We start from the raw sequence: 56,112 nt of genomic DNA, 5'->3' as shown, positions 1-56,112 counted from the left end.
GTCCGCGCCGCCCAGCCCGAGCGAGACGCCGTGCGGTACGACCGTCACCCCGCGCTCGCGCAGCCGCACCAGCGACTCGGGAAGGTGCCCCGGGCACGCGTTCTCGGCCACGACCTCGACCCAGTCGATGCCCGGCATGCCCTCCACGGCGTCCGCGATCTCCGGCCGCCACCCGATACCCGTCCCCAGTCGCTCCATGGCCCGTCCCCTCCTCGGCTTCCTCCGAATGAATCCGCTGACCGCCTGCCTGGCGTGACGGAGGTATGGCCCCGGCGCCCGGAGCCGAACCCCTCCATGGATACGTTCAGAGCAACATTTGAGGTTCAGAGCCGAGGCGTTTCCTTGCGCGCGTTTTCCGAGGCGCCCCCGGGCCACCGCTCCGGTGCCCGGCCCAGCAGCCGCAACGCCTCCTCCAGGGGGCCGGATCCCTCCGCAACCTTCAGTACGGGCGCGAACGCGAACCCCGGTCCGCGCAGCGCCGGATCCGTCGGGACCCGCCGGGCCACGGCGAGGGCCGCGACGAGGACGTCGTGCGGCAGGTCGAGGTCCACGCCGAGCGTCGCCGCGACGTCCCAGGCGTGCACCACGTAGTCGATGAAGTGGAAGCCGACCGCCACCCGGCCGGGGAAACTCCCGCCGAGCTCCGGCAGTACGAACTCCCGCTCCTGGACGCCCTGTTCGGCGAACGCCTCGAGCACCGCCGTCGCGGCCGTCCGGTGCACCCGGGCGGGATCGGCCAGGTCCTCGGGCTCCCGCCAGTGCGTCGTTTCGCCGCCCGAGCCATGCGCGGCGGCCGCGAACCCGTGGTGTTGCGCCGCCATGTGCGCCACGAGCCGCCGCAAGGTCCACCCGGCGCACGGGGTGTCCCGCTCCCAGTCCCCGTCCCGCGCCAGCTCCACCACCCGCGATGCCTCGTGTACGGCGATCCGGTCCAGCTCGATGACATCCATGCCGTCGAGAATAAAAGTAAACGAACGATCGTGCTACTTGTTTTCGCTGATATGGCTGATATGGCAGCACTCGCCAACCAGGCGTGTTGTCAGGGGAGGTGAAGCGCCGACGAAGGGTCCGTGGCCGCCGGCCGCAGCCGCGAGGCGATGCCCCGCCGAGCTCTGTCATAGGGTCCGACCTCGTCGTACAGGACCGACATCGCGTTCGCCGTCTCCATCAGGGCGACCAGCTCGAAGGCCAGCTGCGCCGAGTCGGTGTCCGCACGCAGCTCTCCTGCCGCCCGCCCCTCCTCGGCACAGGACTCCAGCTGTGACATCCAGGCCCGCTGGGCCTCGACCAAGGCGTCGTGCACCGGGCCCTCGCGGGCGTCGAACTCGGCCATCACGCCGTAGAAGAAACAACCGCCCGGGAAGACCCGCCGCTGCGAGTAGTCCAGCCAGGCCTCGCACAGCCGCCACAGCCGGGCCACCCCCGCCACGGCCTTCGAGGCGGGCTCCAGCACCTCCGCGACGTAGATCCGCGAAGCCTCCCGTACGGTCGCCAGCTGCAGTTCCTGCTTGGAGCCGAACAGCGCGAACACCCCGCTCTTGCTCAACTCCAGCTCACCCGCCAGCCGCCCCACGGACAGCGCCTCCAGCCCCTCGACCGAGGCGATGTCGACGGCCCGGCGCAGCACCGACTGCCGGGTGCGGTTGCCGCGTTCGACGCGGCCGTCGACGCGGGTCACCGCAGTGCCGGGTGGTCCGCGACCACCGTGCAGGAGCCCGGGGCGATCTCGGTGAACCCCGCGTCCCGCACCAACGGCAGCCCGCTCGTGGTGAGTTCGGGCCAGCGCGCGGGGTCCGCGGTGCGTACGGCGAGCGGGAAGCCCGCGTCCCGCCAGGCGGCCCGGTCCTCGTCCGACAGCTCCCACCAGGCCAGTTGGGCGCCGTGGCCGGCCTGGGCCATCGTCTTGCCGGCCGACATGTCCAGGTCCGGGTTGAGCCAGAGCACGGGCGCCGATCCGTCCGCCTCCACCGGCGGCTCCGGGTCGTCGAGGTCGGTCCCGGAGACCTGGAGCTTCGCCAGCTCCTTGGGCCATCCGTCCAACGGAACGGGCGGGAACACCCGCACCTCCGCCGCCTTCCCCGTCACCGTGATCCCGGGCAACGCCTCCGCCCGCCGCCACTCGGCCCCACGGGCCCGCCGCACGACCTTGCGGATCCGCGCGTCCTGCCAGTCCCGCATGGCCTCGGCCCACTCACCGTCACCGAGGGACCGCTCATCACCGAGCATCGTCAGGACAGCACGGGCGGCGGTCTCCAGGGCGTCGGTACGGGCGGGAGGAGCAGCACGCTCGATCCGTACGACAAGGGGCAGAACGAACTGCGGTGCCTGATCACGGGCAGTGGCTTCGTGCTGGAAAGGGCTATCGCCGGCGGGGATCGAATCGTGGCTCACGTCAGCCAACCTTAAGGGGCGCGGGGCTGTGACATGTGCGGCTCCGCCGCGGGGCGCCACCAGCCACAGGCAACCCGCAGCCGCCCCACGACATCATGACCCACATGGAACGCGATCTACGGCTGGACAACATAGGCCGCCGCTACGGCCTGCGCGGCCCCTGGGTGTTACGCGACGTCAACCTGGTCATAGCCCCGGGCACCCTGACCCGCATAGAAGGAACCAACGGCACAGGAAAATCCACCCTCCTCCGCCTGCTCGCCGGCATCGACGCCCCGACGGAGGGCCGCATCACCGGCCGTCCCCACACGGCCTACGTCCCCGAACGCTTCCCGTCGGCCCTCCCCTTCACCCCGGCCGGCTACCTCACCCACCTCGGCGCCGTCCACGGCCTGTCCCGTACGAGCGCCGAGCGCGCCGCAGGCGAGTGGCTGGACCGCTTCGGTGCCGCCGCCTACGCCGATACACCGATGGCACAGCTGTCGAAGGGCAGCAGCCAGAAGGTCGCCGTCGCGCAGGCGTTGCTCGCCGAACCCGAGCTGCTCGTCCTCGACGAGGCCTGGACCGGTCTGGACACCGCCGCCCGGTCCGAACTGGAGCGTGCCGTCGCCGAACGCACCGAAGCCGGAGCCGCCGTGGTGTTCGTCGACCACGACCCGAGCCGCCTGGCGGGGGTGCCCGACGCGACGTACACCGTGCACGAGGGGACCCTCAACCGTCGTACGGACAAGGCGACTTCGCCGTCCGGCCCGCATGTCGTCGTCGAAGTGCAGGGCCCGCCCGGAGGGCGACTGCCCGAGCTCCCCCTCGCCTCGGTCGAGGAGATCACCCCGGGTACGTACCGGCTCACCGTCCCCGCCTCCCACTCGGACGTTCTGCTCCGCACCCTGCTCACGGCCCGCCCGCCATGGCACGTGGTGAGTGTGACCCGCGCCGACACCCCTCTCGACCGGTCTCCCGACCAGGAAGGCCAGGCATGACCGCCCTCCTCCGCTACCAGGCCGCCCTCCTCGTGCGCTCCCAGCGCTGGCTGCCGCCGTTCATCCTCTACGCCGTCTTCCTGGGCGTCGGCGTCCAGGGCGGCCAGCCGGTGCTGGACTCGCTCGGCTACGCGGCCGCCGCGCTGCTGCCCGTCGCCGGCTGGCTGGTACGGATCTGCGTCACGGGCGAGCCGCCCGCGGCCCGGGCCTGCGTGGCCGCGGCGGTGGGGCCCGGGCGCGCACATCTGGCCCGGCTGCTGGTGGCACTGGGTGCGGCCGTGGCGCTCGGCACGGTCGCGACCGTCGTGGTGGCGTGGATCACCGACCCGGTGAGTTCGGACCACCAGACCCGGGTGCCGCCGCTGCCGGCGGCCGCGGCCGGGCTGCTCGCCGCGCTGGCCTGCGCCCTGCTGGGCACGGCCGTCGGTGCGCTCACCACCTGGCCGCTGCTGCGCTCGACCGGCCGGGCGGTCCCCGCGCTGCTGCTCGCGGCGCTGCTCTCGCTGGTGGTGTCGGGCTCTCCGGCGCAGGCGGCGATCAGCGGCCTGGTGACCGGCTCGCAGTCGGCCAAGGTCGACTTCCCGCTGCTGCCGCTGGCCGGGGCCGCCGTGCTGGCGACCGCCGCCATCGCCGTGGCCTGCGCGCTCACCTCCCGCAGGTCACCCTGAGCAGGCCGTGCGCTGGGCTTCCTGCCACTCGCACACCGGGCACAGCGTGATGCCCTTGTACGACTCCGGGTACTCCGTCGGCTCCCGGCACAGCACACACTCCGCGTACTCCTCGCTCATGCCTCCAGCCTAGGACCCGATGAGCTCGGACACCTTCACGAACCGGTAGCCCTGCCGGCGCAGCTCGGGCACGACGGTGCGCACGGCCCGCTCGGTCGTCGGCGCCGCACTCCGCGTGCAGTGCATGACGACGACCGACCCCGGCCGCACTCCGTCCAGCACCTCCCGGGCCACCGCGTCCGCGTCCGTCGCGAACGCGTCCCCGCTCACCACGTCCCACTGCACGGCGGTGACGCCGGTCGGAGTGAGCGCCTTCAGGGCCCGCCGGTCGTAACACCCGCCGGGGAAGCGGAAGTACGGCATCGGGTCCGGCACCCCCGCCTTCCGGAAGGCGGCGTACGCCCGCTCCACATCCGTCCGCATCCGGTCCCCGGAGACGGTCGGCAGCCCGTAGCAGTCGTCGGTGAAGGCGTAGTGGCTGTACGAGTGGTTGGCGACCTCGAAGAGCGGATCCCGCCCGATGGACCGGGCCTGGGCCGGGTACTCCTCGGCCCATCGCCCCGTCATGAACACGGTGGACGGCACCTTGAGCGCCCGCAGCGCCGAGATCAGCCCCGGATTGTCGAACCGCTCGCCCGCCGCGGCCCGTGCCCCCTGGTCGGCGGTCATGTCGGCGTCGAAGGTGAGCGCGACGGTCTTGCCGTGCGTCCGGGAGCCGTTCTTGAAGACGGGGGTCAGACCGGCGGGGCCGGGGGCGAGGGTCGGGGGCCGGGAGGGGGCCGCGGAAGGTGCGGGCCGGGGGGCTTGGGGGGCCTGGGCGGTGCCGCAGGCGGCGAGGGCGGCGCCCAGGGCGCAGACGGTGATGACGCGTCGTACGAGAGTGATCACCGTACGAACATATGGCGGCTTATCTCACATATGGGTCGAACGTGGCTGCGGAGTCACCCGCTCAGCAGCCGTGCGCGGCACTCCTCCACGTCGAAGTCCGCCTTCGGGTACTGCGGGTCCAAGGCCCTCAGATGCTCCACGAGCAACCGGCCCACCACCCAGTTCCGGTACCACTTGCGGTCGCCCGGGATGACGTACCAGGGGGCGGACGGCGTCGAGCAGCGCTCCAGGGCGATCTCGTACGCCTTCTGGAACGCGGGCCACAGCGCGCGGTCGTCGATGTCGGACGGGCTGAACTTCCAGTGCTTGTCCGGGCGGTCGAGGCGTTTGAGGAGTCGGCTCCGCTGCTCCTCGTAGGAGATGTGCAGGAAGCACTTGATCACGGTCGTCCCGTCGTCGGCGAGGGACTGCTCGAAGCGGTTGATCTCGGCGTAGCGGCGCTCGATCTCGTCGCGTGGAGCGAGCTCGCGGACGCGGGCGACGAGGACGTCCTCGTAGTGAGAGCGGTCGAAGATGCCCAGCTCGCCGGGGTGCGGGAGGGCCTGCTCGATGCGCCACAGGAAGGGGTGCGCCCGCTCCTCGGGGGTGGGTGCCTTGAACGCCCGCACGCGGCAGCCGGAGGGATTGCAGAAGCCGATGACGTGCTTGATCGTGCCGCCCTTGCCGCTGGTGTCCATGCCCTGCAGGACCAGCAGCACCCGGCGCCGGTCGCCGGCCGTGCTCGCCGCGAACAGGCGTTCCTGCAGGTCGGCGAGGTCCGTGCCGAGTTTGGTCACGGCCGTCAGCGCGGCGGACCTGTCCTCCGGGCCGCCGGGGGCCGCCCGGGTGTCGTACGCGGTTAGGTCGACGGGCCCGCCCTCGGCCACGCGCAGCAGTTCGCGGAGGTCCTCGGCCTTCTTGTGCTTCGCGCCGCTCTCGGCCACGGTGCGCCCCTTCCGGTCCGGTCCCTCGATCGTGCGCCGCGGGCCCGGGCTCCGCCAGCCACCGCACGGGTTGGGCGGTGCCAGCCGATCGTGCGGGCCGGCGCCCGCGGCCCGGCCACGACGTCGCCGCCGGCGGGGGAGCGGTCCGGGTCGGTGAGCCACTGGCTCATCAGGCCGTCCGGGCCGAACTCTCCATCGACGGGCGCCGGTTGTCCTACCTCGACTTCGGTGGCACCGGCCGCCCGCTGGTAGCGCTGCACAGCCATCTGCCCGAGGGCGCCACCTTCGCCCGCCTCGCCCCCGCGCTGAGTCCCGAGTGGCGGCCGATCGCTCCGGACCAGCGCGGGCACGGGGAGTCCGACAGCGCCGCCGACTACTCACGCGAGGGCTACGTCGCCGACGTCCTGGCCCTCCTGGACCACCTTGGGCCGGCCCGGGGCGTCCTGTTCGGTCGCTCCCTCGGGGCCGTCAACGCCTGTCGGTTCACCGCCCGCCATCCCGAGCGGGCTGCCCTACGAGGCACCCACCCGCGACGCGCTCCTCGCGGGCTTCGGCCCGGCTGCGCCGTACTTCTCCGACCGGCTGGCTGCGGGAGAACTCCGACGGCAGTCGGCGACTGCCCTTCCACTCACAGGAGATGTACGACTCCGAGGACCGGGTGCACGGCGACCACTGGGCCGACTGGACGGCGACCTCCTGCCCGGCCCTGCTGGTCCACGGCACCAAGGGGGCATCCCGGCCGAACCGGTCGCCGCCATGGTCGAGCGCCGGCCCGGCACCGTGTCGGCCGGGCTCGACGCCGACCACCTTGTCTATACGGCTGCACCCGACGCGTTCGCTGCCGCCTTACGGTCCTTCCTCGACACCCTCTGAGTGCCTACCGGCGCCACGGCCCCGTCACCGCGAACGTCGTCCCGGGCGTGTAGCAGTTGACGTACATCGTCCCGCCGTCCGGGGAGAAGGTGACGCCGGCGAACTCGCCCCACTCCGGGGCCTCGGGGGTTCCGATGTTCTGCCGGCCGCGGGCCATGGCGTAGACCTCGCCGTGCCTCGTCACGCCGTAGACGTGCTGGGCGCCGTTGCCGTCCTCGCAGACCATGAGACCGCCGCTGGGGGCGAGGCAGATGTTGTCCGGGGACTCGCCGGGGAGCTGGATGTCGGTGTCGGGGCCGAAGACGATCACCAGGGTCAGACGGCGCGACGAGGGGTCGTAGCGCCAGATCTGCCCGAAGTGGTCGGCCGCGGAGCCCTCGGCGCTGTGCGCGAAGGACGACACGAAGTAGACGCACTGCCCGCCCCAGTAGCAGCCCTCCAGCTTCTGGGCGTGCGTGATGCCCTTCGGGCCGAAGTCCTGCAGCCGGATGGGGGTTTCGGTGGCGAGCGCGTCCGGTACGTCGACCCACTCGACGCCCTCGAAGCAGGCGCCCGTCTCCTGGATCGAGGACAGGTCCGGTACGCCGGGCACGCGCATCGCCTGCAGCTTCCCGCCCGCGCGCAGTGAACCGAGGCCGCCCTGGGGCCTGTTGGGCAGGAAGCGGTAGAAGAGGCCGAAGGGCTTGAGGAAGGCGTCCTCGGTCTCGTAGACGATCCCGCGCTTCGGGTCGATCGCGATCGCCTCGTGCTGGAAGCGGCCCATCGCGGTCAGCGGTACGGCCCCCGAGCGGTGCGGGTCGGCCGGGTCGACCTCGAAGATGAAGCCGTGGTCCTTGGTGTAGCCGTTGGTGCCGGCCTTGTCCTCGGTCTCCTCGCAGGTCAGCCAGGTGCCCCAAGGTGTGGGCCCGCCCGCGCAGTTGACGGCCGTACCGGCGATGGCGACCCGCTCGGACAGCACGTTGTTGCGGGAGTCCAGGGTCAGGGTCGTACAGCCGCCCTTGCCTGTGGGGTCGTAGGTGAGGCCCTCGATGGTCGGGACCGGGATCGCCGCCGTGGGACGGTTCTCGTGGTTGCGGACGAGGTGGACGCGACCGTGTCTGCCGGGGAGGGCGGTCATGCCGTCGTGGTTGGAGGGGACCTTGCCCTCCTTCGAGCGGAGCTGGTCGCCCTCGCGGGAGAGGACCTTGTAGTGGAAGCCTTCCGGCAGGTCGAGCAGGCCGTTCGGGTCGGCGACCAGGGGGCCGTAGCCGGTGTGGCCCAGGGACTGGGCGGCGGCGGTGCCCGCGAAGAGTTCGGAGAGGGCCCCGGTGAAGGCGATTCCCACGCCCAGGGCGCCGGAGCGGGCGAGGAGTTGTCGTCGTGTTGCAGACATGACGGGAAAACCTTCCTGCTGGCGGACAGGACTGCGAACCTGTGAACCCGCTGTGTCTATCACCTGGGTCCGGCTCCGGGAACCACGCGCGTAGCACGTGTCATGCGGCGGTTACTTGTCGGCCGGGTGTTCCTGCGGCTGATCCGCCCTTTCCAGGAAACGCAGCAGCTCCACGGGGAAGGGCAGGACGAGCGTCGAGTTCTTCTCGGCGGCGACCGCCACGATGGTCTGGAGCAGCCGCAGCTGGAGTGCCGAGGGAGTGTCCTGCATCTGCTGTGCGGCCTCGGCGAGCTTCTTGGAGGCCTGGAGTTCGGCGTCGGCGTTGATGATCCGGGCCCGCCGCTCCCGGTCGGCCTCGGCCTGCCGGGCCATCGAGCGCTTCATCGTGTCCGGCAGCGAGACGTCCTTGATCTCCACCCGGTCCACCTGTACGCCCCAGCCGACGGCCGGGCTGTCGATCATCAGCTCCAGGCCCTGGTTGAGCTGCTCGCGGTTGGACAGCAGGTCGTCCAGATCGCTCTTCCCGATGATCGAGCGCAGGGAGGTCTGCGCCATCTGGGAGACGGCGAACTTGTAGTCCTCGACCTTGATGAGCGCGTTGGCCGCGTCGATGACCCTGAAGTACACGACGGCGTCCACCCGCACGGTCACGTTGTCGCGGGTGATGCCCTCCTGGGCCGGCACCGGCATCGTGACGATCTGCATGTTCACTTTGTTCAGCCGGTCCACCAACGGGACGATCATCGTGAATCCGGGCGCCCGTACGTCACCCGCGAGCCGCCCGAACCGGAGGACCACCCCGCGCTCGTACTGCTTGATGACCCGCGCCGCCGCGGCGACGTAGACGACCCCCGCGGAACCGACTGCCACGACCACCGTCAACAGCTCCTGGAGCATCCCGGCCTCCTCGTCGAGAGGTCCGCTATGTCTGCTCCTGTAACGATATGCCCAGTGGCTGGTCCGGGGCCACGACGGGCCCGGACCAGCCACCGGGGAGAGCACTACTCCGCCGTCACCCGCACCGGCTCGGTGCCGACCGCGCTGTGCCGCTGGGCCCAGTTCTCGAGCGCCGTACGGCAGGCGTGGTCCAGGTGGTGCAAGCCGGACAGGTCCAGCTCGACGGGTCGGTCCTGGGGCAGCGCCTCCAGGCTGTCGAGGATCTTCGGCAGCCTGAGGAAGGTCGCGTTGCCCGACAGGTACGCCTGGACGGGGCCGGCGCCCTTGTCTATGACCTCCAGCTTGAGGTGCGAGGCCTCCCAGGCGGTCTTGGCGACCGCCAGCGCGAGACCGATGAGCACGCCCTCGAACATGCTGACCGCGACGATGGACACGGCGGTGACGACCAGGATCAGCGCCTCGCCGCGGTGCTCGCGCCACAGCGCCACGATCTCCCGGACGGGGATGAGCTTGGCGCCGGCGTGCACCAGGATGCCGGCCAGGGCCGGGATCGGGATGTACGCGAGCACGGACGGCAGCAGGGCCGCGAACAGCAGCAGCCACACGCCGTGCAGCACACGGGACGCCTTCGTCCGCGCGCCCGCCTGGACGTTCGCCGCACTGCGCACGATCACCGCGGTCATCGGCAGCGCGCCGAGCACACCGCAGATCGCGTTGCCCGCGCCCTGCGCGACCAGTTCCTTGTCGTACTCGGTGCGCGGTCCGTCGTGCAGCCGGTCCACGGCCGCCGCGCTGAACAGCGACTCGGCGGACGCGATCAGCGTGAACGCGACGATCGTGGCGAGCACGCCGACACTGGCGAGTTCACCGAACGCGTCCATCGACGGCGGCTGGATGGAGCCCAGCAGCCCTTGCACCTCGACGGTCGCGACCGGCAGCGAGAACACCAGCGCGACGAGGGTCGCGAGACCTACGGCGGCCAGCGGACCCGGAACCGTGCGCAGCTGCTTCGGCATCCGCTTCCACAGCACGAGTACGGCGATGGTGCCGGCGCCGAGGCAGAGCGAGGCCAGCGCCCCGGTGTCCTGGACGGCGTCGGCGAGAGCGCCGGGCAGTCCCGCTATTTTGCCGAGCCCGGAGGCCGGGGCCTTGGCGTCCGCGGCCGCGTACAGCTGTCCGGCGATCAGGACGAGCCCGATTCCGGCCAGCATGCCCTCGACGACGGAGACCGAGATGGCCCGGAAGTAGCGCCCCAGCTTCAGGGTGCCCATGAGGATCTGGAGGACGCCGGTCGCGAGGACGACGACTCCGAGGACGGGGAGGCCGTACTCCTGGACGGCCTCGAAGACCAGCACGGTCAGGCCCGCCGCCGGCCCGGAGACCTGGAGGCTGCTGCCGCGCATCAGACCGGTGATGAGCCCGCCGACGATGCCGGTCACCAAGCCCAGCTCGGCCGGGACGCCGGAGGCCACGGCCACGCCGACGCACAGCGGCAGCGCGACCAGGAAGACGACCAGGGAGGCGGCGAAGTCCTGCCGCAGGTGAGGGTATTTGGTCATCATCCGGATCACAGGGCCTCGAACGTGTCGGTCTCGGTGCGGTGGGCGCGCACGGCGCCGGTGTGCACCTCGTAGTACCAGGCGTGCAGGGACAGTTGACGGTCTTTCAGCTTCTTCTCGATGAACGGGTACGAGCGCAGCCGCAGCACCTGCGCCAGCGCGTGGGCCTGGACGCCCTGGGCGACGGCCGGGTCCTCGACGGCCCCGGTCGGGCGCGGCGTGGCGTGCGACGACAGCCAGTCGCGCACGGCCGGTACGGCGTCCAGGTCGTCGCCGCGGACGAGGGCGCCGACGGCGCCGCAGTGCGAGTGTCCGCAGACCACGATGTCGCGGACGCCCAGCACCTCCACGGCGTACTCGATGGTGGCCGCCTCGCTGGTGGGGTGCACGGAGGCGTACGGCGGGACGATGTTGCCCGCGGTGCGCAGCTCGAAGAGCTCGCCGGGGCGGGCGCCCGTGATCAGGGCCGGGACGACTCGGGAATCGGAGCAGGTGATGAACAGGACCTGCGGCGACTGGCCTTCGGCCAGCTTGGCGAACTCCTCAGGGCGTTGTCCGAACGTACGGGCGTTGTCGATGAGGGGCTGCATGTGGTGACTCCTCCTGGCGCGCCAAAGGCGCGTCGGACGTACATGACAGATGTGGGGGGTGACGAGATGTGAGGGTGAAGAGAGTGACTGCTACTGCTCTGCTGTCAGCAGCGGAAGACCTGAAGTGCGGCCGGAGAGTGGGCTGTCGAGGGTCTCGACAGACGGAAGCCGCCGCGTACGACCGGTTCGTGTACGTCCGCCGGGTCCTGTGCCAGCAGCGGGCGCTCGGGCCCCTCGGGGGCGAAGTCGATGACGCGGTGCCGGTCGCGGGTGCGCAGGGGACCGGTCGGGTCCCCGGACGGGTTGCAGTGGCGTTTCGTGGCGGCTTCGTCGCGCAGTGCCTTGCCGGAGAGCTTGGTTCCGGTCTGGGCTTTGGCCTCTACTTGACGCGGTGTGTACGCGGATGCGAAGCACTCGGTGGGTGCGAAGAACTGGAGGGCGAGCAGGACGGCGGCGAGGGCCGCGAGTACGGTCCGTACCGTCGTACCTCGGAACATGCGCCCCCCTCCCGGCAGTTCACACTTCTCGCTCTGACCAAAGCCTGGTCAATGGCTGGTCAAGAAACACCTTAGCCGTGCAAAGTTGTTTGCAGGGTTAACTTAACGTTTCCAGCTGAAGAGAGGCTGAAGCGCTGCGGGTGGTTGGCCTGAACCGGCCCTTGACCTGGGGGAATTGGTGGGTTAGGCGGGCTCGACCAGGCTCTTGGCGTCGCGGGCCAGCGCGGTGAGGCGGGAGATCGCGCGGAAGTACTTCTTGCGGTAGCCGCCGTTCAGCATCTCCTCGCTGAACAGCTGGTCGAAGGGGCGGCCCGAGGCGAGGACCGGCACCTCACGGTCGTAGAGCCGGTCCGCGAGGACGACGAGCCTGAGGGCCGTCGACTGGTCCTGTATCGGCTGCACGTCGGTCAGGCACACCGCCTTGATCCCGTCGGTCAGGGCGCCGTACCGGCTGGGGTGGACGCGGGCGAGGTGGTCCAGCAGGTGCGGGAAGGTGTCGAGCGCGGCGCCGGCGGTGGCGTGCGCCGCCTTCGTGACCTGCTCGTCGGAGAACGGCGCCGGCGCCTCGGGCAGCCCGCGGTGGCGGTAGTCCTGGCCATCGATGCGCAGCGGGCGGAAGCGCGCCGACAGGCCCTGGATCTCGCGCAGGAAGTCGGCGGCCGCGAACCGGCCCTCGCCGAGCTTGCCCGGCAGGGTGTTGGAGGTGGCGGCGAGCGCGACACCCGCGTCGACGAGCTTGCCGAGCAGGGTCGACACGAGAACGGTGTCGCCGGGGTCGTCGAGCTCGAACTCGTCGATGCAGAGGAGCCGGTGGCCGGAGAGCGTCTGGACCGTCTTCTGGAAGCCGAGGGCGCCGACGAGGTTGGTGAGCTCGACGAAGGTGCCGAACGCCTTGAGGGCGGGCTCGGCCGGGGTGGCGTGCCAGAGGGAGGCCAGCAGGTGGGTCTTGCCGACGCCGTAGCCGCCGTCGAGGTAGACGCCGCGGGGGCCGGCCGGGGTCTTCGGCGCCTTGGCCTTGCCGAAGCCGAGGAAGCCGCGCTTGCCGCCGCCGACGGCGTGCGCCCCGCCGAGCCCGGCGGCGAAGGACGCGAGGACGTGCACCGCCTCGGTCTGGCTGGGCTGGCCCGGGTCCGGGATGTACGTGTCGAACCGCACCGAGTCGAACCGCGGCGGGGGCACCATCTCGGCGACCAGCCGGTCCGCGGGGACATACGGCTCACGGGCGCACAGGGACAGCGGGGCGGCGTCGGCTATCGGGCCGAATCCGGACGCGGCGGCAGAGGTAGACACGGTTAACCATGCTAGGGCCTGTCCGGCGGGTCCGGCCGGGCTGGGGTGTGCGGTGCCGTGGTGGCCGGGGCCGAGCGGGGTCTGGTGCGTCCACACGCAAGGCGGGGGAGGGCGGCGACGTGGAGGGTCGGGGATCGACGACAACTCCGCAGGTGGGCGTGTCAGACCTTGCGACCCCGGCCGGACCCGCCGGGCAGGTCCTGGGGGCGTGCCACACTGCACGACATGCGACGCCTGTTCCCTGTGACCGACGAGACAGTGGCCCGGACTCAGGAGGAGGTCGAGTGGAGCCTCGCCGAGCTCGCCGCCGCCTATGCCTATCCCGAGCCCGTGCCCGGGGCGGGTTCCGGTGGGCGGGAGCCCTGGCTGCGGGCCAACATGGTCTCCACGCTCGACGGGGCCGCCCAGCACGACGGCCGTTCCCAGCCCATCTCCACCGCGACCGACATGCGGATCTTCGGCACGCTGCGCGCGCTGGCGGACGTGGTGGTGGTCGGTGCGGAAACGGTCCGCCAGGAGGGGTACCGGCCCGCACGCGCGCGTGCGGAGTTCGCGGAGCTGCGGGAGGCCGCCGGACAGGGCCCGGCGCCGGCGGTCGCGGTGCTCAGCGCGAGCCTGGATCTGGACTTCTCCCTCCCGCTGTACACCTCGCCCCTGGTGCCCACCCTGGTCCTCACGGGCGCGGCGGCCGCCCCGGACCGGATCGCCGCGGCCGAGAAGGCCGGCGCCCGGGTGGTGATCGCCGGCGACGGCGTCGGCGTGGACCCCGCGCGGGCCGTACGGGCCCTCGCCGACCTCGGGCACACCCGCCTGCTGACCGAGGGCGGCCCGCGGCTGCTCGGTCAGCTGGTGGCCGCCGGGGTACTCGACGAGCTCTGTCTGACTTTGTCCCCGATGCTCACCGCGGGCGACGCGCAGCGCATCGCCGGCGGGCCCTCGGTCGCGGTCCCGCGGCGATTCGTACTGGAGTCCCTGCTGGAGGAGGACGGGTTTCTCTTCAGCCGGTACCGGCGACCCTGAGCCCGACCGGGTCGGAAATCGGTTCGATCGGTACCGCTGGTCCCGACATCGGCGGAATCTGCCGTTCCGTTTACCTTTCGGCGGGCACACTGAATCCGGCAGTACCCGTGCGACGACGGGGCAGGATGGTTTCCGCAGGGCCTGGCACGGCCCACGGAGGAGAGAGGGCCGACCGGCCCTCGAAGGAGAAGGGGCGCCTGGTGTTCACAAGCGTTTTGATGATCGAGAAGGCCCTTACGTCCGCCGACGTGGAGTTCGTCACCACCTTGCACGGGGACGAGGAGGTCTCGTTCCACGTGCTGCTCCAGCCGCGCGGCGACCAGGCCGACCGGCTGCTCAGGGCCATCGACGACGTGGCGCTCGGCGAACTCGACGAGGCCGCGCACGAGCAGGAGACGCCGGAGGGGGAGGCGGCGAAGGGAGTGGGGCAGCAGGCGCTGGAGGTGTCCCTGCAGGCGCTGCGGGTGTCCGGGAGCGAGGCGGAGGGGCGCCTTGTCGAGGATCACCCGCTGGACGCGCTGAAGGCCCTGGTCGGTGAGATCGGTGCCGACGAGGTGATCGTGCTGACCGATCCCCACTACGTGGAGGAGTTCTTCCACCGGGACTGGGCGTCGAGGGCGCGGCACAAGGTGGGGGTGCCGGTGCTGAAGCTGTTCTCGCACAGCAAGGCGTAGTTCTCTGGCTGCGGGTGTGTGGGGGCTGGTCGCGCCCAAGCGGCGGAGCCGCAAACGTCACAGCCCCGCGCCCCTGGGGTGATGCGGTGACCCTTGTTTTGTAGGCAATAGGCTGGCCTCTCGAACGTCCGCCGTACGCACCACGCACAGGGAGACATACATGGCACCCGGCCTTCCCACCGCCATGGACCGACCGCACTTCATCGGCATCGGCGGGGCCGGGATGTCGGGGATCGCGAAGATCCTCGCGCAGCGCGGGGCCAAGGTCGCGGGCAGTGACGCGAAGGAGTCCGCGACCGCCGAGGCCCTGCGCGCGCTGGGCGCCACCGTGCACATCGGGCACGCGGCGGAGCACCTCGCGGACGACGCCACCTGTGTCGTCGTCTCGTCGGCGATCCGTGCCGACAACCCGGAGCTGGCGCGCGCGGCCGAGCTGGGGATCCCGGTGGTCCACCGCTCGGACGCCCTCGCCCGGCTGATGGACGACCTGCGTCCGATCGCGGTCGCCGGCACGCACGGCAAGACGACCACGACGTCGATGCTGGCGGTGTCCCTGAGCGAGCTGGGCCTGAACCCGTCGTACGCGATCGGCGGCGACCTGGACGCCCCCGGCTCGAACGCCCTGCACGGCGACGGCGAGATCTTCGTCGCCGAGGCGGACGAGTCGGACCGCAGCTTCCACAAGTACGCCCCCGAGGTCGCCATCGTCCTCAACGTCGAGCTCGACCACCACGCCAACTACGCCTCCATGGACGAGATCTACGAGTCCTTCGAGACGTTCGCCGGGAAGATCGTGCCCGGCGGCACGCTCGTGATCTCCTCCGATCACGAGGGCGCGCGGGAGCTGACGCGGCGGATCGAGGGCGTGCGGGTGGTGACGTACGGAGAGGCCGAGGACGCGGACGTACGGGTGCTGTCCGTCGTGGCCCAGGGCCTCAAGAGCGAGGTCACCGTCCTGCTGGACGGCCAGGAGCTCACCTTCACCGTCTCCGTCCCCGGCCGCCACTACGCCCACAACGCGGTCGCCGCGCTGGCCGCGGGCGTCGCGCTGGGCGTCCCCGCCGTGGAGCTGGCCCGGGCCATCGCGGCGTACACCGGGGTGAAGCGGCGCCTCCAGCTGAAGGGCGAGGTGGCCGGCGTGCAGGTCATCGACTCCTACGCCCACCACCCGACGGAGATGACGGCGGACCTGGAGGCGATGCGTGCGGCGGCCGGCGAGGCCCGCATCCTGGTGGTCTTCCAGCCCCACCTGTTCTCCCGGACGCAGGAGCTCGGCAAGGAGATGGGCCAGTCCCTGGCCCTCGCGGACGCCTCGCTGGTCCTCGACATCTACCCGGCCCGCGAGGACCCGATCCCCGGGGTGACGAGCGCGCTGATCATCGAGGCGGCGCGGGCGGCGGGCGCCGACGTGACGCCGGTCCACGACAAGGCGGAGGTGCCGGCGGTCGTGGCGGGAATGGCCAAGGCCGGTGATCTCGTTCTCACCATGGGCGCGGGCGACGTGACGGACCTGGGCCCGCAGATTCTGGACCGTCTCGCTCAGAAGTAAGGGGTTGGCCAACATGTCGTACGACGTCGAGAAGCCGGACGAGGAGTGGCGCGCGGAGCTGACCCCGGCCGAGTACGCCGTCCTGCGCCAGGCCGCGACCGAGCCCGCCTTCACCGGTGAGTACACCGACACCAAGAAGCAGGGCGTCTACTCCTGCCGCGCCTGCGGCGCCGAACTCTTCACGTCCACCACGAAGTTCGAGTCCCACTGCGGCTGGCCGTCCTTCTACGACCCGAAGGACACCGACGCGGTGGAGCTCGTCTCGGACCGGTCCCACGGCATGGTGCGGACCGAGGTGCGGTGTGCGCGGTGCGGGTCGCATCTCGGGCATGTGTTTGAGGGGGAGGGGTATGCGACCCCGACCGATCAGCGGTACTGCATCAACAGCATCTCGCTGAGGCTGGCTCCCGAAGAGGGCTGAGACCGTGCTGAGGCACGTGGATCGCGAGGGTGTCCGGCTCGCTCTCACCAGGCGTGCGGGTTCGGGCAGGCCGTTGCTGATCGTGCCGGGGGTCATGGCCGACGCCGTCGCGTGGCAGCCGGTCGTGGACGCGCTGGACGTGGCCGGACCGGTCTACGTGCTGAACCGGCGAGGGCGGAAGCCCAGCGGTGCGCTCGGCCCCAACTACTCGATGCGCACGGAGATCGACGACCTGGACCGCGTTCTCGACGAGATCGTCGCCGCCGAGGGCGCGGAGCACGGCGTCGACCTGTTCGGCTGGAGCTTCGGCGGGCTCGTCGCCCTGGAGGCGGCGGCGCGGCGCACCGGGAGCGTCCACTCGCTCACCCTCTACGAACCGGTCGTACGGCCCTTCGGCCGCGGGGCGCTCGCCGCCCTGCGGGAAGCCGCCGCGGCCGATGACCTGGACCGCGCCCTGGAGATCGTGAACCGGGACGTGTCGGGGTTCTCGGAGGAAGACGTGGCACAACTGCGCCGGAGCGCCGCCTGGGAGGTCCTCAGACCACTGGCCGCCCCGCTCGCCCAGGAGCTGACGGCCCTCGACGAACACCCCGCCGACCTGCGGGCGTTCGGGGCCCTGGACCTGCCCGTCACCCTGCTGCTCGGAGCCGAGAACGAGGGTGTCCCGCCCTACGGCGACGTGTTCGCCGAGATCGCGGCGGCGCTGCCCCGTGCCCGCGTCGTCACCATGCCGGGCCAGGGCCACCTGGCGCACGCGCAGGCCCCGGAGAGCCTGGCCCGCCACATCGGGCAGGCGCTCCACCGGGCCGAGCGGCGCGATCCGGACGTCGGCCTGTCGTAGCCGGTAGCAGGCTCTCAGGCCTCCGCGCGGCCGTACACCGCGCTCATGAAGATCGGGACGAGCGTATCCAGCAGGCGCTCCTCCGGTACGCCCGGGGTCTGGCCGCTGAACGTGGTGAACAGGACGCGTTCGACCATCCAGTTCAGGGAGGTGGCGAGGTCGTGGGCGGGGATTCCCTCGGGGGCCGCCCCGCGAAGGCGTTCGGACTCGATCGCCTTCGTCACCTCCGCCACGAACTCCTCCATCACCTGGGACCACAGGTCCTTGACGGCGGGGCTGGTGTACTGCGCGGCCACCGCCGCGGACGCGATCGGGCGGTGGGCGGAGAAGGCCTCGCAGAACGCGCCGATCGCGCCGCCGCCCACGGCTACCTGCTCGGCCAGTTCCTGACCCCGCACACCAATCGCCGTACGGATGCCTACGGCGGCAGCCTCGACCACCGCGCGCGGCTGCTCGTCGAGGTGCTGAGAGGCCTGCGCGCACGGCTCGGCGACGACTACCCGATCCTCGTCAAGATGAACGGCACCGACGACCTCCCCTTGCGCAGGGGAGCGACGACCGAGGAGCTCCTCCGGGTCGCCGTACGACTGCAGGACGAGGGCATCGACGCCGTCGAGATCTCCCGCGGGCACTACGAGTCGTGGCCCGGCATGATCCAGGGCAGATACCGCGGATTCTTCAGAACCAGCCTCGACTCCGGTGCGGGGCAGCACAGTTCGGCGCTGCGCAAGGCCGTCGGACGGGCCGTGGCACCGGTCGCGCTGCGGAGCGACTGCGCCCGCCGCTGGAGGGCTTCAACCTTCCCCAGGCCGAACTGTTCACGCGCGCCCTGGACGTCCCCGTCATCTGCGTCGGCGGCTTCCACACAAGGGCGGCCATGGAGGCGGCCGTCGACGGCGGGAAGGCCGACGCCGTCTCGGCCGCTCGCGCGATGATCGCCGACCCGTACCTGTACCGCAACGTCCTCGATGAGGCCGCGGACCGGCCGGTCTGCGGCTACTGCAACGGCTGCATCGCCCGCTTCGGCGGACTGCCCGTCGACTGCTGCAGCGACGAGATCCGGCACGACCGTGACGCCATGATCGCGCGGCATCGGGCTCGGACGGCGGACTGAGCATGCGCACCGAACGCAGACGAAAGGAAAGGGTTGCGAACGGCAACTCGCCTGCCCGCACAGGAGAAAACATGAGCCGACCTGTCAAGACGACCTCCTTCATGTCCCCGGTCTGGTTGCGTGCGGACCTGCCGAGGGAGACCGCCCTCGGCTACTGGGCCGGGCCGCACGCGGAGATCGCCGGGCGGCTGCCCAACCTGGCCGAGTACGTCCAGCGGCACTTCTCGCCCACCGACCACGGCTACTGGCCGTCGTCCCCCACGGTGGGCACCGCCGTTCCCACGAGCCGGCGGTGCGACGGCGTGGCCGAGGTCCGGTTCGGGAGCACGGTCGCCGCGCTCGGCATGCCGCTGCGCATGCGGGAGGTCTACCTGGACGAGCAGAACGTCTTCGAACGGGTCCTCGGGCAGGTCACGGGCCCGGGCGGGGGCCGCTGGTGGACCGGCGGCCACGACGACGCCGTGGGCCACCGCACGATCCTGCTGCTGCGGAGGCGGCGCGGGGTGAGCGGCCGCGCCTTCCGGAAGTACGTCCAGGACCGCATCGGCCCCGCACTCCACGAGGCCGGTGGGCGCGACCTGCGGACGTACACCTTCCTGCCCTGGTCGCGGTTGGTGCATCCGACGCTCGGCGTCAGCCACGACAATCCGGCTTTCCGCCGGACGAGTTGCTGAAGTCCGAGCAGGTCGCCGGGATCGTCGCCGACCAGCACACCGTCCTGACGGCCGTTCACGCCTACAGCGTGGAACGGAGTGTGCCGGTCGTCCGTGCCTCAGGCGGATGAGGAGGACGGCGCCGCCGTGCTGTTCCTGATCACCAGACTCGTCGGGACGAGATCCGTGCCGGGCTGCGGGCCGCCGTGGGTGCGGATCTGCCGTAGGACGCCCTGGACGCAGCGGCGGCCCACCTCGGCGAAGTCCTGGTGGACGGTGGTGAGGGGCGGGACGAAGAACGCCGCGTCGGGGATGTCGTCGAAGCCGACGACGCTGATGTCCCGGGGGACCTGGCGGCCGCGTTCGTGGAAGGCGCGCAGCAGGCCCAGGGCCATCTGGTCGTTGGCGGCGAAGACGGCCGTGCAGTCCGGTTCGGCGGCGAGCGCGAGGCCGGCCGCATAGCCGGACTCGGCCGACCAGTCGCCGTGCAGCGGCGGCGGCACCGGGCGCCCCGCCTCCTCAAGGACCTTGCGCCAGGCCTGAGTTCGGCGCTGACCGGCGTACGACGCCTCGGGCCCTGTCACATGCCATACGGTGCGATGGCCCAGGTCGAGCAGATGCCTTACGGCCTTCCGCGCGCCGTCGGCCTGGTCGGTGTCGACCACGCTGTAGCGGTCGCCGGCGTCGGAGTCCACGACGACGACATGGACGCCGGGCGGCAGCTGCACGGTGCCGGTGTCGAGGAGGTGCATCTCCATGATGACGATGACGGCGTCGACGGCCAGCTCGCCCATGCGCGTGAAGGCCCCGAGGACGTTGTCCTGGGTCGGGACGTCGATGGGGATCAGGGTGATGGCGTACCCCTCGGCCGCGGCGTGCGTCGCGATCGCCTCCACGGTGCGGCTGTTGCCGGTCGAGGAGAGGCTGAAGAGGATCACGCCTATGGTGTTGAACTGGCCGTAACGCAGGGCGCGTGCCGCGCTGTTGGGCCGGTAGCCCAGCTCCCGCATCGCCGCGAGCACCTGCTCCCGGGTCGAGGCGATCACCCCGGGGTGGCCGTTGGAGACCCGGGAGACCGTCTGGGACGACACGCCCGCGAGCGTGGCGACGTCGGCCATGGAGACGCGCTGTTTGCGGCGCCCGCCGGGCACGCCCGATCCGCCCCGTTCCACCACTGGTGCCCCCTTTGTTCGGTCCGGAACCCGTTGAGTGACGCACCGGATGTTACGTGTGGGAAACCTTGACGGCCGCCGGGGTGGATGCCACGATTCCGGCGCCGCCACGTTTACGTAAACATCGCTTCCGCTCCGGCCCTCATGTTTACGTAAACATGCTCGATTCCGAAAGGGCAAGTTGATGCGCAAGACCCCCACCACCACCCGCTTCACGCCCCGGCTGCGTGCCGCCTGCGTCGCGGTCGCGATCGCCGCGGTCACCGGTGCGACCCTCGTCGGCAGCCCCGCCTCCGCCGCCCCGGCCACCGACACGACCCAGTTCAAGGGCGTGAACTGGGCCGACCCGCGCGACAACTTCGCCGACGACCTGCTCCAGCTGTCGGGCCTGTCGACCTCCGACACCTACAAGCAGACCTACGCCAAGGCGACCCGGATCATCGCGGCGTTCCGCGCCAACCTCGGCGCCAACACCGTACGGCTGCCCATCAACCCGTACACGGTCAACGGCGCGTACTGGAAGTCGTACCGCGGGGTCATCGACGCGGCATCCGACCAGGGCTTCAAGGTCATCGTGTCCTACTGGGAGGGGACGGGGGACCGCAAGGACGGCTTCATCGACGACGAGGCCACCTACTGGCCCATGTGGAACACCGTCGTCAAGGCGTACAAGAACGACCCGCGGGTCTACTTCGAGCCGATGAACGAGCCGCACGGCTACACCGACACCGAGTGGGCCGACATAGCCGCGAAGTGGCTGCAGACCTACCCGTCGGTGCCGCGCAACCGCGTGTTCGTCAGCGGCGCCGGCTACAACGACCACGTCACCACCGTCTGCGCCGACCCGCGCCTGAAGGGCACCTACCTGTCCCTTCACCACTACGGCTTCTGGAAGTCGTACGCCACCTACGACGAGTGGGTCGCCGACCTCAAGGTGCGCATCGGCGACTGCGCGAACCGGACCGTGGCGGACGAGTTCGGATCCCCGATGACGACCGGCCTGAACTACAACGTGAAGACCCCGGACGACAACTTCATCAACTACCTCCAGGCCGTCACCGACACCTTCCGCGAGCTCAAGATGGGCTCGGTGTACTGGCCGGGTCTGCGCACCGACGACACGTACTCCCTGCAGACCCTCGTCGGCGACCCGAACCGTCCGTGGCTGGCCACCACCAACCAGTCCGGTGCGGACCGGCTCGCGTGGGGCTGGGGGCGCGGGAAGCCTGTCGAGGGCTGAGAGTCGTGCTTCAGATGCCAACCCGTGCCGTGAGCACGGGTTGGTAGAAGCCGGTGGACTCCGGTGTGTGCCAACTGAGGTCGGTGAAGCCGGCCTCGGCGGCGAACTCCGTCAACTGGTCGCGGTTCAGGGCCCAGTAGGTCGTACGGCGGGCCCGAGCCGTCCATGTGTCGGCCGCCGGGATGAGCTGGATGTGCTCCAGGTCGTAGCGCTCGCCGTCCTCGTGCCAGTGCCACAGCTGGAAGGTGATCACCCTGCCGTCGGGGGTCTGCGAGACCTGGGGCGGTGTGGAGGTGGGCCGGGTCCCGTTGTAGGACCGGACGGTGAGCAGCAGCAGTCCGTCCTCGCGCAGGACGCGGCGCATACCGCGCAGGGCCGCGGTGACGTCCTGCGCGGACAGCAGGTGCGGGAGCGCGTTGTCGGCGCAGACGACCACGTCGAAGACGGACGACACGAACGGCAGGTGCCGCATGTCCGCGGCGGCCGTCGGGAGGGTGGCGCCCCGTGCGGCCGCCTCGGCCGTGGCGCGTGCGGCGGCCCGGGGGCTCAGATCGCTGCCGACGACCTCGTGCCCGCTCAGGGCCAGCCCGATCGCCTGGGTGCCGATTCCGCAGGAACAGTCGAGGATCCTGCGCGGCCCCGCGCCCAGCCGCGCGCGGACGAGCTCGTCCAGGACCGTTGCCTGGTACGCCATGCTCGCGTCCCAGTCCTGGAAGATCAGGTGGTAGTCGGGGGCCAGGTCGTCGTAGAAGTCCCGCGTCGAGTCAGGGGCCATGCGCGCAACGCTAAGCGCTCCGTTGTATGTGCCGCGATATGCCGTCGGTCGTCTGCGGCGCCATCGTGGCTGGTCGCTCCCCCACTCTCGGCTGCGCTCGAGCGGGGGGACCCCCATCGCGGCGGAGCCGCATATCGATACGGCCCCGCGCCCCTTCAGGGCGTCGCCCTACCGCACAGGACTCCGCCGAGGCTGCTTGGTGCGCTGTGAAGATGTGGTGCGAGGCGAAGAGGTGTTCGGGGTGAGTCCCGCAGGGAGTCTCCCTCGAACCGGTGCGCCCCGCCGTCGACCGGGCCGTGCTGCCCACCCCGAGGAGGTCACCGACGGCCTGACCGGTCCCCTACGGCACGTCACCCCGGCCCGTCGATCGCGCACTCCTTCACCGTGAGGGGTTTGGTCTCCCCGGCCATGCGGCTGCACAGCACGCCCGTCTCGGAGGTGCCCTCACGAGTGCGGCGGACCACCTTGAGGACGATGCTGTGGCCGGTGCGGTCGCGGTACAGCGGGGCGTCGGTGAAGTCGATGACGCCGGTGGCCATGCCCTCGATACGGACGGTGCGCAGGTTCACCCAGGTCGCGGCGCGGCTCTGGGGACTGCCCTTGAGGGTGGCCGCCCAGTACAGGGCGCGGGTCGCGTCGTGGGCCAGGGCGGTCTGGCCGCTGGCCACGGCGGGGCTGTCGTAGCGCACGGTCTGCTTCTCCAGACCCGGCAGGTATTCCTTGGCGTTCACATAGAAGTTCGTCCTGTCGGCGGCCTTCTCCAGCTCCGCCAGCGCCGCGTGGTAGAGCGTGACCCCGGGCGCCGGAGCGACGGCACTCTCGCCCCGGGTGAAGTCGGCCTTGGAGAGGTCGTCGCCGGTGAGAATGGCCAGGGGCTTGCCGGCGCAGCCCGTTTCGGTGCCCAGCTGGGTCATCAGGGGTTCGACGTCCTCGACGCGGCCGGCGAAGTAGATCACGGACGGGACGTGGTCGCCGCCGCAGATCTCCTGGGCGTGCTGACGGAGTTCGGGGGTGCCGCCGCTGAGCGTGTAGCGGCGCTGCTTCAGCAGGGTGAAGCCGCGCTGGTCGAGCATCTCCTGGCCGTAGTACGCCTGTTCGGAGGTGTAGCGGTCGTCGGTCTTCGCCGTGTCACGGGCCAGGACCAGCGCGTACTGCTTCTTGCCCGGGGTGCGTAACTGGGTGGCGATCAGGCCGAGTTGCCTGGTCTGCCACTCGTCCGTGGCGGCCAGGCTGAACCAGTTGGCGAACTCACGGGGCAGATAGGTGGCGGAGTTCGTGCCGGAGACGATCGGCAGTCCCGCCTCCATGAGGATGCGGGTGGTCGTCCGGCTCGACTTGAGGTCGCGGCCGGTGCCGACCACGCCCACCACGCTCGGGTCGCGGGCGGCGTACGCGGCGATCGCCCTCGCCATCTCCGTCTGGTGGTCCAGGTCCACTCCGCCGTTCGCCACGAGGACGCGCAGCTTCGTGGAGGAGTTCTCGTTGATGACGGTCTGGGCCAGATAGACGCCCCCCAGTTCCTCGGCGCCCTTCACGAGTGAGGAGCCCTCCGACGGGTCGGGGCTGAGCGGGCCGGCGTAGACGACGGTGACGTATTTCTGGGCCGGGGGACCGGCGATGTCCGCGTTCTGCTCCGCGATGAGCTGCTCCAACTGGGCCACGGTCCAGGGCGGTTCGCCGACGCCGGACGAGTTCTTGGCGTCGACGCCCGTCTTCGACGCGGGCAGCCAGTGGGAGAAACGCACGCCGTCCGTCGCGATGCCTATGCACTCCGTGCCGCCGTCGGGCGCCGGCTCGAGCCAGGTGTCCTGGTTGGCTGTCAGCACGGACGCGGAACAGTAGCGGTCGTGCAGTGACTCGGCCCGCATGATCGTTCCCGCGGTCGTCAGGGCGATCACCAGGACCAGCGTGTGCAGGGCCCACACCAGACGGGCGAGGGTCGGCCCGCCGGCCGCCCTCCCGTGCCGGGGCCGGCCTTCGAGCGGCTTCAACTGGTCGTGCGGCAGCGGGATCTTCATCACCCAGGGCAGTACGGCCCGCTCACGGCTGGGCGACTGCTCGGCCCGCAGATCGCGTGCCCACTCCCGGTACCACCTGCGCAGCCGGTCGCTGAACCCGGGCGGCGGGGGATCCGCGGGGGGCGTCGTCTGTCCTTCGTCGCGCTGCAGCCCCTGTACGTCCTCCGAGCGCACGGCGGCGTAGACGAGCAGCGGGTCGAGTTCGCTGCGCCGGCTGCGCACGTCACTGACCGCCCGGATGAACGCCAGGCCGCCGTTGTCCGCGTCCGCGTGGGGCAGGAACAGCACGGGCGGGCGCGGGCGCTTGAAGCCGCGCAGGTCCCAGCTCCAGCGGCGGTGGTTGTCCCGCAGGTCCTCCCGCAGGGCCAGCACGCACAGCTGGAGGTGGAAGTCGTCGCCCGCCTTGAGCGCCTGCGCCACGGCGTACGCCCGGGCCGCGATCGCCTTCCAGGAACGCACCGGACGCAGCAGCGAGACCTCGGTCGAGTCCTCATGGTCCGCGGTCCTGAGGAAGGTCGTGGTCATGAACCAGCGGCTCTCCCGGCGCAGCCACAGGAAGATCGGCGCCCGCCCCGGCAGGACGTAGTTCAGGACCGTCAGCAGCACGAGGAAGCCGAGCCCCGAGGCCGCCGCCACGTACCAGTCGCTGCGGGCCAGGAGCGCGGCGAGCACGGTCACCAGGCTCGCCGGGAGGATGTGCGCCATGTCGAACAGGGGCAGGCCCGAGCGCCAACGCGGGGTGTCCTTCGGCCGCCAGCGCTGCGTGGCCAGCTGGTTGAGCAGGCGCTGGCGGTGCTCCTGCGCCGGCTCCGGCCGGTCGGGGCCGGGGGCGGTCCAGCCGCCGCTCTCGCTCTCGAGCTTCTTGACCGCGTCGGCGATGGCGTGCACCAGCCGCAGTCGCGGGAACGCGTACCGCCGGTAGACCGCCTTCGGGCCGCCCCACTTCTTCGGGTCGCTCAACGCGCGCACCATCGCCGCGGCCTTGCGGACCTGTGTGTCGCCCTCGTACGCGACCTGCGCCACCGCGCAGCGCGTGCCGTGCGCGCCCTGGCCCCGGTACAGCTGCCGGACCAGGGCAGCCACCGCGTCGTCGTCCGCGGTCTCCTGCGCGTGCACGACGAACACCGGCATCGGCGGCTCGCTCGTGCGGAACTCCTGGATGAGGATCTCGAGTTGATCCTGGAGATCGAACCCGGCGCCGGTCTCCGGCATGCCGGCATGGCCCTTACGGCACTCCGGCGGGATCCCGCGATCATCGCGCGCCATGGCAACCCCCGTTCACCTTGCGTGACTTTCGAGGCTAGCGGGTGCGGGAGGGGCGGAAGGGCCGCGTGCGGAACTTCAAGAACGTTTCTGCGGGCTCGTCACGTCGTCGAGGCGGGGTGTTCACTCGGCGCGGCCCAGGCCGGCTTCGCGGGCGGCGGGCCAGGCCGGTTCGGCCACCGAGGCGCCGCACGCGCCGTCCGCCTGGAACAGCGCGGTGAGCCCGAGCAGGAGGCTGATGCCGGCGGTGCCGGCGGGTGTGACGCTGCTCGGGGCGGGGTGGCTCGCCCTGACGGGGTGAGGCTTTCGCGGGGTCCGCAGCACGTCAGGGGCGTTCCCTGGGTCGCTGGCCTGCGCCATGATGGGCGCCGTGACCGTCACCGCCGTTGCCGCGCTGATCGGGGCCGTGGTGGGTGCGAGCGCCTCCATCACGGCCGCCCTGCTGACGCAGCGGGCGACGGACCGGCGGGACCGCGAACGCCGTATGTGGGACCGGCGGGTCGACACGTACGACGACATGATGGCCACGATTCACCGGTTCGCCCGGATGCGGGCGCACGCGGAGCGGACCGGGCGGCTTCCCGAGAGCCGGGGGCGAAGGGACGAGGCCAGGGGCTCGGCCCAACTGCTCACGGCCCGGATCGAGATCTACAGCTCCGAGAAGCTCCGCGGGGCCTGCGAAAAGGCCTTCGCGGAGATCCAGAATTGGATGAGGGCGTGGGAGGCGTGGCACGAGCGGGACGTCGGTCTGCGTCTGCAGAGCGACAAGGACGCCAAGTGGCAGGTGTTTCTCCAGTGCGTTCGTGATTCGAAAGAAGCCGATCGCGCACTTCTGGATCTCGTGCACATCGATGTACATGGAAAGAAAAGGAAGAGTGTCGAAAACTCTTCCGAAGACAATGCTCTTCCGTAGAGCTATCCTTGGAATTTCGGGCGAAGCGCGACGGCGCACCACGGGGGATACGGGGGTATCGACCGGTGCTGCAGAACGAGTATCTGATCGACATCTTCAAGGAGCGCGAGCGGCTGGGTTCGGCGTTACGTCTCACGCGGAAGTTCGCGTTGACGGCGACCCACTGCCTGGGCGGGCACATGCCCACCGAGCAGGACCACAGCCGGCTCAGCCTCACGGACGGCACACCGGTCGTCGTCCCGCTGTACAACAAGACCTCGGATCTCGCGCTGCTGCGGCTCGTGCTCGGCGACGACGACGCGCTGCCTCCCCGGGTCTCTTTCGGCAAGGCGAGGAGGGGCGAGTCCTGGACGGCGACGTACCGGTTCCCCGCCCAGGAGAAGCCTCCCACGGGCAGCGTCGTCGATCCCGACGCCCTCTACCGCAGGACCTCCGACCTCGTGGCCAAGGCGTTACGGCTGAGCTGTGAACTCCGCAAGGACCACGCGCCCTTCGCCGGCAGTCCCGTGGAGCGCGGGGCGGGCGCCGTGCCTCCCGTCGCACTCGGGGTGATCGTCGAGCCGCAGGACCGTATCTGGGCGGAGAGCGACGAGATCTTCGCCGGGAGTGTGGTGGAGGCGCTCGACCTGTTCAGCATCACCAGGCTCAGACTGCTGGCGGATGGCCATGCGGAAGCAGGTTTTCTCGGCGACGTGGAGAGCATCATCGTCGGGGAAAGGGACGCGGAGCGGCAGACCGGTAACGGAAGCAAGGTCGACAAGTTCCTCGACGACGAGGGTCTCAACGACTACGTGCAGATGGAGTGGACGCGGTGACGCCCTCCGCACAACCCTCTGGGAGGACTTGTCGATGATCCCCATCGGGACTCTGGACGAGGCGATATCCGTCGCCGAGGGAATTCTCGGAAGGCCGACTCGCGGTCCTTCGGAAGACGGCGACCGCCTTACCAGCTATGTGGGCGGCATCTGCGGCGACGACGCGACGGCGTACGCCGACCCCGCGGAGGTCGGCAAGCTCGTCCGCCTCGTCAAGCTCTGTCTCGCCTTGGGGCGGAAGCCTCTGGTCGACGACCTCCTCGACATGACCCTGCGGACGATGGAACTCGCCGAGGCCGACGAGGAGAAGTTCGAGGACGCGGCGTTGTGGAACCGGCTCGGCGCCTTACTGGCGGGACAGGGCGACCTGGTGCGCGCCAGGGCCGTCCTCAACACCGCCCGTGACCGGGCCCGTCGTCACCACTCGACGGAACTGCCGCGCATCCTGGCCAACATGAGCGCCGTGACTCTGCGCGCGGAGGACTACCGTGCCGCCGCGGTCTGGGCCCAGAAGGGTATCGAAGAGCTCTGGGACGGACCGGACGACCTCGAGACCTCGCTGACCGTCCACCGGGTCCGGGTGGAGGTCGCGAAGGTCAACGCCGATGTGAAAGCGCTGGACGACGCGCTGCCCTACTTCGCGGAGGCAGTGGACGCGCTTGCCGCGAGCAAGGGGGAGAAACAGGCGAGGGTCTTCGAGGCCCGCATCGCCCTGGCCACCGCGAGGTTCCGCCTGGCGGCCCTGACGGACGACCGGCAGGGCTGTGAGGGGCAGCTCGCGGAGCTCGAACTGCTCAATCTCGGCGCTCAGGTGACGCTCGGTGCGGGCCATCGCGTGGCCATCGTCGCCCAGGCGGCCCTGGCCGCAGCCGAGTTCGACGCGGGCGGCGGGGCCGACGGAGTGACCAGCGCCCGTACGAAGGAAGCGGTACAGGTACTCGACGCGGCCACGGAACGTGCCGCCAGGGAGGCCTCCCCGTTCGGCCGTGAACACACGCAGACGCTCAAACTGAGGCAGACGCTGGCGGACATGCGCAGTGCCGCGGTGCCGTACACCGAACTGCCGTATGTCATCGAGCACGTGTACAAGCCCGACGAGAACAACGACCGCAACAAGGCGAAGACGGCGGCTCTGAAACAGGAGCAGAGCACCATACGGCTGATCGCGCACGCCGGTTCCTCGTATTTCCTCAGCGCACAGCACCGCTTTCACGAGCCGATCATCCAGGCGCTGGACCGGGGAGTCCGTTTCCGCGCGGTCATCAGCAGTCCGTGGAACAGCCTGGCCGCCTTCATGCCGCGGGACAAGTCGGGGGATCCGATGACCTCGTGGAACATCGTGGAGCTGATCGAGAACAGCCCGTACTACAAGGAGGCCTTCGCCCCGGTGATCGCCTCCTACCAGAACCTCAGGGCGACGTACGGGAACCGGGTCGAGCTGCGGATCACCTCGATGGACATCCCCGGATCGACGCTCCTGACGTCGGACACGGGTTTCTTCGAGCCCTACATCACCTCGAACCCCGAGGACCGCACGCGCCGCGGACTGCGGGTGCTGGAGGTGAAGTTCCTGAAGGACAGCAAGTACCACGCCGACAGCCTTCAGGAGTTCACCACGCAGTGGGAACTCTCCAGCACCTACGAGCAGTTCAAGGTCCACGAGGAGGGGCACAAGGCGGCACTGCAGTCAGAGATCGACGCCCTGGTGGACATTCAGGTCAGGCCCAGTGTCAGGAAGGGAGACGTTCCCCGTTCCTGATGCGGCGCAGAACCGGCGCGGATCCGACGAAGAGCGATTCGGGCAGGTCGTCGAGCGGCCAGAACTGCCAGCGCTCGCACTTCTCGGGTTCCCGCACGCTGATATCGCCCGTGTAGTCCGTGACTTCCACGCCGATCTGCATGTGGTGGTTGGCCTCGGGGTCCGGGTCCGTCACACAGACCACTCGTGCGGCGAGGGCCTGGGCCCCCGTCTCCTCTGCCAGTTCGCGGACAGCCGCGCCGGTCAGCGACTCGCCCAGCTCGAGATGACCGCCCGGCAGCCCCCAGGTGCCGTGCCCGAAGGTGTTGGCCCGCAGGCCGAGCAGAACACGGTCGCCCGAGCGGACGATCGCCTGTACTCCTACCCGTACGTGTTCTGTCATCGTGCACTCCTCACTGATCCGGATACGTTTCCAGGAAGTTCTCGGCGTTCCGCTCGGGCAGTACCAGCGGTTCGGGGTTGTCCTGGGCGAGCAGCGAAAAGAAGTTCCCGAGCCGGCGCTCTCCCGTTTCGTCGATGACGACGACCTGGCAGTCGGGGTCGATGAAGAAATAGCTTCCCGCCCGAGTGGAATTGCGGTAGACGCGCAATTTGACACTCCGATTCTTGGCGGCAGCTCGGCATTTCTTGACCACCTGCTCGAATTCATCGTTCCCGAGCGAGAGCCAATCCTTGTTGTCCGCCCCATAGTTGGTCTCCGACATCTGGTAGACCTTCCAGACGTCGGGGAGCCACTTGCGGTCCTCGATGAGATCGAGGACGCGCGGAGCCCCTGCGGAGTTGACCCTGGTGACCACGGTCCCGAGCTTCACCTGCACGTAACGGTGATTCTTGCGCACTTCCCGCAACAGATCGAGAGCCTTGTCCCGATGTGGTGCGACGCCGGTTCTGAGTGCCTTGTGCTCCTCTGCGTCGGCAGATTCCAAGGGAAGTGCCAGCCATGAAAGGTGGGGAAGGATTCGTTTCATCGTGGGGTGTGGCGCCAGACCATTCGTGCTGAGCACCACACGCATTCGGCCTCCCCCCGGCAAGGGCTTACGCAATTCCTCCACGAGCTCCGGCAGGTATGGAAGAAGCGTCGGTTCGCCACCGGAGACAACCACACCCCGGACATTGGCCTGACGCAGCACGGAGGCGATTCTCAGCGCGTCCTCCCGGGACATGGAAGGGACTTCATGCCGCGGGCCGAAGCAAAAAGGGCAGCTCAAATTGCACCTGCCGATCGGCCTCAGGTCGACGAAGGGGGGGAGGGGGACGGAGTGCTGGGGGAGCATGGAGAGACTCTGCCATACCCATGAGCAGGGCAGGGCGCCTCTTATTCGAACAAGTCGCCGCTACTTGCGAACCTTTCCCTGTACCGGAGATCGGCAAGCGGCGGTGTCCTGCCCCACCCCGTCACTGAATCGATGAACCGTCAAGATATTGACTTTTGGCTGAACGATCCAGAGGATGACGAGGGTGACCCACTCCGTACACATGTCCGCCGGTTCGGTACTCCCCTCCGACCTGGACGAGGCGGTCCACCGCTGCCTCGTCGCCGGTTTCGACGGCACCACGACGTTCCCCGACACCCTGAAGCGGCTCGTCGACCGGGGCCTCGGTGGGGTCATCCTGTTCACCCGCAACGTGCGTGACGCGGAGCAGGTCCGTGAGCTCACCGATGCCCTGCGGGCGATCCGGCCCGATCTGCTGGTCGGCATCGACAACGAGGGCGGTGGCATCGGACACCTGGTGGGCGCCGGCGCGCCGGAGGTTCCCGGCTCGTACGCCCTCGGTGTCGCCGACGATCCCGCGCTCACCGCCCGCTGCGCCGACGCGCTCGCCGGGCACCTGGCCACCCTCGGCATCACCGCGTCCTACGCCCCCGTCGCCGACCTCCAGCACCTCCCGCGCAACCCGATCGTGCGCACCCGCTCCTTCGGTGCCGAACCCGACCTGGCCTCCCGGCATCTGCGCGCCTGGATCACCGCCACCGAGGCGCGCGGCATCGCCTCCTGTGCCAAGCACTTCCCGGGCCACGGCGGCACCGACACCGACAGCCACCACGGCATCGCGGTCGACCCGCGGCCGTACGACGAACTCCTCACCGACCTCGAACCGTTCCGCGCGGCCGTCGCCGCGGGCGTGCCGATGCTGATGAGCGCCCATGTCGTCTTCCCGGCGCTGGACGCCAACCGCCCCGCCACCCTCAGCCGCCGCATCCTCGGCGACCTGCTCCGGCACGACCTCGGCTTCGACGGCGTCCTGGTCACCGACGCCCTGGAGATGAAGGCGATCGCCGACCGCTACGGCGAGGCGGCCGGGGCCCGGATCGCGCTGGCCGCGGGGGCCGACCAGGTCATCGTCGCCGTACCGGAACTGGAGGTCACGCTGGCCTGCCGGGACGCGGTCCTCGACGCGCTCCGCTCCGACGTGCTGGCCGAGGATCGGGTGCGGGAGGCGGCGGGGCGCGTGCAGCGGCTCGCCGAGCGGTACGCGACCTCGGCCGCGACGGTCGCCGAGTGGGACGCGGACGCCGGGCTGGAGGCCGCACGCCGGGCCGTACGGAGCGGGGGCGTGCCGCCTGCTGTGCGGGGCGCCCATGTCGTCGACCTTTTTCCGCCGCCGCACCCCGCGCTCAACTGGGGCGGCGAGGATCTGCTGACCGAGGTCCGTGCGCTTGATCCGACGGCCGTGGGCACGGCGGTCGCCGGGGAGCCGGCGGATCCCGCCGCCCTCGTCGACGGGATCCTGCGTCGGGCCCGGCCGCTGGTCGTCGCCACCTGCGACGCCGGGCTGCATTCCTGGCAGGCGCGGCTGCGGGATGCGTTGCTGGCTCGGCGGCCGGATGCGATACGTGTCGACACGGGGTTGCCGGAGGGTGGTGACCTGTGCGCCTATGGACGCGGGCGGGCGAATCTGCGGGCGGTCGCGGAAGCGCTGGTAGGGACCTAAGCGCTCCGCGAGGCCGGTGCGTCGACTGCGGGTCCGCTGTGGCTGGTCGCGCAGTTCCCCGCGCCCCTAAAGGGGCGCGGTAGCTCACGGCACTTGTACGAGCTCCTTGATCCCCCGCTCTGCCAGATACCCCGCGTCCTCCGCCCGCGACGCCAGCACCACCGCCGGGCGGACCCCCTCCGTCCGCAGCCGCATCCATGCCTCGAAGAACGCGCCGCCCGGACCCGAAACGGATCGGGTGGCCGGGGTGCAGTCCAGGACCAGGGCGGTGTCGCGTGGCCGGGGGGAGTGGGGCTCGGCGATGGCCTCCGCGAACGCCTCGGCGATCGGCTTGGGGCGGCCGGACGAGTCGAACAGGCCCAGCGTGTACTCGAGTTCCGGGTAGTCGGCCAGGGAGCGGTCCACGTCGTGGGAGCACCACCACGTCACGCCCCACAGCCCCTCGCACTCGGCCGCGTTGCGCACGGTCGCCCGCGCGAACTCCGGCGCGTCCGCCGCCGGGATGTGCGGTTCGGGCGCGCCCGTCTCCTGGACCCAGACCGGCCGGGACGCGTCGGCGGCGTACGCCTTGGCGAGCTCCGTGCCGTACTCGGCGAGGTGCAGGACCTGCGGGGAGCGGGGGCCGTAGCGGCTGGCGCAGCCGCCGGAGAACACCCAGGGGTGGACGGTGGTCAGATCGCCCTTGCGGGCCGAGGCCTCGGGGGTGAACGGGTGGTCGTCGCCGTACCAGGCGGCGTCGTAGGCGGAGTGCGTGACCAGGCCGTGCTCACCCAGTCCGGACCGGGCGGCGGCCAGCAGTGTGTCCAGGTAATGGTCGACCTCGGCCACCGACACCGGGTTGTGCTCGACCAGGTTGTTGAGCTCGTTGCCCAGCTGCAGGCCGATGAGGTTGGGGCGGTCGGCGAGGGCGTGGCCGAGGGTGCGCAGGAGTTCCGCCTGGGCCTCGATGGTCTCCGGGTCGGTGAACACGTTGCGGTGGTGCCAGCTGCGGGTCCACTCCGGGTAGAAGTCGAAGCTCGACAGATGGCCCTGTACGCCGTCCACGAGGACGTCGAGACCCGCCTCGCCCGCCAGGTCGACCAGGTGCACCAGCTGGTCGACGGCGGTGGTGCGCAGGAGCGTGCGGTTGGGCTGGAGCAGCGGCCACAGGTGGAAGACCCGGACGTGGTCGAGCCCGAGCCCGGCTATCTGCGCGAGGTCCTCACGCGCGTGCGCCGGGTCGAAGTCGTGCCACGAGTGGAACCAGCCGCGGCGGGGCGTGTAGTTGACGCCGAAGCGGAGCGTAGGGATGGGATCCTCCTCGGGGCGGGGTCAGTCCCCAAGACGGGGCTTGTCCTCGCTGAATGTATCAACCACCATGGTCGGTAATGAATAGCGATTTGAACCAGGATTCCGGCGGAGCGGAACTCGTCGTCGGCCTCGACGCCGGCGGCACCCGTACCCGCGCCGTGCTCGCCGCCGCCGCCGCGGACGGCCGGCCGCTGGGCGAGGGCGCCGCCGGGCCGGGCAACGCCCTGACCGTGCCGGTGCCGCAGCTCACCGAGCACCTCACGGAGGCCGTCGCCGCGGCGGTGCCGGAGTCCGCGCGCGGCAGGGTGGTCGCGGTCGCCGGTGGTTTCGCGGGCGCCACGGCCGCCTCACCGGACGAGCCGGGGCACGTCAACGCCCGTGCCGCCCTCGCCGACGCACTGCGGCGCCTGGGCATCGTGACTCCGTCCCCGGTCATCTGCAGCGACATCGAGGCCGCCTTCGCCTCCGCCCCCGGCGCTCCCGCCGACGGCCTCGCTCTGGTCGCCGGCACCGGCGCGGTCGCGATGCGCATCACCGACCGTCGCGCCACGACAACCGTGGACGGCGACGGCTGGCTCCTCGGTGACGACGGCAGCGGCTTCTGGATCGGGCGCGCGGCGGTCCGGGCGGCGCTGCGGATGGCGGACGGGCGGGGGCCGGAGACGGTCCTCGCGGACGCGGTCGGGCGGGCGCTGGGACTCCCGGGTGACGTATTGCCGTACGACGACTGGACCCGGGCTCGGCGCGAGGCCTACCGCATGCACCTCCTCCCCGCCGTCATGGCCGAACCGCCCATCCGGCTCGCCCGGTTCGCCCCGCTGGTGGCCGAGGCGGCGCGGGACAAGGACGCCGTCGCGGAGGCGATCCTCGACGAGGCGGCGGACCGACTCGCCGAGACCGTAAGGGCGTTGAACCCTCAGGAGAGCGAACGGATCGTCGCCACCGGCGGCCTCCTCGGCCCCGAGGGCCCCCTCACGACCCCCCTGACCTCCCGGCTCCACACCCTCGGCCTGACCCTCGACTGGGTGGCGGACGGCTGCCGGGGCGCCGTGGCCCTCGCCCGTCTCTCCTACGGAGGTCGCAGCCGATGAACGACCTCCTCTACCGCGACCCCACGGCCCCCGTCGCCGTCCGCGTCCAGGACCTGCTCGCCCGCATGACCCTGCGCGAGAAGGTCGGTCAGCTCAACCAGCGGATGTACGGCTGGGACGCCTACCGCCGCACGCCCGACGGCTCCTTCGAACTCACCGAGGCCCTGTACGCCGAGACCGAGCGCTTCGAGGGACTCGGCGCCCTCTACGGCCTCCAGCGCGCCGACGCCTGGTCCGGCGTGGACCACGGGAGCGGACCCGGTGCCGAGGACGGCGCGGCCCTCGCGGACCTGGTGCAGCGGCATGTCGTCGAGCGGAGCCGGCTGGGCATCCCGGCCCTGTTCGTCGAGGAGGTCCCGCACGGCCTCATGGCGCTCGACGGCACGGTCCTGCCGGTCAATCTGGCCGTCGGCGCCACGTGGGATCCCGAGCTGTACGAGCGTGCCGCCGCCCACGCCGCCGCCGAGCTGCGTGCCCGCGGTGGCCACGTCGCCCTCGTCTCGGCCCTCGACATCGCCCGCGATCCCCGCTGGGGCCGTACCGAAGAGTGTTTCGGCGAGGACCCGTACCTGGCGGCGAGGCTGACGGAAGCGCTGGTCCGGGGGATGCAGGGCTCGGGGGAGCTCTTCGCCGCCGACAAGGCCCCCGTCGTCCTCAAGCACTTCGCCGGGCAGGGTGCCACCGTCGGCGGCCGCAACTCCGCCGAGGCCGAGCTCGGACTCCGGGAGCTGCACGAGATCCATCTCCCCGCCGCCCGCGCGGGCGTCCGCGCCGGAGCGGCCGCCGTCATGGCCGCGTACAACGAGGTCGACGGGATGCCGTGCTGCGGCAACCGCGCCCTGCTCACCGAACTCCTCAGAGACCGCTGGGGTTTCGACGGGCTCGTCATGGCGGACGGTATCGCCGTGGACCGCCTGGCCCGCATCACCGGCGACACGGTCTCCGCAGGCGCGCTCGCGCTCAACTCCGGTGTCGACCTGAGCCTTTGGGACGAGGGCTTCACGCGTCTGGAGGAGGCGGTCGGGCGAGGGCTGGTGGACGAGAAGGTCCTCGACGCCGCCGTCGCCCGCGTCCTGCGGCTCAAGTTCCGGCTGGGGCTCTTCGACCGGCAGACCGTGACGCCGCCTGCGCCGGCCGGAGGCGGCGAGATCAGCAAGGAACTCGCCCGGGCCGCCGTCACCCTCCTCGACAACAAGGGCGTCCTGCCGATCCCGGCCACCGTCTCCCGTATCGCCGTACTCGGACCCCAATCGGCCACCACCGCCCACCAGTTGGGTGACTACACGGCCCCTCAGCGCTCCGGCATCAGTGTCCTGGAAGCCCTACGGCGGCTCGCGCCACCCGGCGTCGACATCCGGCACGCCCGCGGCTGTGCCCTCACCGGCGGTGACCTCTCCGGCATCCCCGAGGCCGTCGCCGCGGCCGCCGCCTCCGACCTGGCCGTGGTCGTGCTGGGCGGCAGCAGCGCTCGTACGCCGGACACCGAGTTCGACGCCAACGGGGCCGCGCGCACGGTCGTTTCGGAGATGACCTGCGGCGAGGGCGTCGACCTCGCCGGGCTGAGGCTGGGTCCCGCCCAGTACGCGCTCATGGACGCCGTCGTCGCGACCGGCACGCCGACGGCGGTCGTGCTGATCCAGGGCCGCCCGCACGTCGTCCCCGACACGGCGGGCGCGCTGCTCACCGCCTGGTACCCCGGCCCGTGGGGCGGCGAGGCGATCGCCGAGGTCCTGCTGGGCCTGAAGGAGCCGACCGGCCGACTCCCCGTCTCCGTCCCCCGCTCGGTGGCCCAACTCCCCGTCTACTACAACCACAAGGACACCGAGTACGGCGGCTACGTGGACGAGAGCGCCGAGCCGCTCTTCTCCTTCGGGCACGGGCTGTCGTACACGAGCTTCGAATACGGCATGCCCCGACTCTCCGGCAGGACCGTCACCGTCGACGTCACCAACTCCGGGGAGCGGTACGGGCGTACGGTCGTGCAGTTCTATCTGAGGCGTCTGATCACGTCCGTGTGGCCGCGCACCCTCGAACTGTGTGCGTTCGAGGGGGTCGGCCTCGCACCGGGCGAGCGCCGTACGGTCGCCCTGTCCATCGAAGACGCCCGGGCCGACTCCGTCGAGATCCGTGTCGCGGAGTCGGCCCGGGCAGCGCTCACCTCAGTACCCGTAGTACTGGACCTCAGAGCTTGACGGCCCCCGACGAGACCCCCTTGTAGAACCACCGCTGCGTGATCACGAACAGCACCAGCACGGGGATCACGGAGATGACCGACCCGGCCATGACCATCCGCTGGTCGTAGCCGAACGACGAGCTCTGCAACCGCGACAGACCCAGCGTCAGTGTCATGTTGCTCTCCGAGCGCAGCACGATCAGCGGCCAGAGGAAGTCGTCCCAGGCGCTGATGAAGGTGTTGATGACGACCACCAGGATCGCGCCCCACGCGGACGGCAGATACAGGTACCGGAAGCGCTGCCACTCGTTCGCGCCGTCGAGCATGGCCGAGTCCTCGATCTCGCGCGGTACCGAGAGGAACGCGCCGCGCATGAGGAGGACGTTGATGGCGCCGACGAAGCCGGGCAGCCAGACGCCGGCCAGGCTGTCGACCAGACCCAGGTCGCGGATGCTGAGGAACAGCGACACCATGATCGACTCGAAGGGGAACATCATCGAGGCGACGAGGACCACCCAGACCGCCTTGCGGCCTTTCCAGCCGGGCTTGGAGAGCATGTAGCCGGCCGTGGTGGAGAACACCAGCTGGCTGGTGACCGACAGGGCGACCACGATCAGGCTGTTCTTGATGTACGCGGCCACCGGTACCTGTTCGAAGACCGTCCGGTAGGCCCGGAGGGTCGGGTGCTGCGGCAGCAGGGTGGCGTTCGCCCCGAAGACGTCCTCGCTGGTGCCCTTGAGGGAGGCCAGCAGTTGCCAGAGCAGCGGGCCGATCGTGAGGCCGAGCACGAGGAGCAACAGCAGGTAGCGGACGACCAGTTCGCGGGGGCGGCCGTAGTCTCGCCAGCGCGGCATCAGGCGCCGACGCTTGGCCGGAACAGCGGTCGTCGTCATGCGTCGTCCTCCTTCGTCAGGCGCTGCGCGAGCAGGGTCAGCCCCAGCGTCAGCAGGAACAGGGCCACGCTGACGGCCGAGCCGTAGCCGGCGTTGCCGGAGACCGGGTCCAGGCCGACGTCCCGGATGTAGAAGGGGAGGGTGCGGTCGGCGCCGCCGGGGCCGCCGGTGGCGCCGCCGAGCATGTAGATCTCGGTGAACACCCGCAGCGAGCCGATGCCGGTGAGCGTGCCGACGAGCATCATGGCCTGGCGTACGCCCGGCACGGTGATGTGCCAGAAGCGGCGGGCGGCACCGGCGCCGTCCATGGACGCCGCCTCGTGCAGCTCCTTGGGGACGTTCCCGAGCGCGGCCAGGTAGAAGACCATGTACCAGCCGAGGCCCTTCCACAGGGTCAGGCCCATCGCGGAGAGCAGGATCAGCCAGGAGTCGGACAGGAACGGGATGGCTGATTTGATCAGATGGGCCTTCTCCAGCCAGGTGTTGACCAGCCCGTCGTCGGCCAGCAGCCACTGCCAGCTCAGACCCACGACCACGCTGGAGGCGAGGACGGGGGTGTAGAAGGCGGAGCGGAAGAAACCGATGCCCGGCAGGTTCTTCTCGACCAGGACGGCCAGCAGCAGCGGCAGCAGCACCATCAGCGGGACGACGATCACCGCGTACAGGATGCTGTTGCGGGTCGCGAGCCAGAAGTCGGAGTCGTCCAGCATCCGCGTGTAGTTGTCGAGTCCGACGTAACTCGCGGCGCCGCCGAGCGGCTTGGCGTTGGTGAAGGACAGCAGGAGCGTGTTCAGGAACGGGAACACCCCGAAGACCACCGCGCAGACGATCGCGGGCGCGGTCCACAGCCAGGGCAGCCACCAACGGCGGTACATCGCCGCTCCGTTGGCGCCCGGAGCGGGGCCGGGGAGCACGGCCCGGGCGAGTCGGCGGGCGCGGGACGGGGCCGGGCCCGGCGCGGAGGACGTAGCCTCCACGCCGGGCACGGACACCGGGTTCGTGATCTGTGCCGTCACCGTCAGCCTGCCTGCTTCAGCAGCTCGTTGGCCTTCTCCTGGGCGTCCTTCACGGCGTCCGCCGCGCTCTTCTTGCCCTGCATGGCCAACTGGACCTGGGCCACGATGGCGTTCTGCACGGCCGAGGAGATGTTGGTCTGGTAGGCGGTGGCCGTCTTGAGCTGTTCGGCGACGAGCTTGCGGGCCTCGGAGAACGGGTCGTTACCACTGACCTTCTGGAAGAACGGGTCGTCCAGCGAGGTCGTGGTCGTCGGGAAGATCACGACCTTCGGGTCCTTGCACCAGGCCGTCTGGTTCTCGGCGTTGGTGAGGAACTCCGCGAACGCCAGTGCCGTGGGGGCGTTCTTGCTGGTCGCCGCGGTCGCGATGTACTGCGGGGCACCCGTGGTGTGGCCGAGCGCGTCGAAGGGCTGCTGGCCGACGGCGGTCTTGGTGTAGACCGACGGGCTGTTCTGCTGCACGAAGCGCACGAAGCTCGGGTTCGTCGAACCGTAGGCGACCTTGCCCTGGCTGTAGAGCGTGGAGGGGTCGTTGTTGGAGGACAGCGAGTCCTTCGGCATCGCGCCCTCCTTGTACAGCTTCGTCATCCACTCGACCCACTGGACGGTGCGCGGGTCGTCGGCGAAGACGGCGGACTTGCCGTCGGCGGACAGCGTCTTGATGTTCATCTGGTCCCAGTCGGCCGGTATCCGCCAGACCGGGTTGGCCATCGTCGCGTAGAACTTGCCGTCGGCCGCCTTGGCGACCTTCTCGTAGTCGGCGAACAGCCCGAACACGGTCGTCGGCGGCTTCTCCGGGTCGACCCCGGCCTTCTTCAGCAGGTCGGTGTTGTACGTCAGGACGATGCCGCCGGTGTACCAGGGCAGCACGGTGTGCACCGAGGCGCCCGAGGAGTCCTTCATGGTGCTGGACTTCCAGAACGCCGGGACGAACGGCTTGGCCGCGTCCGGGTCCTTGACGCCCAGGTTGAGCAGGTAGCCGGCCTTGGTGAGGGAGGTCGCGGTCGGGGAGTCGACGTTGAGCACGTCCGGCAGGGTGCAGGCCTGGGCGTCGGCGACGGTGCGCTGGCCGAACGTCGCGTCACCGGGGTCGTCGATCCACTTGACCTTGGTTCCGGGGTGGGCCGTCTCGAAGTCCTTGATCACTCCGTTGAAGAAGTCCCCGAAGTCTTTCTTCAGGTTGGTCGTCTGGAAGGTGATGCTGCCCTTCACGTCCCCGGTGAGCTTCCCGGAACCCACGTTGCCCTTGTCGACCTTGCAGCCGCCGGCGGTGGCGTCACCGTCGTCGGAACCGCCGGACAGGCCGCAGCCGGCGGCCGTCAGGGCCAGGGCGATGATCCCCACGATGGATCCGGTCAGTCTTCTCGCGCGCATTGCTGCCCTCCTGGGACCAGTCGGATGCGATGATCGCGGCTGGTTCAAATCACCAACTTGGACTCCGATTGATGAAAATGTGGACCAGAATTCATCGGAGGTCAATGGTTTGCCGTGTTGCGTTTAGGTTCCGTACCGCCGTCAGTGGCGGTGTTCGTGGTCCGGGTGGGTCGGATCGCCGGGGTGTTCGTGCCCGTGCGCGTACTCCACACCGGTGCGAGCTTGGTCCAGCCAGTCGAAGAAGGCTTGCCTGCCGGCCGCGCGGCGCAGCTCGCGTGCGATGCCCTCGCGGGCGGCCTCGTACGGTAGGAAGTCCGTGTGAGTCGCCCCGCCGAAGGGGTCGACTCCGCGTCGGAGCGCCTCCGGGGTGAGGAAGCGGTCCGGGTTTCGGTCGTAGTAGTCCCGTACGGCTGTCTCGGCGACGGTCTGCTCGGCCTCCAGGGCGGACAGGAGGAGTCGGGCGGCCGGGGAGTTGGCGAGTGCTGCTGCGACGATGCTGCCGAGGTCTGCGACGTCTGCCTCCGGCACGGTGAGCAGCTTGGCTGGGGGTGCCTCTGTTGGTGGCTCTAGACCCCGGTCTGCGCAGGCGCGGCGGGCTAGTTCGTCGGTGACGACTACCTGCGTGGCCCAGCGTCGCCGTTGCCTCGCCGCAGAGGGTGCCTCGGTTTGTCGTCTGGCGGCTGCGGGTTCGTTGTGGCTGGTCGCGCAGTTCCCCGCGCCCCTAAGGGGCGTTGCAGGGCCGTGGGTTTTCAGGAAGGCGTCTACTCGTGTCCTGGCTATCGCCTCGCCGTTCACAAGTGCTGCGTGTTCGGTCACTCCGTCACCTCCAGCGGGATGGCCTTCGTGTAGGCGACTCGGCTGTGCCAGGCGGTCTTGGCCATCAGCCAGTACGAGCCGGGCGGTACGGCGCCACCGTCCACGTCGATCAGGCACTCCCGCCGCTCTCCGCCGGGCACGGTGAAGCCCTGGAGGCCGGGGGTGACCCCGGGCCAGGTGCCCCATGAGGACACGGCCCACAGCTGGCCGGTGACCGGCCCCCGGGTGGTGTTCCGCAGGGTCACCGGCACCTGGACCCGCTCGCCCCTGCGGACGGTGATCCGCTCGGCGCCCAGGTCGCACACCAGACCCGGTCCTGCGGGCGGCCCGCCCGGCACGTCGAGGCCCACCACGTCCTCGTACGTCTGGCCGCCGTAGGTGAGCCGTGCCGCCAGCCAGTGGCGGCCGGGCTCGGGGTCGGCCGGCGGTGTCAGCGTGACCTCGGCGAGGGTGAAACCGCCGGGGCCCAGCGCGTACGGCAGCTCGGCGGGCTCGGCGGACCAGCCGGGCGGTACCTCGAAGGTCACCGTGCCCGACACCGGGGCGTCGGTGAGCTCCGAGCCGACCCGGACGGTCGCGGTGACGGGGCCGGACGTGGTGAGAGCCGTGGGCGACACGTACACCGCGACGGGCATGTTGCCGCGCGGGGCGGGGCCGGAGTTGTGGAGCCAGTAGCGGGTGTGAACGGGCTGGGCGGGTTCGTCGGCTTCAACTCCGGGGCCTGACACGGAAGATGAGCCGCCGGGCGTGCCGAGTACCGTGGCCACCTCGAAGCCGGTCAGCCCGACCTCCAGGACCCCCTCGGCGTCCGGCGTCAGCGGATCGCCGGGCCGTTCCAGTACGTCCGCACGAGCGCCCTCGGTCCACTCCACGGGCCCGCGCACCCGTGCCCGCACCGGCCGTCCGTTCACCTCGTGCACGCGTACGGCGACTCCGCGCCCCGGATCCGCGGCCGCCACGCTGCCCCGGGCGAGCGGGGAGCCGAGCGGCTTGAGGGCGTCGAGGAGCACCTCGCGGGCGGGCTCCAGCTCCAGCAGGGAGGTCTTCCTCGGCAACACGGCCGCCTCGCCCTCTGTCCGTAGCCGTGCGGTGAGCGGGTGGTTGAACTCGTGTCCGCGGGCGGGCAGTTGCTGCGCGCGCCAGTCGCCCTCGCCCGCGACGACGGCGTACTCGAAGGTGTGCGACCAGCGCTGCAGCTGGAACGCCGAACCGTCGGGTGTCGTGCGCCGGGGCGGGTCGACCCAGATGCCGGACGGCCAGCCGGTGCAGGAGCGCATCAGGGACATGTAGAGATCGCCGGATGCGGTGACCACACAGCCGGGCGTGCCCCGGTTGAGGACGGCGAAGCCGCGCCCGTCCCAGGCGTCGCCCGGCGGCAGGGCCTCGCCGCCGCCCGCCGCCGTGGCCGTGACGCTGAAGTCGTCCAGGTCGGCGATCAGCGCGTCGACCGCCTTCGCGTCGCCCTCGGCATCGGCGCCCGCCACCACGAGCAGCGGCAGCCGCTCCAGGTCGCGCAGGTCGGCGCCCGGCACCCACTCCTCGCGCAGGGAGGCGCGCGGCGCGACCCACACGGCCGCCACGCCCCGCTCGGCCAGCTGTCGGCGCAGCTCGCGCCCGGCGGCCGGGTCCCAGCCCAGTGCCTCGGCGACCACCGAGTTGCGCTCGGGGCCGCCGACGGCGATCCGGATGTCGGGGAGGTTGGAGTCGACCTCGAGGTCGCCGTAGCGGGGGCCGCCGGCGATGGTCGAGGTCGCGGTGACGCCCGCGCGGACGAGCGCGGCGGCGAGCGGCGCGCCCAGCTCACCGGCCTCGTCCCAGTCGCCGTACACCAACTCCGCGACACCGATGGACCGTTGACCGAGGAGCGCACCGGAGTCGTCGTACACCGCGACCCGTGCCGTGGACCCCAGTCCGAACCAGGTGTTGGCCGGGTTGTCCAGCGTCCACGGGAACTGCTGGCTGTTCACTTCCACGAAGCCGAAGCCGCGCCCGATCACCGCGTCGGCGACCTCGTGCACGGGCAGTCCGCCCCGGACGTCGGAGGGCCAGCGCACCCGGATGAGGCGGTCGGCGCCGTCGTAGCCGTCGATGGTCGTGGAGACGTCGAGCCGGTCGACGCCCGCCCAGAGGGTCAGCTGCTGCGTGTACTTGAAGAGCCCGAGGTCGGCGCGGACGGTGATGCGGGACCCGGCGGGGGAGTGCTCGACATCGATGTCGGCGCGGACATCCCGGCTGCGGGCCGCGGTCGTGCCGGTCGGGGTGAGGTGCCAGGGGCCCTCGCCGAAGCGCGGGTGCCGCGGGAACTCCTCCTGTACGACGAGCTCGTTGCCGATGTCGCCGGCGCGGAGTAGATCCTGGCCCCCCTCGGTGAGTGCGCGCAGGCTGCTGACGGCACCGCCGCGGCCGGGGTCGACCGTCACCTCGTAGAACTCGTTGCGGATGGTCGTGCCCTCGCCTGCGGTCCACTCGGGTATCGAACCCGCCGACAGCGGAAGGGACTTGAGCCCCATGCCCGGTACCTCCGGTACGACGACCCGGAGTCGGCCGTCCTCCTCGCGTACGGCGGGCAGCGGCTGGAAGTCGTCGCCCAGGGGCACGAGGCCGGGATCGTCGACGGTCAGCACGTCCTGGCGCGGCCAGGTCGCGGCGTTGAAGACGACCAGGTCGGGGCCGCTGCCCGGGGTGACCCGGTCGGCGAGGGCCTGGGTGGCGTCGGCGTGCACGGCCTCGGCGAGGTCGGCCAGCTCCCGCCAGCCGGTGAGCAGGTCGATGTAGACCTGGTCGGACTCGGAGCCGGTGATGGCGTCGTGGTGGGCGCCGTAGATCAACTGCCGCCAGGCCTTGTCGAGGGCCGCGTCCGGATAAGGATGCCCGGCGACGAGGGAGGCGAGCGTCGCCCAGGCCTCGGCGTCGGCGAGGAGTGTCTCGCCGTACCGCTGGGCCTGCTTGGTGTCGATGTAGGAGACGTCCTTGCCGGTGTAGATCGGGTTCATGTCCCGGGTCTGCGGCGACGCCTTGCGGCCCTCCGCCTCCAGTTCCGCACGGACGGCGGCGAAGAAGTCCCGCGGGATCGCGCTGATGAACCGCGGCCAGACGTACCGCTCGTTCCAGTCCCGGTGGATGCCCATCACCCAGCGGCACGGCGGCGCGTAGTCCCCGCCGACGGGGAGCAGCACGTTGCGCGTGAGGGCGACCTGCTTGAGCCCCTTGAACAGCTTGAGAGCGGCCTGCTCCGCCTCCGGCAGGGTCGGCGCGTTGTCGATCGCCCAGCCGGCGCCGTAGTGGTTGACCATGTACGCGGTGAGGATCCCGCGCCCCGAGGGAGCGATCCAGTCGAACTCCGCCGGGAACTGCATCCGCTTCGGATCCCGCGGCTCCTCGCCGAAGACGGAGAGGGTGGGTCCCCACTGGTGGAAGGGTCCCCGCGCCCACGAACTCGATGTGACGCCCGCGTCCGCCATCAGCCCCGGGAACTGCGGATCGTGCCCGAAGGCGTCCAGCTGCCAGGCGGTCTCGGGTGACGCCCCCATGATCCCGCGCTGGTATCCGTCGCCGTAGAGCGCGTTGCGTACGGTCGCCTCGGCGCCGGTGAGGTTGGTGTTCGGCTCGTTGTAGGTGCCGCCCATGATCTCGATGCGGCCGGTGCGCATCAGCTCGCGCAGGAAGGCGCGCTCCTCCGGGAAGGCGTCCCAGTACGGCTTGAGGTAGTCGACCTCCGCGAGCACGAAGGTGTAAGCGGGATCGCGCCGTGCCAGATCGCAGTGCGCGCGCACGAGACTCATCCCGGACTGGCCGCGCGAGTCGAAGGTGCGGGCCGGCAGACCGGTGGTGGCCGGGTCGTCGGCGACGTCCCAGGTCTCGGTGTAGGCGGCCTGGGTGTTCCACCAGACGGGGTCGTAGTGGAAGTGGCTGACCATGAACATGGTCCAGCCGGGCTCGGCGGCCGTGAACTCGGCGGTGTGGCGGGCGAGTTGGTCGCCGTCGGCGTCTTCGGCGATGACCGTGATCTCGCCGTCGCCCTCACCGGTCACGGGTATCTCGACGCGTACGGTGCCGTCGTCGCCCACGGTGGCGAGCGTCTCCCCGACGCTGCGGACTCCCCGGCCCTCGGCGGTGAGACGGACCGTGCGGCCCGGGGTGTGGCTGACTTCGGCGACCACCACCTGGTACGGCTGCTCGGCGGTGCCGACGAAGAGCTCGGTCGACTCGACAGAGGTGACGCGCATGGGGCTCCTACGAGGATGCTCGGCGGGGCCCCATCGTGGCATTGAGGAGGTGATTCAAACAACCATCTTCATGGAATATCGGTGGTTCATCCATGCAGGATCGGTCAAGGTCACTTCGCGCGTCGGCTCTTCACCGCATGCTGCGGGGTGATGTGGTCGGTCAGTGCCAGCGAGGCGCTCGCGCGCTGGTAGGAGAGCTGGGAGACCCGGACGTACAGGCAGTCGATGAGCATCAGGACGGAGTGCCGGCCGCCGATGCTGCCCGTGCGGAAGCTGGTCTCGGAGGAGGACGAGATGAGCCGGATGTCGGCGGCCTTGGCCAGCGGCGAGCGCGGGTCGGTGGTGAGCGCGATGGTGGTGGCGCCGCGCTCCTTGGCCATCTCGAACGGCTCGAGGGTCTCGCGGGTGGCTCCGGAGTGGGAGATGCCGATGGCCACGTCCGCCGGGGTGAGCAGGGCCGCGGAGGTGGCCGCCGCGTGCACCTCGGTCCAGCCGCGGACCGAGCAGCCGATGCGGAACAGCCGCGTCTCCGTCTCCTGGGCCACGGCGCCGCTGCCGCCGACTCCGTACACGTCGATGCGCCGGGCGCGGGCCAGGGCCTGGGCCGCGCGCTCGACCGCGTCGAGGTCGATCCGGTCGATGGTCTGCTGGATGGCCCGCAGGTCGGCGGTGCCGACGACCTGGACGACGCGTTCGAGGTCGTCGTCGGGGGAGATGTCCGGGCCGATCTCGGCGGTGCCCCAGTCGGAGACCTCGCCGCGGCCGCGCTCCTGGGCCAGCTCGATCAGCAGGTGCTGATAGGAGTCCAGGCCGATGGCGCGGCAGAAGCGGGTCACCGTCGCCTGGGAGGTGCCGGTGCGGCGGCCGAGCTCGGCGGCCGAGCAGTGGGTGACGGCGGCCGGATCCTCCAGGATCAGCTCGCCGACCTTCCGCAGGGAGCCGGCCAGGCGGGGCAGCTCGGTGCGGATCAGTGCGGTGACGTCGGTCGGAGGCATGGGGAGAAGGTATCAGCCACCCTTCAGGCCACTGATTGAATACCAGGACCGCCCTGTGATTTATTGATTCACGGATTGATGATTGTATGGTGGTTCAATCCATCAGTGGGGAGTGTCGCGTGTCCGTCGAGTCAGTCAGCGCCCAGGGCTTCGCACAGGAGAGCCTGGCCGTCCTCCGTCACGTCACCGAATCGGCCCGCGACGACGTGGCCCGAGCCGCCGGACTGATCGCCGACTGTCTGCGCGCCGACGGCGTGATACAGGCCTTCGGCACCGGCCACTCCCAGGCCATGGTCCTCGAAGTGGCGGGCCGGGCGGGCGGGTTGGTGCCGACGAACCGGCTGAGCATCGCCGATCTCGTTCTGTACGGCGGCGATGATCCGAGTGTTCTCGACGATCCGCTTCTGGAGCGGCAGCCGGGTGTGGCCGCCCGTCTTTACGACCTCGCGGCCCCGCGCACCGAGGACCTCTTCGTCATCATCTCCAACTCCGGTGTCAACAACGTGATCGTCGAGATGGCCCTGCATGCGAAGGAGCGGGGGCACCGGATTCTGGCCCTCACCTCTCTTGCCCACACCCGGGCGGTCCCTGCGGGGCACTCCAGCGGCAAGAAGCTTGTCGATCTTGCTGACGTCGCCCTCGACAACGCGGCCCCGCGGGGGGATGCGTTGCTGGAGCTTCCGGGTGGGGGTGCGGTGTGTGCGTTGTCCACGCTGACCGGGGTGATGTTGGTGCAGATGGCTGTGGCCGAGGCGTCTGCGCGGCTGCTTGCCGCGGGGGAGCGGCCGCCGGTGTATGTGTCGGCCAACGTGCCTGGTGGGTTTGAGGGCAACCTGGAGTTGGAGAAGCGGTACGCCGGGAGGATTCGGCGTACCGCCAGTTGAGCGCTCCGTTCAGGGGTGTGGTCGGCTGCGGGCCGGTGGGGGCTGGTCGCGCAGTTCCCCGCGCCCCTAGGGGGTTAGTGCTACCGCTAGTGGATAGGCGCCCGTGGTGAAGGGGGCCCCTGCCTTCTGCGACTCCACGTCGATTGGCACCAGGGCGTTTCCGTCGGCCGTGGTGACGTAGGCCGTGGTGCCGTTCCAGTTCAGGGCTACGTCGAAGGCCGACTTGCCGACCTTGATGCCTGTGCCGGGGGCGCCCGTGACCGTGTCTACGGGGGTGACCGTGTCGCCGTTGCTCGGGCTGACCCACAGGGTGCGGCCGTCCGGGGAGAGGGCGAGGCCGTAGGCCTGGCCGGAGACCAGGAGGGTCGGTTCGGTGTCGTTCGTGGCGGTGTCGATCGGGGTCACCGTCGAGCCGCCGGAGTTGGAGACGTACACCGTCTTTCCGTCGGGCGCCGCCACGACGTTGAAGGGGTTGGGACCTACGGGGACGGCGGTGCCGGCCTTGCCGGTGCTCAGGTCGACCGGGGTCACCGTGTTGTCGTGGATGTTCGCCACGTACAGGGATGTGCCGTCGGGTGTGATCGCCATGTTCTCGGGCCCGGAGCCGACGGGGAGGGGCGTTCCCGCCGTCAACGTGCCGGTGTCCACGGGCTGGACCGTGCCGTCCGTGTAGTTGGCGACCCAGAGCGTACGGCCGTCCGGCGTGAGCGCGAGTCCGGCGGGGACGTGGCCGACGGGGACCGTCGCGGTGACCTTCCCCTGCGCCACGTCGATGACGCTGACCGTGTTGGAGCCCTGGTTCGCGGCGTAGGCGGTACGCCCGTCCGCGCTGACGACCACCTCACCCGGGTTGTTGCCCACGGCGATGTCCGTGCTCTTCCCGGAGACCAGGTCGATGGAACTCACCGACGCGCCACTGAAGTTGGCGGTCAGGGCCGTCGGCGATCCGCCTCCGTCGGTGACCTGGACCGGGAGTGCCCGGTCGAGGATGCCCGTGCCCGAGACGACGAGGGAGTGGACGCCCTGGGTGGTCGCGGTCAGGGTGACGGTGGCCGAGGCGCTGCCCCCGGCCGGGACGGTCACGGTGCCCTCGGTGGCGGAGGCGGTGACACCGTCCGGGACGTCGAGTGTCCAGGTGACCGTCCGGGCCTCCTTGTCCGAGAAGTGGAGAGTCACCGTCTCGGAGGCGCCGGGCTTCAAGGAGAGGGACGCGGGGGTGAAGGAGGCGTCGACTCCGGGGTCGGGGGCGTTCTCCAGCATCGTCGTGTAGAGGAACTGGTCCATCACGCCGGGGGACACCTGCTGGGGTATCGCGTCCAGTTCCTTGCGCTCGGACCTGAGCTTGTTCCAGTACGTGGTGACGGCGTCCGTGTCGCCCTTCTTGTTGGCGAGCAGCAGGTCTACGGCGGTCTCGCCCGCGCTGCCGTAGCGGCCGAGCTTGTCCAGCCAGGCGGAGGTCTCGTCGAGGAACCCGGGGTTGTCGAGCCGGGCGCGCAACTGGGCGGGGGTGGCGGCCATGTCGGCGAAGTAGGACCTCAACTCGGCCGCGGCCCGGTCGAGTCCGCTGTCCTGCTCGTACGCCTTGCGGAAGGCGGCGATGAGCCCGGTGAGGGTGGGGGACTCGGTCGCGTCGAGCTGGGAGGAGTAGTTGTTCTCGGCGAAGACGCGGAGCCATTTCGCGGCGCCGGTCCCCGCTCCGGCCAGATCCCGTACCGAGGCGAGGAACGCGGCCCGGGGGTCGTACGCCTCCGGGTTCCACAGATAGGCGGCGGACGTGAACAGTGCGATCCGGCTCGCCTCGCCCTGGACCATCGGGTTGGCGGTCACGCCGGTCGCGGCGCTCGCGACTCCCGGCTCGCGGCCCGTGTAGGGGCCGAGCAGGAGACGGCTGGTGACGTAGTCGTTGACCGGGTAGTTGTCCCAGACCAGGATCGGGTGGCCGTACACCTCGCGCGCCTGCTTCAGCTGCTCGGTGGTGATGGTGGGCGCGATCACGCCGACGCCGGTCCACTCCACGACCACGTCCGGGTCCAACTGCTCCCGCAGGGCCTTCTTGTAGGGGGAGTCGGCGAGGTCGGAGTATTCGGTGGGGACCATCTCCAGGGGCTGCAGATCGGTGTGTTCGGCGGAGAACCGCTGCCACACGGCGTTGAGGAGATGGGCCTGTGCGGCTCCGGCCGCGCCGCCGCCGGTGCCGAACTCCTTCTCGTCCTCGGTGCAGTTCCACTTGGTGTAGCTGATGTCGTCCAGCGGAATCGCGAAGGAGCGGACGCCGATCGCGTACAGCGAGTCGAACTTGGCGGTGAGGGCCTTGATGTCGGACTCGGAGGAGTAGCAGACCGACAGGCCGGGGGAGAGCGCGTAGGTGAAGCGGACGTGGTTGGCGTCGGCCCGGTCCACCAGTTCCTTCAGCTGAGCCAGTTCGGCCGCCGGGTACGGGTCGCGCCAGCGGGCGCGCAGGTAGTCGTCGTCCTTGGGGGAGTAGACGTAGACGTTCTGCTTCGTACGGCCGTAGAAATCAAGCTGGTTGAGGCGCTCGGCGTGCGTCCAGGGGGTGCCGTAGAAGCCCTCGATGACTCCGCGCAGGGCGGCAGTGGGCCAGTCTCGGATGGTCACCTCGGGCAAGCCCCGTGCCTTGGTGACCAGTTGGCGCAGGGTCTGGGCGGCGTAGAAGGTGCCGGTGGTGTCGACTCCGGAGAGGGCGAGGAGTGCCTGTCCGTTCTTCCGGCCGGACGCCAGGACGTACCCCCCGGAGGCCAGGCCGGCCGGGGGCTCGGCGCCCAGGCGTTTCAGTGCCCTGCCGGTGGCGCTGTTCTCCTTCGGGCCGCCGAGGTAGACGGTGAGCGCGGCCGCGGGAGGCTTGTCGCCGGCGTCGACGGTGACGATCCGGTCGGCTCCGGCGGCCCGCAGCGCGGTCTCCACGACCCGGCGGGCCGAGGGGTCGGTGCCGGGGCCGACGACCTCCACGACCCGGTCGGGGACCGTGAGTCGGCCGTGTCCCAGGTGCATGTTCTGCGGGGTCGGCCAGACCTGGGGCGCGCTCTGTCTCGGCGCCGCCGACGCGTGCGCCGTCGGGACCGCGAGGCCGACGGCCATCAGCAGGGCGGTGGCCGTACGTCTGAAGCGAGTGGGTGGAAGCACGGATGCTCCTTCCGGAGGCCGTTGGTGAATGCATCCACCGCTTGATGTTAGAGATGTTGAATCAGTCATTCAATGGGGCGAGGGGTGCTCACAGCACCTTTCGGTGGACGAGGGCCGACAGGACGAGCGCGCCCGGCAGCAGCGGCAGCCACACCGTCAGGACGCGGTAGCCGATGAGGGTCGCCGTGGCCAGGCCGACCGGTGTGCCGAAGCAGGAGGACAGGGTGAACACCAGCGCCGCGTCCACCGGGCCGATACCGCCGGGTGCGGGCACCGCCCCCACCGCGGTGCTCGCGATGAGGAACGCGAACGCCACCTGCGTCCAGGACAGCGACATCCCGAGCGAGGCGCCGACCGCGTGGATGATGCTCGCCTGGAGCAGGGGCGCGGCGGCCGCGCCGCCCCACAGGGCGAGGACGCGGGAGGGGCGGGCGTGCAGCAGGCGTACGTCGGTCAGGGCGGTGCGCACGAAAGCGGCCGCGGGGCGGCGCAGCCGGGGGACGAGGGCCACCAGCAGGAGAGGCACGGCGATTCCGAGGGTCGCGGCCCCGACGGGCAGGAGCAGCAGGCGCCGGTCCGCGACGAGGTCACCGAGCCGCAGCAGATCGGGCAGGGCGAGCAGGAAGCCGAGCAGCACCACCGTCTTCGCGATCGGCCTGACCAGCGAGTACAGGGCCAGCGACGCGGTGGCCCGGGCCAGCGGGATGCCCTGTCGTTGCAGGAAGCGCAGGGTGACGGCGTGGGCGCCGATGCTCGCCGGGAGCACGTGGTTCGCGGCACCGGCGGCGAACTGAGAGGCCACCAGGAGTCCCGGCGGCAGCCGCTCCGGCAGGGCGCCTTGCCGGACGCACGCGGCGGACAGCCAGAACAGGCAGGTGAACAGGAGCCCGACGAGCAGCCACCAGGGGTCGGCGGAGGCCAGCCGGGCGGCGCCGTCGTACAGGGCACGCCAGTCCAGCGCCGCCCACACCCCGATCAGGAGGAGGGGGAGCAGGGTGAGCAGCCGGCGGGCCAGGCGTGTGAGGGAGCGGGGAGACCGGGCGGGATCCGGAGTGGGGACGGGGACGGATATGGGCGTGGGGTGCGGTCCGGTGGGACCTTCGACCGGGAGCAGGGTCACGGCGCACGTCGTCCTTTCGCGTCGCGCCCCACACACGGGGAGTGGGTCATGACGGATGCAGGCGAGGCAGAGGGGGACGGCGGAAACGTTCCCGCCCGGTGTGACGTTCCGGTGTCCGGCAGCCGAAGCCGTTCCGGCGGGTGGACGACACGCCTTCTCGGAGTGTGCCCAACGAGTGGCCCGCGGATGCTCAGTCCCGGCGGGCCACCAGCCGGTAGGCGTTGGACAGGCCCAGCCGGTGGGACAGGGGCTTGACCGCGAAGCGGTCGAGGGCCGTGCCCAGCAGGAGGGCCGGGACGCCGGCGAGGAGCATGCCCGCACGCAGTATGCGGCGGAGGGCGTTCGGCGGGGTGGGCAGCCACGGCAGGTTGTCGCGGGGCGCGGCCGCGTCCAGGGCCAGCCAGGCCGCTGCCAGCAGGTCGACCGGGTCGTGCGGTTCGGCGTGCTGTTCCGCGACCACCGTGAAGCCGAGGTCCGTCAGCCGGCGGCGGAGGTTCTCGACCGGGACGAAGTGCAGGTGCTGCGGCTGCAGCCAGGGCAGCCACCAGCGGCCGAGGAGCCGGGCGTAACGGCTGTCGGGGTCCGGGACCTCGATCATGAGGTGGCCGCCGGGGCGGATCGCCTGGTACGCGGCGCGGAGTTCGAGGCCGGGCTGGGTGCTGTGCTCCAGGTAGTGGAACATGCTGACGACGTCGTAGTGACCGGCGAGGTCCGGGGCCAGTTCGGGGAAGCTGCCGCGGTAACCGCGCTCCACCCGGCCGGCGCGCTCGGCGAGTTCGGCGCCGTCGGTGAAGTCGAGGCCGTCGAAGGTCGTGCCGGGGTAGACCTTGTGCGCCGACTCACAGAAGTGGCCGTGGCCCGTGCCGACGTCCAGCCAGTTCTTGGGGGACGGGGCGAAGGGGAGCAGGGACTCGGCCCGCTGTTCGTACATCCGGGTCCGGCCCGCGAAGGTGTTGCCGAGCTGCTTCTCGCCCAGACCGTCGTAGAAGTCCCGGTAGTAGAACTCCAGGCCCGCCTCGCTGAGCCGGGGGTTCTGGAAGGTGTGCCGGCAGTCCTGGCAACGGTCGAGGACGAAACGGCCCGGCTTGTGCTGGAGCAGATCCTTGGTGCGCAGACGCGTCTTCAGCTGCTCCGAACCGCACCAGGGGCACGTGGTGCGGCGGGGTTCGAAGAAGCGGTCCAGGCCGTCGGCCAGGTCGGCCTGATAGGTGGGCCGCAGGGCGGCGACCTGGTCGGCGCGGCTCGTGGGCGCCTCGGGTTCGCTGTCGGGGGCGTTGCTCACTGTTCCTCCTTGAGGGGCGTCGAGGGCAGCGCCCTGAAGGGGCGCGGGCCGTGTCGATATGCGGCTTCGCCACGTGGGCGCGACCAGCCCCCACCGGCCCGCGGATCAGTCACCGTGCCGGCCTGCGGGTCAGTCACCGCGCCTCCAGCGGAGCGATCCGCTCCAGATGGCTCGCGGCAGCACCCGTGCCGCCGGCCGCCCGGAACGCCGTACGGATGCGGCCGGCCGCGGCACGGTAGCCGGGTTCGTGGAGTACGGCGTCGAGCGCAAGCCCCAGCTTCACGGCGGGCACCCTGCCGAACCGGACGCGGATGCCCGCCCCCGCGTCGGTCACCTGTCCGGCCACGACCGGCTGGTCGTCCCGGATGGGGGCCACGACGAGAGGGACACCGTGCCAGAGGGCCTCGCAGACGGTGTTGTGCCCGGCGTGGCAGACGACCGCGTCGACCCGTTCGAGGAGCGGGAGTTGGGGGACCGAGGGGACGATCAGTACGTCCTTGTCGTCGGCCGTGGTCTCCCCGAGCGCGCCTCCCGGATCCACGATCACCGCCTGCACCCGGTCCGCCCGAACCCGCAGCGCGCTCAGGCACTCCGTGAGGAAGCGGGCGCCGACGTCGGTGTTGGCGGTGCCGAGGGTGACCAGGACCGTGGCGCGGGACGGGTCGAGCCAGTCCCAGGGGAAGCCGGGTGGCGTCGGGCGGGGTGCGATCGACGGGCCGACCCAGCGGATCTGCTCGCCCGTCATGGCGTCGGAACCGACCAACTCCCGTGTGCTGAAGCCGAGTACGAGGTGCGGGGAGAAGCGGGGGTCGGCTGTTCCCGACGGGTCGCCGATGCGGCCGCGGAGGCCCTGGAGAACCCCGTCCAGCCAGTCCGCGACCTTCGGCATGCCCGCCAGCACGTCGGTGAACTCGGCCGAGGTGGTCGCGGAGGTGGCCCACGGGATGCCCAGCCGCTCCGCCACCAGGCCTCCGGCCAGGGCCTGTTGGTCGGCGACGACCACGTCGGGGCGGAAGTCGCGGACGGCCGCCTCCACGCCGGGCGCCATGTCGTCGGCGAGCGGCACCAGGAACCGCTCCCACAGGAACTTCAGCGCCTCCGGGCCACGGATCTCCGGAGGTCGTACGCCGTCGCCCGTGCCCGGCACGGGTCCGGCACACGGGAACACAACCGCGTCGCCCGCCAGTTGCCGGACGAGCCCGGGATCGGCGCAGGCCCACGCCAACTCATGCCCCCGCTGGGACAGTTCGGCCGCCACGCCGACCGCCGGGTTGATGTGCCCCACCAGCGGCGGCACGACGAACAGGAACCTGCTCACCGGGCGGCCACCTGTGCCTTTTCGATCAGCTCCAGGATGTGGCCGCCGACGACACCCGCCGCCTCCACCAGCACCGAGTGTTCGTGCCCCGGCACCACCACGGTCCGGCAGTCGGGCAGCACCTTCTCCAGCCACGGTGCCAGCAGGGCGAGATCGGAGTCGCCGCCGTAGACGCCGAGGACCGGGCAGCGTACGGCGGCGATCTGATCCTCCGTCAACACCCGGCTGGCCGGGATGTCCTGGGGCAGGCTGGTCTCCCGGGCCAGGCGGGCCGCGCCCTTGGCCAGGCGGGCCGTGTTGTGGCCGCGGTGGACGGTGATCCAGGCCAGCGCGTCGTCCTCGTTGTGCGCCAGCTGGTGCAGGACACGTTGCAGGATGCCGCCGAGCTTCGGCGCCCAGGTCGCGGACGCGGGCTCGGACTCGATCAGGGAGACGCTGGCCGCCCGTTCCGGGTGGCGGGCGGCGTAGCCGAAGGCGATCGTGCCGCCGTAGGAGTTGCCGACCAGATGGACCGGGCCGGTCACCTCCAGCCGGTCGAGGAGGGCCTCCAGGTCGTCGATGTTGTCGTCGAGGGTGTAGCCGCTCTCCGGGCGCCCGCTGCGGCCGTGGCCGCGCAGGTCGTACATGATCACGTCGAGACCGGCCGCCGCGAATGGCGGGGCGATGGTGAAGTAGTAGCTGGCCAGGCTGTCGGTGAGCAGACCGTGGACCAGCACCACCGTGGCGGTGGGCGCGCTGCCGTCCCGGGGGCCCATCCTCTGTACATGCAGCCGGAGTTGCCCGGTGTCGACGATCGCCATCGCTCAGCCCGCCGCCTTGAGGCTCTGCACGACGTACTCGACGAGCCGGCCGACGGTGAGCTCGATGATCTCGTCGAACTCCATACCGGCGAGGAACTCGGCGAAGTTGACCTGCCGGCCGTACTTCTCCTCCAGCAGGCCGGCGAGCGTCACCAGGTCGATGCTCTCCAGCTCCAGATCGCGGTTGAAGGTGGTCGCCATGTCGATCTCGACGTCGTCGAGGCCGTACTCGTCCTCCAGGAGCTTGGTGAGCAGGTCCGTGATGTCGGCGAGGACCGCCTGTTCTTGCGGGTTCATCGGTCGTACGTCTCCTCTTCGCGGTCTTCTTGCACAGGCCCTGCGGTCCAGGCCACGACGTAGTCCCTGGCGGGCAGTCCGGGGGGATTGGCGGTGCGCTCGTGGTGCACGGTGTACGCGCGTTTCAGGCGTCCGGAGACCAACAGCCGGTCGCCGTCGGTCACTTCGCGCACTGTGAAGTCCCGCGGACGCCCGCCGAACCCCGTGCCCTCCGCCTTGGCGACCGCCTCCTTGGCGGCCCAGAACCGGGTGAACCACAGCGCCTCGGACTCGCCGGCGGCGGCGCATCGGTCGTGCAGGAGCCGGAGTTCGGCCGCATCGAGCGCGGTGGCGAAGGTCGCCGGGGCGCGTTCGGCGACCTCTTCGAGGTCGATGCCGGGGCCGGGTCCGGGCGTGCGCGGCCGTACGATCGCGACCGCGGACTCGGCGCGGTGGGCGAGCGAGACGTCCAGCGGGGGCAGGGTGCGGCCGTGCAGCCCGGTGACGTACGGGCGGCCCGACGCGTCGTTGTGCACCCGGATCTCCGCCGGGAAGACCGGGCCCTCGCGGTGGTCCCACAGCCACTGCCGTACGGCGTCCTTGACCGCGATCCGGCCCAGCAGCCACTGCCTGCGGCCGCGTGGGGCGTGCTCGGCGTACTGCGAACGCTCCGCGCTGCTCAGCGAGTTGCGCATGATCAGGTCGCGCGAAGCGAGGTCCGGCCAGCGTTCGTGGAGGAGGGACCAGCCGCCGGGGCGGGCCTCGGAGAGGGTGTTGCGCTCGGGGAAGCGCTCCACGGGACGGGTCTTGGGGTCGTTGTCGAAGCGGCGGTCCTGCCAGCCGGTGAGCTGCGCCCAGGTCCGTCCGCCGACCGTGAGGTGGACGTCGGCTTCCAGCGCGGTGTCGGTCAGGGACGTGATCCGCACCAGGCACTCCACTTCCGTGCCGGGGCTCGGGTGGGGGCCGTAGAAGCGCATCTGCTGCATCTGGACGGGGAAGACGACGGTCCGCTCGGTGCGGGTCGCCATGATCCAGTAGCCGAGGATCTGGCCGACGTTGTCGAGGAGGGCTCCGGGGGCGGGAGGGGTGGTGATGACACCGCGGATGTGGTGCTCGCCGATCGCGGTGAGGTCGGTGACGCCCTGGAACGCCGGCCCGTGGAACATCCAGCGCTCGCCGTAGAGCTGGGCGGCGGTGTGGTCGGGGGTGCGTTCGGAGGGGGCGAGGAAGGGGCGGGGCGGGGGGGCGGGGGGGGAGTGGGGGGCGAGT

The 56,112-nt window shown here is 70.8% G+C and carries 53 protein-coding genes (1 of these 53 only partly in view); 19 read left to right on the top strand and 34 right to left on the bottom strand.

Annotated features, from left to right (window positions below; translation table 11 throughout):
- From IG08_RS0123435 to IG08_RS0123420, 4 genes are all read right to left on the bottom strand, one after another.
- Positions 1-198, bottom strand: partial view of an MbnB/TglH/ChrH family RiPP precursor modification enzyme gene (locus IG08_RS0123435; protein WP_030605768.1) — the beginning only. 1,122 nt of this gene lie to the left of the window's left edge; 198 of the gene's 1,320 nt are visible here — the first part of the coding sequence; the start codon lies at positions 196-198; its stop codon lies off the left edge, out of view.
- Positions 199-323: 125 nt separating this feature from the next.
- A complete protein-coding gene (locus IG08_RS0123430; protein WP_052424845.1) occupies positions 324-950 on the bottom strand; it encodes a TIGR03086 family metal-binding protein in 627 nt (208 codons plus the stop codon).
- Positions 951-1,039: 89 nt separating this feature from the next.
- The gene (locus tag IG08_RS0123425; RefSeq protein ID WP_030605757.1) at positions 1,040-1,678 is read right to left on the bottom strand and encodes a TetR/AcrR family transcriptional regulator; all 639 of its coding nucleotides are present in this window, start codon (positions 1,676-1,678) and stop codon (positions 1,040-1,042) included.
- Positions 1,675-2,391, bottom strand: coding sequence for a peptidyl-tRNA hydrolase (locus IG08_RS0123420; RefSeq protein WP_030605755.1), 717 nt, complete (start codon positions 2,389-2,391; stop codon positions 1,675-1,677). The genes IG08_RS0123425 and IG08_RS0123420 overlap by 4 nt, the downstream gene beginning before the upstream one ends.
- A 104-nt stretch (positions 2,392-2,495) precedes the next feature.
- Here IG08_RS0123420 and IG08_RS0123415 point away from each other — a divergent pair, with 104 nt between their 5' ends.
- Positions 2,496-3,371 (top strand): ABC transporter ATP-binding protein, encoded by an 876-nt coding sequence (locus IG08_RS0123415; RefSeq protein WP_030605752.1) that lies wholly within the window; start codon positions 2,496-2,498, stop codon positions 3,369-3,371.
- Complete coding sequence (locus IG08_RS0123410) at positions 3,368-4,039, top strand: hypothetical protein (RefSeq protein ID WP_030605750.1); 672 nt, start codon at positions 3,368-3,370, stop codon at positions 4,037-4,039. The genes IG08_RS0123415 and IG08_RS0123410 overlap by 4 nt, the downstream gene beginning before the upstream one ends.
- On the opposite strand, the gene IG08_RS62525 is transcribed toward IG08_RS0123410, so the two are convergent.
- Genes IG08_RS62525 through IG08_RS0123395 form a run of 3 tightly spaced genes read right to left on the bottom strand, consistent with a single transcriptional unit; the run spans position 4,031 to position 5,910 of the window.
- A complete protein-coding gene (locus IG08_RS62525) occupies positions 4,031-4,159 on the bottom strand; it encodes a hypothetical protein (protein ID WP_261725690.1) in 129 nt (42 codons plus the stop codon). The genes IG08_RS0123410 and IG08_RS62525 overlap by 9 nt on opposite strands.
- 9 nt (positions 4,160-4,168) lie before the next feature.
- Entirely contained in the window at positions 4,169-4,987 is an 819-nt protein-coding gene (locus tag IG08_RS0123400) for a polysaccharide deacetylase family protein (protein WP_030605748.1), read from the bottom strand.
- Between the two features lie 53 nt (positions 4,988-5,040).
- Positions 5,041-5,910: a PPK2 family polyphosphate kinase gene (locus IG08_RS0123395; protein WP_030605745.1), complete on the bottom strand. Its 870-nt coding sequence runs from the start codon at positions 5,908-5,910 to the stop codon at positions 5,041-5,043.
- 77 nt (positions 5,911-5,987) lie between these two features.
- Between IG08_RS0123395 and IG08_RS57335 the strand changes: the two genes are divergently transcribed.
- Positions 5,988-6,836, top strand: coding sequence for an alpha/beta fold hydrolase (locus IG08_RS57335; protein ID WP_234342953.1), 849 nt, complete (start codon positions 5,988-5,990; stop codon positions 6,834-6,836).
- On the opposite strand, the gene IG08_RS0123380 is transcribed toward IG08_RS57335, so the two are convergent.
- The 6 genes from IG08_RS0123380 to zapE all read right to left on the bottom strand — a co-directional run bounded on the left by IG08_RS0123380 (position 6,788) and on the right by zapE (position 12,988).
- Positions 6,788-8,155 carry a PhoX family protein gene (locus IG08_RS0123380; RefSeq protein WP_030605743.1) on the bottom strand — a complete coding sequence of 456 codons (1,368 nt, stop codon included), beginning with the start codon at positions 8,153-8,155 and terminating at the stop codon, positions 6,788-6,790. The genes IG08_RS57335 and IG08_RS0123380 overlap by 49 nt on opposite strands.
- A 111-nt stretch (positions 8,156-8,266) precedes the next feature.
- Positions 8,267-9,052: a slipin family protein gene (locus tag IG08_RS0123375; RefSeq protein ID WP_030605741.1), complete on the bottom strand. Its 786-nt coding sequence runs from the start codon at positions 9,050-9,052 to the stop codon at positions 8,267-8,269.
- Positions 9,053-9,156: 104 nt separating this feature from the next.
- Entirely contained in the window at positions 9,157-10,614 is a 1,458-nt protein-coding gene (locus IG08_RS0123370) for a SulP family inorganic anion transporter (RefSeq protein WP_030605740.1), read from the bottom strand.
- Positions 10,615-10,619: 5 nt separating this feature from the next.
- On the bottom strand, positions 10,620-11,201 hold the full coding sequence (locus IG08_RS0123365) for a carbonic anhydrase (protein ID WP_030605738.1): 582 nt from the start codon (positions 11,199-11,201) through the stop codon (positions 10,620-10,622).
- 104 nt (positions 11,202-11,305) lie between these two features.
- On the bottom strand, positions 11,306-11,698 hold the full coding sequence (locus tag IG08_RS0123360; protein ID WP_030605736.1) for a hypothetical protein: 393 nt from the start codon (positions 11,696-11,698) through the stop codon (positions 11,306-11,308).
- A 183-nt stretch (positions 11,699-11,881) separates the two neighbouring features.
- Complete coding sequence (gene zapE, locus IG08_RS0123355; RefSeq protein WP_030605735.1) at positions 11,882-12,988, bottom strand: cell division protein ZapE; 1,107 nt, start codon at positions 12,986-12,988, stop codon at positions 11,882-11,884.
- Between the two features lie 225 nt (positions 12,989-13,213).
- On the opposite strand from zapE, the gene IG08_RS0123350 reads away from it, so the two are divergent.
- The 5 genes from IG08_RS0123350 (at position 13,214) to IG08_RS0123330 (ending at position 17,493) form a co-directional block, all read left to right on the top strand.
- Positions 13,214-14,008, top strand: coding sequence for a pyrimidine reductase family protein (locus IG08_RS0123350; protein WP_030605733.1), 795 nt, complete (start codon positions 13,214-13,216; stop codon positions 14,006-14,008).
- Between the two features lie 200 nt (positions 14,009-14,208).
- A complete protein-coding gene (locus IG08_RS0123345) occupies positions 14,209-14,682 on the top strand; it encodes a hypothetical protein (RefSeq protein WP_030605731.1) in 474 nt (157 codons plus the stop codon).
- Positions 14,683-14,842: 160 nt separating this feature from the next.
- Positions 14,843-16,231: a UDP-N-acetylmuramate--L-alanine ligase gene (gene murC, locus IG08_RS0123340; RefSeq protein ID WP_030605729.1), complete on the top strand. Its 1,389-nt coding sequence runs from the start codon at positions 14,843-14,845 to the stop codon at positions 16,229-16,231.
- A gap of 13 nt (positions 16,232-16,244) precedes the next feature.
- Positions 16,245-16,652 carry a peptide-methionine (R)-S-oxide reductase MsrB gene (msrB, locus tag IG08_RS0123335; protein ID WP_030605728.1) on the top strand — a complete coding sequence of 136 codons (408 nt, stop codon included), beginning with the start codon at positions 16,245-16,247 and terminating at the stop codon, positions 16,650-16,652.
- A 16-nt stretch (positions 16,653-16,668) separates the two neighbouring features.
- Complete coding sequence (locus IG08_RS0123330; protein WP_199820894.1) at positions 16,669-17,493, top strand: alpha/beta fold hydrolase; 825 nt, start codon at positions 16,669-16,671, stop codon at positions 17,491-17,493.
- Positions 17,494-17,507: 14 nt separating this feature from the next.
- Here the strand turns inward: IG08_RS0123330 and IG08_RS63055 are convergent, their stop codons facing one another.
- Positions 17,508-17,858 carry a hypothetical protein gene (locus IG08_RS63055; RefSeq protein WP_420823289.1) on the bottom strand — a complete coding sequence of 117 codons (351 nt, stop codon included), beginning with the start codon at positions 17,856-17,858 and terminating at the stop codon, positions 17,508-17,510.
- Here IG08_RS63055 and IG08_RS63050 point away from each other — a divergent pair.
- From IG08_RS63050 to IG08_RS0123315, 3 genes are all read left to right on the top strand, one after another.
- Entirely contained in the window at positions 17,811-18,428 is a 618-nt protein-coding gene (locus IG08_RS63050) for an oxidoreductase (RefSeq protein ID WP_158812270.1), read from the top strand. The genes IG08_RS63055 and IG08_RS63050 overlap by 48 nt on opposite strands.
- On the top strand, positions 18,371-18,607 hold the full coding sequence (locus tag IG08_RS55920) for a hypothetical protein (protein WP_052424842.1): 237 nt from the start codon (positions 18,371-18,373) through the stop codon (positions 18,605-18,607). Before IG08_RS63050 ends, IG08_RS55920 begins: the two co-directional genes overlap by 58 nt.
- A 71-nt stretch (positions 18,608-18,678) precedes the next feature.
- Positions 18,679-19,281 (top strand): hypothetical protein, encoded by a 603-nt coding sequence (locus IG08_RS0123315; RefSeq protein ID WP_052424841.1) that lies wholly within the window; start codon positions 18,679-18,681, stop codon positions 19,279-19,281.
- 98 nt (positions 19,282-19,379) lie between these two features.
- Here IG08_RS0123315 and IG08_RS0123305 read toward each other — a convergent pair whose 3' ends face one another.
- A complete protein-coding gene (locus tag IG08_RS0123305) occupies positions 19,380-20,435 on the bottom strand; it encodes a LacI family DNA-binding transcriptional regulator (RefSeq protein ID WP_030605719.1) in 1,056 nt (351 codons plus the stop codon).
- Positions 20,436-20,616: 181 nt separating this feature from the next.
- Here IG08_RS0123305 and IG08_RS0123300 point away from each other — a divergent pair, with 181 nt between their 5' ends.
- The gene (locus IG08_RS0123300; RefSeq protein WP_030605717.1) at positions 20,617-21,672 is read left to right on the top strand and encodes a glycoside hydrolase family 5 protein; all 1,056 of its coding nucleotides are present in this window, start codon (positions 20,617-20,619) and stop codon (positions 21,670-21,672) included.
- A 10-nt stretch (positions 21,673-21,682) separates the two neighbouring features.
- On the opposite strand, the gene IG08_RS0123295 is transcribed toward IG08_RS0123300, so the two are convergent.
- The 3 genes from IG08_RS0123295 to IG08_RS0123285 all read right to left on the bottom strand — a co-directional run bounded on the left by IG08_RS0123295 (position 21,683) and on the right by IG08_RS0123285 (position 26,088).
- Positions 21,683-22,447, bottom strand: a complete 765-nt coding sequence (locus IG08_RS0123295) for a class I SAM-dependent methyltransferase (RefSeq protein ID WP_030605715.1) — start codon at positions 22,445-22,447, stop codon at positions 21,683-21,685.
- 350 nt (positions 22,448-22,797) lie between these two features.
- The gene (locus tag IG08_RS0123290) at positions 22,798-25,731 is read right to left on the bottom strand and encodes a type 1 periplasmic-binding domain-containing protein (protein ID WP_234342952.1); all 2,934 of its coding nucleotides are present in this window, start codon (positions 25,729-25,731) and stop codon (positions 22,798-22,800) included.
- 120 nt (positions 25,732-25,851) lie between these two features.
- On the bottom strand, positions 25,852-26,088 hold the full coding sequence (locus IG08_RS0123285) for a hypothetical protein (RefSeq protein ID WP_158812268.1): 237 nt from the start codon (positions 26,086-26,088) through the stop codon (positions 25,852-25,854).
- Positions 26,089-26,098: 10 nt separating this feature from the next.
- Between IG08_RS0123285 and IG08_RS0123280 the strand changes: the two genes are divergently transcribed.
- From IG08_RS0123280 to IG08_RS0123270, 3 genes are all read left to right on the top strand, one after another.
- Entirely contained in the window at positions 26,099-26,641 is a 543-nt protein-coding gene (locus IG08_RS0123280; RefSeq protein ID WP_030605710.1) for a hypothetical protein, read from the top strand.
- Between the two features lie 65 nt (positions 26,642-26,706).
- Complete coding sequence (locus tag IG08_RS0123275; protein WP_030605708.1) at positions 26,707-27,456, top strand: hypothetical protein; 750 nt, start codon at positions 26,707-26,709, stop codon at positions 27,454-27,456.
- 34 nt (positions 27,457-27,490) lie between these two features.
- Positions 27,491-29,215: a tetratricopeptide repeat protein gene (locus IG08_RS0123270; RefSeq protein WP_158812267.1), complete on the top strand. Its 1,725-nt coding sequence runs from the start codon at positions 27,491-27,493 to the stop codon at positions 29,213-29,215.
- Here IG08_RS0123270 and IG08_RS60205 read toward each other — a convergent pair.
- Entirely contained in the window at positions 29,187-29,597 is a 411-nt protein-coding gene (locus IG08_RS60205; RefSeq protein WP_030605704.1) for a nucleotide triphosphate diphosphatase NUDT15, read from the bottom strand. The genes IG08_RS0123270 and IG08_RS60205 overlap by 29 nt on opposite strands.
- 10 nt (positions 29,598-29,607) lie before the next feature.
- Positions 29,608-30,489 carry a radical SAM protein gene (locus IG08_RS57315; protein WP_078655704.1) on the bottom strand — a complete coding sequence of 294 codons (882 nt, stop codon included), beginning with the start codon at positions 30,487-30,489 and terminating at the stop codon, positions 29,608-29,610.
- A gap of 175 nt (positions 30,490-30,664) precedes the next feature.
- On the opposite strand from IG08_RS57315, the gene IG08_RS0123255 reads away from it, so the two are divergent.
- Positions 30,665-32,149 (top strand): glycoside hydrolase family 3 N-terminal domain-containing protein, encoded by a 1,485-nt coding sequence (locus tag IG08_RS0123255; RefSeq protein ID WP_234342950.1) that lies wholly within the window; start codon positions 30,665-30,667, stop codon positions 32,147-32,149.
- Between the two features lie 84 nt (positions 32,150-32,233).
- On the opposite strand, the gene IG08_RS0123250 is transcribed toward IG08_RS0123255, so the two are convergent.
- A complete protein-coding gene (locus IG08_RS0123250; protein ID WP_030605698.1) occupies positions 32,234-33,439 on the bottom strand; it encodes a glycoside hydrolase 5 family protein in 1,206 nt (401 codons plus the stop codon).
- Between the two features lie 77 nt (positions 33,440-33,516).
- Between IG08_RS0123250 and IG08_RS0123240 the strand changes: the two genes are divergently transcribed.
- Both IG08_RS0123240 and IG08_RS54375 read left to right on the top strand, forming a co-directional pair.
- Complete coding sequence (locus IG08_RS0123240) at positions 33,517-34,530, top strand: N-acetylglucosamine kinase (RefSeq protein WP_030605693.1); 1,014 nt, start codon at positions 33,517-33,519, stop codon at positions 34,528-34,530.
- A complete protein-coding gene (locus IG08_RS54375) occupies positions 34,527-36,722 on the top strand; it encodes a glycoside hydrolase family 3 N-terminal domain-containing protein (protein ID WP_106981005.1) in 2,196 nt (731 codons plus the stop codon). The genes IG08_RS0123240 and IG08_RS54375 overlap by 4 nt, the downstream gene beginning before the upstream one ends.
- On the opposite strand, the gene IG08_RS0123230 is transcribed toward IG08_RS54375, so the two are convergent.
- The 6 genes from IG08_RS0123230 to IG08_RS0123205 form a co-directional block, all read right to left on the bottom strand.
- Entirely contained in the window at positions 36,712-37,596 is an 885-nt protein-coding gene (locus tag IG08_RS0123230; protein ID WP_030605691.1) for a carbohydrate ABC transporter permease, read from the bottom strand. The two genes, IG08_RS54375 and IG08_RS0123230, sit on opposite strands and share 11 nt — an antisense overlap.
- Positions 37,593-38,612 (bottom strand): carbohydrate ABC transporter permease, encoded by a 1,020-nt coding sequence (locus IG08_RS0123225; protein ID WP_030605689.1) that lies wholly within the window; start codon positions 38,610-38,612, stop codon positions 37,593-37,595. Before IG08_RS0123225 ends, IG08_RS0123230 begins: the two co-directional genes overlap by 4 nt.
- A 2-nt stretch (positions 38,613-38,614) precedes the next feature.
- Complete coding sequence (locus tag IG08_RS0123220) at positions 38,615-39,985, bottom strand: extracellular solute-binding protein (RefSeq protein WP_030605688.1); 1,371 nt, start codon at positions 39,983-39,985, stop codon at positions 38,615-38,617.
- A 141-nt stretch (positions 39,986-40,126) separates the two neighbouring features.
- The gene (locus IG08_RS0123215) at positions 40,127-40,801 is read right to left on the bottom strand and encodes a malonyl CoA-ACP transacylase (protein ID WP_030605686.1); all 675 of its coding nucleotides are present in this window, start codon (positions 40,799-40,801) and stop codon (positions 40,127-40,129) included.
- Entirely contained in the window at positions 40,798-45,027 is a 4,230-nt protein-coding gene (locus tag IG08_RS0123210; RefSeq protein ID WP_030605684.1) for a glycoside hydrolase family 38 N-terminal domain-containing protein, read from the bottom strand. Before IG08_RS0123210 ends, IG08_RS0123215 begins: the two co-directional genes overlap by 4 nt.
- Positions 45,028-45,137: 110 nt before the next feature.
- Positions 45,138-46,022 (bottom strand): MurR/RpiR family transcriptional regulator, encoded by an 885-nt coding sequence (locus tag IG08_RS0123205; protein WP_030605682.1) that lies wholly within the window; start codon positions 46,020-46,022, stop codon positions 45,138-45,140.
- Between the two features lie 119 nt (positions 46,023-46,141).
- On the opposite strand from IG08_RS0123205, the gene IG08_RS0123200 reads away from it, so the two are divergent.
- A complete protein-coding gene (locus IG08_RS0123200) occupies positions 46,142-46,906 on the top strand; it encodes a sugar isomerase domain-containing protein (RefSeq protein WP_030605679.1) in 765 nt (254 codons plus the stop codon).
- Between the two features lie 66 nt (positions 46,907-46,972).
- On the opposite strand, the gene IG08_RS55915 is transcribed toward IG08_RS0123200, so the two are convergent.
- The 7 genes from IG08_RS55915 to IG08_RS0123165 form a co-directional block, all read right to left on the bottom strand.
- Positions 46,973-50,047 carry a beta-N-acetylglucosaminidase domain-containing protein gene (locus IG08_RS55915; protein ID WP_030605676.1) on the bottom strand — a complete coding sequence of 1,025 codons (3,075 nt, stop codon included), beginning with the start codon at positions 50,045-50,047 and terminating at the stop codon, positions 46,973-46,975.
- Positions 50,048-50,135: 88 nt separating this feature from the next.
- Complete coding sequence (locus tag IG08_RS0123190; protein WP_030605674.1) at positions 50,136-51,167, bottom strand: lysylphosphatidylglycerol synthase transmembrane domain-containing protein; 1,032 nt, start codon at positions 51,165-51,167, stop codon at positions 50,136-50,138.
- Between the two features lie 190 nt (positions 51,168-51,357).
- Positions 51,358-52,449, bottom strand: coding sequence for a class I SAM-dependent methyltransferase (locus tag IG08_RS0123185; protein ID WP_030605671.1), 1,092 nt, complete (start codon positions 52,447-52,449; stop codon positions 51,358-51,360).
- Positions 52,450-52,582: 133 nt separating this feature from the next.
- Positions 52,583-53,767, bottom strand: a complete 1,185-nt coding sequence (locus IG08_RS0123180) for a glycosyltransferase (RefSeq protein WP_030605669.1) — start codon at positions 53,765-53,767, stop codon at positions 52,583-52,585.
- Complete coding sequence (locus IG08_RS0123175; RefSeq protein WP_030605666.1) at positions 53,764-54,567, bottom strand: alpha/beta fold hydrolase; 804 nt, start codon at positions 54,565-54,567, stop codon at positions 53,764-53,766. Before IG08_RS0123175 ends, IG08_RS0123180 begins: the two co-directional genes overlap by 4 nt.
- A 3-nt stretch (positions 54,568-54,570) precedes the next feature.
- Positions 54,571-54,864 (bottom strand): acyl carrier protein, encoded by a 294-nt coding sequence (locus IG08_RS0123170; protein ID WP_030605664.1) that lies wholly within the window; start codon positions 54,862-54,864, stop codon positions 54,571-54,573.
- Positions 54,861-56,112, bottom strand: a 1,252-nt coding sequence (locus IG08_RS0123165) for a 4'-phosphopantetheinyl transferase superfamily protein (protein ID WP_030605662.1), incomplete at its 5' end; no start/stop codon positions are given. The genes IG08_RS0123170 and IG08_RS0123165, both read right to left, overlap by 4 nt.

Origin of the sequence: Streptomyces fulvoviolaceus, from assembly GCF_000718165.1 — a bacterium.
Lineage (GTDB): Bacteria > Actinomycetota > Actinomycetes > Streptomycetales > Streptomycetaceae > Streptomyces > Streptomyces fulvoviolaceus.
This window is presented reverse-complemented; position numbering and strand designations above follow the sequence as displayed.

What these genes read in the sequence shown, in the direction of transcription:
- IG08_RS54375 (WP_106981005.1), top strand. Translation starts at nt 34,527, where the DNA reads ATGAACGACCTCCTCTACCGCGACCCCACGGCCCCCGTCGCCGTCCGC.
- IG08_RS0123380 (WP_030605743.1), bottom strand. Translation starts at nt 8,155, where the DNA reads ATGTCTGCAACACGACGACAACTCCTCGCCCGCTCCGGCGCCCTGGGC.
- IG08_RS0123300 (WP_030605717.1), top strand. Translation starts at nt 20,617, where the DNA reads ATGCGCAAGACCCCCACCACCACCCGCTTCACGCCCCGGCTGCGTGCC.
- IG08_RS0123295 (WP_030605715.1), bottom strand. Translation starts at nt 22,447, where the DNA reads ATGGCCCCTGACTCGACGCGGGACTTCTACGACGACCTGGCCCCCGAC.
- murC (WP_030605729.1), top strand. Translation starts at nt 14,843, where the DNA reads ATGGCACCCGGCCTTCCCACCGCCATGGACCGACCGCACTTCATCGGC.
- IG08_RS0123375 (WP_030605741.1), bottom strand. Translation starts at nt 9,052, where the DNA reads ATGCTCCAGGAGCTGTTGACGGTGGTCGTGGCAGTCGGTTCCGCGGGG.
- IG08_RS0123230 (WP_030605691.1), bottom strand. Translation starts at nt 37,596, where the DNA reads ATGACGACGACCGCTGTTCCGGCCAAGCGTCGGCGCCTGATGCCGCGC.
- IG08_RS0123220 (WP_030605688.1), bottom strand. Translation starts at nt 39,985, where the DNA reads ATGCGCGCGAGAAGACTGACCGGATCCATCGTGGGGATCATCGCCCTG.
- IG08_RS0123270 (WP_158812267.1), top strand. Translation starts at nt 27,491, where the DNA reads ATGATCCCCATCGGGACTCTGGACGAGGCGATATCCGTCGCCGAGGGA.
- IG08_RS0123240 (WP_030605693.1), top strand. Translation starts at nt 33,517, where the DNA reads ATGAATAGCGATTTGAACCAGGATTCCGGCGGAGCGGAACTCGTCGTC.
- IG08_RS0123285 (WP_158812268.1), bottom strand. Translation starts at nt 26,088, where the DNA reads ATGGCGCAGGCCAGCGACCCAGGGAACGCCCCTGACGTGCTGCGGACC.
- IG08_RS60205 (WP_030605704.1), bottom strand. Translation starts at nt 29,597, where the DNA reads ATGACAGAACACGTACGGGTAGGAGTACAGGCGATCGTCCGCTCGGGC.
- msrB (WP_030605728.1), top strand. Translation starts at nt 16,245, where the DNA reads ATGTCGTACGACGTCGAGAAGCCGGACGAGGAGTGGCGCGCGGAGCTG.
- IG08_RS0123415 (WP_030605752.1), top strand. Translation starts at nt 2,496, where the DNA reads ATGGAACGCGATCTACGGCTGGACAACATAGGCCGCCGCTACGGCCTG.
- IG08_RS0123205 (WP_030605682.1), bottom strand. Translation starts at nt 46,022, where the DNA reads ATGCCTCCGACCGACGTCACCGCACTGATCCGCACCGAGCTGCCCCGC.
- IG08_RS0123170 (WP_030605664.1), bottom strand. Translation starts at nt 54,864, where the DNA reads ATGAACCCGCAAGAACAGGCGGTCCTCGCCGACATCACGGACCTGCTC.
- IG08_RS0123410 (WP_030605750.1), top strand. Translation starts at nt 3,368, where the DNA reads ATGACCGCCCTCCTCCGCTACCAGGCCGCCCTCCTCGTGCGCTCCCAG.
- IG08_RS62525 (WP_261725690.1), bottom strand. Translation starts at nt 4,159, where the DNA reads ATGAGCGAGGAGTACGCGGAGTGTGTGCTGTGCCGGGAGCCGACGGAG.
- IG08_RS0123175 (WP_030605666.1), bottom strand. Translation starts at nt 54,567, where the DNA reads ATGGCGATCGTCGACACCGGGCAACTCCGGCTGCATGTACAGAGGATG.
- IG08_RS0123430 (WP_052424845.1), bottom strand. Translation starts at nt 950, where the DNA reads ATGGATGTCATCGAGCTGGACCGGATCGCCGTACACGAGGCATCGCGG.
- IG08_RS0123365 (WP_030605738.1), bottom strand. Translation starts at nt 11,201, where the DNA reads ATGCAGCCCCTCATCGACAACGCCCGTACGTTCGGACAACGCCCTGAG.
- IG08_RS0123255 (WP_234342950.1), top strand. Translation starts at nt 30,665, where the DNA reads ATGACGAGGGTGACCCACTCCGTACACATGTCCGCCGGTTCGGTACTC.
- IG08_RS0123370 (WP_030605740.1), bottom strand. Translation starts at nt 10,614, where the DNA reads ATGATGACCAAATACCCTCACCTGCGGCAGGACTTCGCCGCCTCCCTG.
- IG08_RS0123360 (WP_030605736.1), bottom strand. Translation starts at nt 11,698, where the DNA reads ATGTTCCGAGGTACGACGGTACGGACCGTACTCGCGGCCCTCGCCGCC.
- IG08_RS0123290 (WP_234342952.1), bottom strand. Translation starts at nt 25,731, where the DNA reads ATGGCGCGCGATGATCGCGGGATCCCGCCGGAGTGCCGTAAGGGCCAT.
- IG08_RS0123350 (WP_030605733.1), top strand. Translation starts at nt 13,214, where the DNA reads ATGCGACGCCTGTTCCCTGTGACCGACGAGACAGTGGCCCGGACTCAG.
- IG08_RS55920 (WP_052424842.1), top strand. Translation starts at nt 18,371, where the DNA reads ATGGAGGCGGCCGTCGACGGCGGGAAGGCCGACGCCGTCTCGGCCGCT.
- IG08_RS57315 (WP_078655704.1), bottom strand. Translation starts at nt 30,489, where the DNA reads ATGCTCCCCCAGCACTCCGTCCCCCTCCCCCCCTTCGTCGACCTGAGG.
- IG08_RS0123210 (WP_030605684.1), bottom strand. Translation starts at nt 45,027, where the DNA reads ATGCGCGTCACCTCTGTCGAGTCGACCGAGCTCTTCGTCGGCACCGCC.
- IG08_RS0123315 (WP_052424841.1), top strand. Translation starts at nt 18,679, where the DNA reads ATGAGCCGACCTGTCAAGACGACCTCCTTCATGTCCCCGGTCTGGTTG.